We start from the raw sequence: 57,671 nt of genomic DNA on the forward strand, positions 1-57,671 counted from the left end.
GAACGACAGGAGAGAAGTATTTTCCCTTTAGCGCTACTGTATTGATGCCAATATGAATCAGAATTTCCGTTCCTGCGTTAGTTGTTAATCCAATGGCATGTCCAGTCGGGAAGAGGGAAGTGACAACACCATCTACCGGAGCGACAACTTCACCAATCTCAGGGACAATCGCCAAACCTTTGCCCATAGCACCAGTTGAAAAGGCTGGGTCGTTAATGGTACTCAGTGCTAAGGCTTTACCTGTAAGTGGGCTATAAATTTGTTCTTTCTTGATCTCCGTTGTTTTGGTCTCAGGTACGACAGGAAGCTCTACCGGCGTACTTTCAGCCGATGTGCTGGAGACAGATTCATTTTTCTCGGAAGCTGTGTCTTTCGTTTTGCTTTCATAACCAAACATCACCGTTAGTACTGCTGCTACCGCAAAGGAGCAGGCAATCGCAATTACGTAGACAACCGTTGGTGTATAGACAGGAATGGCAAATATATTGTGGAACACATAAGCAGTCATTTTAACACCAAAGTGACCATTGATGGCACCGCCGATCGCACCTGCGATAACCACGATAGGAATCACACGTTTATAACGCAGGATCAAACCGTATACAATTGGTTCAGTGACTCCTGCAAGTAAACCTGTAAGGCTGGTTGAACCAGCAAGAGTGCGCAGGGTTTTGTTCTTTTTGGCTTTTAGGAAAATACCGAAGGCTACACCGATTTGTGCAAATACAGCTGCAGCAGCCATGGCTTCAATCGGATCGCCGCCAACCCCGATATTCTGTATCGTGATTGGAGTAAAGCCCCAGTGGAGTCCAAAGACAACCATGAAGGTCATGAATCCACCGAGTACAACCCCTGATAATATACCGCTGACACCAATGAGCCAAGTTACGCCGGAGGAGATCCAGTCACCTACCGTGGTGCCAAATGGTCCAAAGGCCATTGCGGACAGAGGAACCATAATCATCAAAGCAATCATTGGTACAAGGAACAATTGCAGGTCTTTCAAAATGATTTTCTTGAGTAACTTATCCAGAACAGCGTAGATACTAATCGATATGAAGATTGGGAATACGCTGGCTGAATAATTCATCATCACGACTGGTATACCCAGGAACGATACATCTGAGCCCTTATCCATCAGCCTGGTGAAGCTCGGTTCCATCAGAGCGGCACCAATTACGCCAGCTACATAAGGATTTGCTTTCAGCTTCATACCCAGTGTAATCCCAAGGAAGATGGGCAAGAAATAAAATACAGCGTTGCCGGCAGCGGATAAAATCAGGTATGTGTCACTTGTATCAGACATCCATCCAAGCATGGTCAGGACAGTCAGCAAAGCTTTTAGCATACCTGATCCTGCCATGGCCGGGATTAACGGCGAGAAACTTCCGGATATAATTTCAAAAACTTTGGATAATAGCGAGGTTTTTTCCCCTGTGGACTCAGTCGTTGAGGAGGAGTCTCCTCCGAAATCCCGGTTTTTCATGATCTCGGCATATACATGAGCCACGTTACTACCGATGACCACCTGGAACTGGCCGCCGCTTTCGACCACGGTAATAATACCATCGTGTTTTTCCAACGTTTCGCGTTCGGCCTTTTTCGAATCTTTCAGGTCGAATCTCAGCCGGGTCGCACAGTGGACAAGACCATTGATATTGGCTTCTCCGCCGACGAGACGAACGATGTCATCCCCCATTTTTTTATGATCCATGTTCATTCTCCTTTGTTGTTAAGATTGCCTGAAAACAAAAAAATACCTAAACGAATGGCTATGATCATCGGAAAGATGACCTGTTGCCAATCATTTAGGTATCGCCTGCTTGAGCAGTAACAATCCTTGTCGTTAAGTTGTGAGACCTACTATATATGACGCCGAAATCGTTTGCAAGCTTTTTTTATTCCGCGTCGAGAAGATCGTTACGGGAAGTGACACGTTGAATATGGATCGTCAAATACACCTTTTCATCAATGGACATGGCACTTTCAAACTTGTCTTCAAGGTACTGATTGATTAATTGGGTGCACTGAAAAGCAGTGCTATATTTGTCCTTCACTTGCTCATACAGAAAGTTATCTCCTGAAGCAAATTGCTCCTGTTCATTACTCAACATTCGCTGCACAAAATATTGAAGATGGGTAATAAACCGGGAATAATTAAATGAATTTTCATCCAGGGCGATGTGGTAATGGTTGGTCACAATGTTGAAGATATCATCAATAATTTCAGTAATTTCAACGGTTTGTTTCATGCCTTGAGCATCTTGACGAGCGTTTACAAAATGCATCGCAATAAAGCTGGCCTCATGTTCATCCATTTGGATGCCGAATTGTTCCTGAATCAGCTCCACAGCGTTCATGCCAATCCCAAACTCCTTCTTGTAAAACTTCTTGATCTGCCACAAAAGAGAATTCTTCAGCCCGACGGATTTACGGTACCGGGTAATAGCAAACTGAATATGATCGATCAATGATATATAGATATTATCACTAAAAATATCGCCCATTTCCTGTTTGGCATGGCCCACAATTTCGTCTGCCAACTTCAAATATTCAACCGATGTTTCCCCAATCAGATCAATTAGTTTTTGCGGTATTTTATCCGATTTCAGCACAAAGGTTTTTTCGATTTTATCCTCATCCACAGGCTGTCCGTTTTTCTTTTTGAAGCCAAGACCGTTGCCAATGACAACAAATTCGTGACCAACCTGGTTCTCAGCCCGGATGACATTGTTGTTAAAAATCTGACGGATGATCATATATGTGTTTCACCTCAATTGGTCGTAATAATAACAAAAAACCCAAACTAAGGCTTAATAGACAGCCTTGGTTTGGGTATCGCCTGCTTACCAGTAACAATCCCGAAGAAGACGCAGCTTCCTCTTTCAATTATGTCCACTATACCGCTTTCATAACAGAATAACAATACAATGATTTCTGGAAATGGACGTAAAGACGTGGATTTTTGGTATAATAAGAAATGCTGGAAGTGAATTAGATGGGCTGGGTTGCATAATAAGTTACCGAGGACGGTCATTTTTAAGCATATACAGGATTATTGGAGTGATAACATGAGCAATGCAAAAGGAAAAGGCGGCACCGGCCGTGGTACGGGGAAAAAAGGCTGGAACCGTTGGCAAGCCGCTGCTAACCGGGCGAAAAGTGCACCGAAGCCTTATAAAAGTAAAGGTACAAAGAAGAAGGACGATACCGAAAATTCAAGTGGCAAGCCCGAGTAAGTATGGCTTGACGATGCCAGAGGAGAGAGCTGCCTGACTAACGGGTGGGTCTCTTTTTGCTTGAAAAGATAAAAAATTAAATTGACAGTAGTGTAAATATGGTAATAATATAGAGCTTACGCAAATTAGATGGTAGTGCTACTATATAGAGAAAGGAGCATCAGCATGCCTGTTAATATGGATGAAAATCCACTTGGACTGATTCTTTCACGGACGTATCTGGCATATAAAAAAACAACAACCAGAAATCTGAGTGAACAGGATATTACTCCGGAACAATTTGCAGTTCTGAATGAATTGAGCAAGGCGGGAAGCCATATATCACAGAAAAAACTGGCCGAATTAACAGTGCGGGACCAGACAACGGTAGGCAAAATTATAGACAAGTTGATTCGTAAAGGTCTGGTGACAAGAGAAGAAGATCCACAGGACCGCAGAGCGGTTTTGCTTTGTTTGACGGCGGAAGGAATGGAAATGAATAACATTTTGACACCAAAGGCAAAACAGCAAGAGCAAGTGGCACTCGCCGAATGTTCCCCTGAAGAGCTCGAAGTATTCATGAATGTGATGAATCGCATCTATGAAAAAATGAAATAAATTTTTTTGGCCAAATATGTGCATGTGCATATATATGTAGTGCAATTATTTTAATTTTAACTAACGGGAGTCGTGAACGAATGAAAAGCTTCAAAGATTTTCTTAAAGTGCCACAGACAAAAATAGGGTTGGTTTTTGCATTGGTTGTTCCGCTGTTATTTGTTGTGATCTGGATGACGGGTTATCATCAAGCCACGGAGAGAGTGGATCAACTTCAAGTTGCTCTGGTGAACGAAGATGGGACACAGGGAACTGAGGTGCAGAAGCAGATTGAAACGCTCGCGCCTTTCCATGTCAATGTACTGGGTTCTGCCGAGGAAGCTGAGCAACAGATGAATGCAGGTAACTATGCGATGGTTATTGTTATTCCGGAAGGATTTACTGACCAGATTGAAGGCGGTACAGAGACGAGTTTGTCCTTCTATATTAATCAAGGAAATGCCGATGTAGCCAAATCCATTGTGGAACACGCGGCGACTGGAATGACTGCACAAATGGGACAAGGGATTCTGGAATCCAAGGTTCAAGTGACACTCAATAATGATAGTATAAACAGCGATGAACTGAGTGCAGCTATTGGACAAGCGATGGCAAAGATGAATGAAGGGCCTGTGAAGGCTGAAATTAATAAAACGAACAGCGTAAGTGATTTTGCAACATCGATGCTGCCCATGATTCTGGGTTTTATCACCTACATTGCTTCAATGACCATGAATATTCAGTTCAATATTACATCGAATATCATGAAGCGTAACCATTCCAAATGGGAAATCTTCTGGGGACGGCAAATGTTGTTATTATGTATAGCAGTGATCGTTCCTCTGATTGTGGACACAGTAGCTCTTCAGTTCACGGATGTTTCGAGCTCCTTCGGCGCTTTGTATCTGTATCATGTGCTGGTGAGTCTGGCTTGTATTTGTTTTACACAGATGAGTTTTGCTCTGTTTGGCAATGCAGGCCCTCTATTTAATGTAGCGATGGTTCCACTCCAGTTGATGACTGCAGGAAATATCATTCCAGCCGAGATGCTGGCGCCATTCTATCGTTATATAGGAGACTTTCTGCCCGCTTCCAATGGGGTACAGGGATTTATGCGTTTGATCTATAGTGGAGAAGCAGTGGGTGGATACATGGTTCATCTTCTGTTGATCTCGATTATTACATGGGGGATTACGTTGCTGCGAGTTGGCTTGCAAAAAGCAGGTAATGGACAAATGACGATGACGCCTCCAGCATCAGCACAGGCACAACATTAAGAGTTTCCTTCTATATATAATGTAATAACACACAAGAAAGTGGTTCGCGTATAGCTTTATACGTGCATCACTTTTTTTGTTTATCTTCTATAATACCTCTACTTATACTCGTAGTAACTTACAGTGCTCCAGTAATCTTGCATGACCTTGAGAAAAGGAAAACCTAAATTGAACATATTAATGAAGCTAAAATATATCAGAGGAGATGTAGGCTAATAATTTTAAAATCAATTAGACATGTATTGTGATGTTATGAATGGAAAGAATGTCATTTAAACTATAATAAACTTTACACTGAGATAGGAGAGCAACGCGGTGGAGGTAGTTGATTTGTAGTAAAATAAATTTTATTAAATAAAGTATTGTAATTAATATCTATACGTGATATATTATTAGTCCGGCCAAGAAAACACGGTTTAACACTGGTGCGGCAAGCGAATTGAATTAAGCTTCGAAAGAAACTTAAAAAAAGAGCTTGCAAAGTTGGTTCGGACATGATATTATATAAGAGTTGCTGAAGAGAACGACATTCGGTAACGAAACAAGTTTGATCTTTGAAAACTGAACAACGAGTGAGTAAACATTCTGCTTGCAGAATGAACGCGAAAGTTTGAAACAAGCCTTGGCTTGAATCGACTGGAGCACAAATGAGATTTTTAATCTCGTCAGATTCAAAATGAGCTTATCGCTCTTTTCAATACTTTATTGGAGAGTTTGATCCTGGCTCAGGACGAACGCTGGCGGCATGCCTAATACATGCAAGTCGAGCGGACTTGAAGAGAAGCTTGCTTCTCTGATAGTTAGCGGCGGACGGGTGAGTAACACGTAGGCAACCTGCCCTCAAGTTTGGGACAACTACCGGAAACGGTAGCTAATACCGAATAATTGTTTTCTTCGCCTGAAGGAAACTGGAAAGACGGAGCAATCTGTCACTTGGGGATGGGCCTGCGGCGCATTAGCTAGTTGGTGGGGTAACGGCTCACCAAGGCGACGATGCGTAGCCGACCTGAGAGGGTGATCGGCCACACTGGGACTGAGACACGGCCCAGACTCCTACGGGAGGCAGCAGTAGGGAATCTTCCGCAATGGGCGAAAGCCTGACGGAGCAATGCCGCGTGAGTGATGAAGGTTTTCGGATCGTAAAGCTCTGTTGCCAGGGAAGAACGCTTGGGAGAGTAACTGCTCTCAAGGTGACGGTACCTGAGAAGAAAGCCCCGGCTAACTACGTGCCAGCAGCCGCGGTAATACGTAGGGGGCAAGCGTTGTCCGGAATTATTGGGCGTAAAGCGCGCGCAGGCGGTCATTTAAGTCTGGTGTTTAATCCCGGGGCTCAACCCCGGATCGCACTGGAAACTGGGTGACTTGAGTGCAGAAGAGGAGAGTGGAATTCCACGTGTAGCGGTGAAATGCGTAGATATGTGGAGGAACACCAGTGGCGAAGGCGACTCTCTGGGCTGTAACTGACGCTGAGGCGCGAAAGCGTGGGGAGCAAACAGGATTAGATACCCTGGTAGTCCACGCCGTAAACGATGAGTGCTAGGTGTTAGGGGTTTCGATACCCTTGGTGCCGAAGTTAACACATTAAGCACTCCGCCTGGGGAGTACGGTCGCAAGACTGAAACTCAAAGGAATTGACGGGGACCCGCACAAGCAGTGGAGTATGTGGTTTAATTCGAAGCAACGCGAAGAACCTTACCAGGTCTTGACATCCCTCTGACCGGTACAGAGATGTATCTTTCCTTCGGGACAGAGGAGACAGGTGGTGCATGGTTGTCGTCAGCTCGTGTCGTGAGATGTTGGGTTAAGTCCCGCAACGAGCGCAACCCTTATATTTAGTTGCCAGCACTTCGGGTGGGCACTCTAGATAGACTGCCGGTGACAAACCGGAGGAAGGTGGGGATGACGTCAAATCATCATGCCCCTTATGACCTGGGCTACACACGTACTACAATGGCCGGTACAACGGGCTGCGAAATCGCGAGATGGAGCCAATCCCAACAAAGCCGGTCTCAGTTCGGATTGCAGGCTGCAACTCGCCTGCATGAAGTCGGAATTGCTAGTAATCGCGGATCAGCATGCCGCGGTGAATACGTTCCCGGGTCTTGTACACACCGCCCGTCACACCACGAGAGTTTATAACACCCGAAGTCGGTGGGGTAACCGCAAGGAGCCAGCCGCCGAAGGTGGGATAGATGATTGGGGTGAAGTCGTAACAAGGTAGCCGTATCGGAAGGTGCGGCTGGATCACCTCCTTTCTATGGAGAATCGTTTCCCGAGTGGAAACATTCAAAACTGCAGCTTAGCTGCAAAACACTCACTCGTTGCTCAGTTTTGAGAGCTCAAACTCTCAAACAGCTTGCTTTTGCATGGAGCTTGTTCTTTGAAAACTAGATATCGAAACGAAACAAACGCGAATTAGAACATTCCTTTAAGCTGAACTTGTGCAAACAAGTCAAGTGTATAAAGGTAGTTAAATTGCTTTTGTGATGGTATCGGGTGAGAGTGACTTTTGGCTTTGCGCAAGCAAACCAAGGGAAGCGAACGACCGAAACCGGAACAAAATGGTTAAGCTACTAAGAGCACACGGAGGATGCCTAGGCGCTAGGAGCCGATGAAGGACGTGGCGAACAACGAAACTGCCTCGGGGAGCTGTAAGCAAGCTTTGATCCGGGGGTGTCCGAATGGGGAAACCCAGCTGGGGTAATTTCCAGTTACTCACAACTGAATACATAGGTTGTGTAGAGGCATACCAGGGGAACTGAAACATCTAAGTACCCTGAGGAAGAGAAAACAATAGTGATTCCGTCAGTAGCGGCGAGCGAACGCGGAGAAGCCCAAACCAGAGAGCTTGCTCTTTGGGGTTGTGGGACGTCTCACATGGAGTTACAAAGGAACCGGTTAAGCGAAGAGGTCTGGAAAGGCCCGCCAAAGAAGGTAAAAGCCCTGTAGTTGAAAGTTGGTTCCCTCCGAGACGGATCCCGAGTAGTGCGGGGCACGTGAAACCCCGTATGAATCCGGCAGGACCATCTGCCAAGGCTAAATACTTCCTAGCGACCGATAGTGAAGCAGTACCGTGAGGGAAAGGTGAAAAGCACCCCGGAAGGGGAGTGAAATAGAACCTGAAACCGTGTGCTTACAAAAAGTCAGAGCCCGTTTTAGGGGTGATGGCGTGCCTTTTGTAGAATGAACCGGCGAGTTACGTTCCCGTGCAAGGTTAAGGTGAAGAGCCGGAGCCGCAGCGAAAGCGAGTCTGAATAGGGCGACTTAGTACGTGGACGTAGACCCGAAACCGGGTGATCTACCCCTGTCCAGGGTGAAGGTGCGGTAACACGCACTGGAGGCCCGAACCCACGCATGTTGAAAAATGCGGGGATGAGGTGGGGGTAGCGGAGAAATTCCAATCGAACTCGGAGATAGCTGGTTCTCCCCGAAATAGCTTTAGGGCTAGCCTCGGAAAACAGAGTCGTGGAGGTAGAGCACTGATTGGGTGCGGGGCCCGCAAGGGTTACCAAGCTCAGTCAAACTCCGAATGCCATAGACTTACTTCCGGGAGTCAGACAGTGAGTGCTAAGATCCATTGTCAAAAGGGAAACAGCCCAGACCATCAGCTAAGGTCCCCAAGTGTGTGTTAAGTGGGAAAGGATGTGGAGTTGCACAGACAACCAGGATGTTGGCTTAGAAGCAGCCACCATTGAAAGAGTGCGTAATAGCTCACTGGTCGAGTGACTCTGCGCCGAAAATGTAACGGGGCTAAACACACCACCGAAGCTATGGCTTGATGCTTTGCATCAGGGGTAGGGGAGCGTTGTATAAGGGTTGAAGGTGTACCGTAAGGAGCGCTGGACATTATACAAGTGAGAATGCCGGTATGAGTAACGAAAAGATCAGTGAGAATCTGATCCGCCGAAAGCCTAAGGGTTCCTGAGGAAGGCTCGTCCGCTCAGGGTAAGTCGGGACCTAAGGCGAGGCCGAAAGGCGTAGTCGAAGGACAACAGGTCGAAATTCCTGTACCACCGTAAGCCGTTATGAGCAATGGGGGGACGCAGTAGGGTAGTGACGCGGACTGATGGATGTCCGTCTAAGCAGTGAGGCTGATGTGTAGGCAAATCCGCACATTGTAAGGCTGAGCTGTGATGGGGAGCGAAAATTACAGTAGCGAAGGTCATGATCTCACACTGCCAAGAAAAGCCTCTAGCCAGGTGATGGTGCCCGTACCGCAAACCGACACAGGTAGGCGAGAAGAGTATTCTAAGGCGCGCGGAAGAACTCTCGTTAAGGAACTCGGCAAAATGACCCCGTAACTTCGGGAGAAGGGGTGCCCCGGTAGTGTGAATAGCACGAGGGGGCCGCAGTGAAAAGGCCCAAGCGACTGTTTAGCAAAAACACAGGTCTGTGCGAAGCCGTAAGGCGAAGTATACGGGCTGACGCCTGCCCGGTGCTGGAAGGTTAAGGGGAGTGGTTAGGGAGTAATCCCGAAGCTGTGAACCGAAGCCCCAGTAAACGGCGGCCGTAACTATAACGGTCCTAAGGTAGCGAAATTCCTTGTCAGGTAAATTCTGACCCGCACGAATGGCGTAACGACTTGGGCGCTGTCTCAACGAGAGATCCGGTGAAATTTTAATACCTGTGAAGATGCAGGTTACCCGCGACAAGACGGAAAGACCCCATGGAGCTTTACTGCAGCTTGATATTGAATTTGGGTACGATCTGTACAGGATAGGTGGGAGCCTTTGAAGCATGAGCGCCAGCTTGTGTGGAGGCAACGTTGGGATACCACCCTGATCGTATCTAGGTTCTAACCTGGTACCGTAATCCGGTGCGGGGACAGTGTCAGGTGGGCAGTTTGACTGGGGCGGTCGCCTCCTAAAGAGTAACGGAGGCGCCCAAAGGTTCCCTCAGAATGGTTGGAAATCATTCGAAGAGTGCAAAGGCATAAGGGAGCTTGACTGCGAGACCTACAAGTCGAGCAGGGACGAAAGTCGGGCTTAGTGATCCGGTGGTACCGCATGGAAGGGCCATCGCTCAACGGATAAAAGCTACCCTGGGGATAACAGGCTTATCTCCCCCAAGAGTCCACATCGACGGGGAGGTTTGGCACCTCGATGTCGGCTCATCGCATCCTGGGGCTGAAGTAGGTCCCAAGGGTTGGGCTGTTCGCCCATTAAAGCGGTACGCGAGCTGGGTTCAGAACGTCGTGAGACAGTTCGGTCCCTATCTGTCGTGGGCGTAGGAAATTTGAGAGGAGCTGTCCTTAGTACGAGAGGACCGGGATGGACGTACCGCTGGTGTACCAGTTGTTCCGCCAGGAGCACCGCTGGGTAGCTATGTACGGACGGGATAAACGCTGAAAGCATCTAAGCGTGAAGCCCCCCTCAAGATGAGATTTCCCAGTATGTAAGACCCCTTGAAGACGACGAGGTAGATAGGCTGGGGGTGGAAGTGCAGCAATGCATGGAGCTGACCAGTACTAATCGGTCGAGGGCTTATCCAATAGCAAGTTGTAATTCGCATGTTTCGTTTCGAATCTAGTTTTCAGAGAACGATCTCTGAATGTAAGCTAAGCTATGCGTTTGGTGGCGATGGCGGAGGGGTTCCACACGTACCCATCCCGAACACGACCGTTAAGCCCTCTAGCGCCGATGGTACTTGGACCGCAGGGTCCTGGGAGAGTAGGACGCCGCCAAGCAATAAGAAGACACACTTGAGTGATTTCGAGTGTGTCTTTTTTATTTTAATGTAATTCATAAGTTCCGATTTGACTTGTTATATACATAAAATACTGGCGTTCCAATCCTTAAAGCTGTGATACAATAGGTGAGGTCTATATAGAAAACGGAAACACGCATAAGTACGAGGAGGAACAGTGAACACGATGAAATCAGCCCCGTTTATTGCTGTGGAAGGTCCGATCGGAGCGGGGAAAACAACGCTGGCAACGATGCTTTCCCATGAATTGAATCTTCCGTTAGTTAAAGAAATCGTAGAAGAGAATCCATTTCTGGCTTCCTTTTATCAGGATATCGACGAGTGGAGTTTCCAATTGGAAATGTTTTTTCTGTGTAATCGGTTTAAACAACTGGAAGACACGGGCGCTCATTATGTAGAGCAGAATACCCCAGTCATTTCAGACTATCATATCTATAAAAATATGATTTTTGCCGATCGTACCTTAAAGGGAACGAAACGGGATAAATATCGTCAAATCTATCATCTGTTAACAGATGATCTGCCAAAGCCCAATCTGGTGCTCTATATTGAAGCTGAACTCGATACGTTGATGTACCGCATTAACAAGCGTGGACGTTCATTTGAGCAGGATATGGACCCGGCATATATGGAACAACTGATCGTCGATTACAAAACAGGCATGGATTATCTGGCGAATAGCTCAAATCCACCAGTAATCATTAAAGTCAATGCGGAGCAACTCGATTTTGTCGAACATCCTGAGCACTTCAGGCAGATTGTTAATCAGGTAAAGGAGTATATCATATGAATAACTATGGCATTCCATCGAATGCATTAATTACGGTAGCAGGTACGGTTGGGGTGGGTAAATCCACGTTAACGGCTGCGCTTGCACAGCGTTTGAATTTCAAGACCTCTCTGGAGCAAGTTGATCACAATCCTTATTTGGAGAAGTTCTATCATGACTTTGAGCGTTGGAGCTTCCATCTGCAGATTTATTTCTTGGCAGAGCGCTTCAAGGAACAGAAGAAGATTTTTGAACTGGGTGGAGGATTCGTACAGGATCGTTCCATCTATGAAGATACGGGCATTTTTGCACAGATGCATGCGGATCAAGGAACCATGTCTGCTACGGATTTCGAAACATATAGCAGTTTGTTTGAAGCGATGGTAATGACACCGTATTTCCCACATCCAGACGTGCTGATCTATCTGGAAGGCAGCCTGCCTTCGATTTTAAACCGCATTACGGAACGTGGACGCGAGATGGAGATTCAGACAGATCGTTCTTATTGGGAGCACATGCACGAGCGCTATTCCGTGTGGATTGATCAGTTTACGGCTTGCCCTGTGCTGCGTCTGAACATTGATGAGTATGATGTGCATGATCCAGCATCGGTGGATGCCATTTTGGCACAGATTGCAGCTGTCATTCAGCCTTCCAAGGAAGTGCAAAGGTAAGATAGAGCGAGTTTTACAATGTATTTTTCTGGGTTACATTGGTTATATCTATGATACAGATATGGATAACATCCCTTCTACGGCTATTATGCTGTTGGAGGGATGTTTTTTTTATGTGCCAAGGGAATGATGATGAGATGAATGTAGACAAAACTAAGAGGATATATTCGAGTGAATAAGGAAATGGATGCTTAATATATCTTTTCTATTATATAAATCATGGTCACCAAAAGTAGAAAAATGTTGAATAATAGGACATTTTGTGGTTTCATAGGAAAGGTGAATTCTGGAAAAGAAGCATATGCATGACTCAGGAGGGAAAGACAACGTGGAAGAGAAACAAGGAGTTAAAATCGGTATGCCGATCATTGGTGGCTTAATTGCAGCCATTCTGGGAGGCATCGTATGGGCAGCTATTGCTGCAATGACCGAGTATGAGGTGGGATTAATTGCGATTTTGATTGGAGCGCTCACGGGCTACGCAGTTGTGTTGTTCTCCAATAAAAGAATTGCGACAGTACATAAGATTATTGCCGTACTGTTTGCGCTCGTTGGCATTTTGCTGGGGAAATATCTGACGGTGGTTTATTTTACTTCCGAACTGTTTGGTGATGTAGGCGTGATGGAACTTGTGTTTGATAGCGAGATGATCAGTGCGTTTGTGGAAACCTTCCAGGACTATTTCAGTCAACCGATTGATTTGTTATTCATCGTGCTTGCGATTGTATCTGCATGGCAGATTCCTGGCCGGATGGCGAGAACCAGTCTAGCCACGGATGCATCTTCATCGGATCACGCGCCAAGAGCTTAATCGGATAGACGGTGGACGCTTGGTAGCAAAATGAAGAACGTTTGACAGACGAAACTTAACTCATCATCCTAAGCACTTATGAAGTTATATCGAAGGACTGGGAGCAGAAGAAAAACGTAGTAAAGCATCTACACTAAAAGATATTTATAAAGTACTCAGAGTGAGCAGCAGTTAGGCTTGTTCACATTGCGGCTGAGTTACTTACATACATAAAAGGGACGATACGCCTGAGGGTGTACGTCCCTTTTGTGTATTCACCAGCTAGTAGGTGGGATGCGGCTCATAACTTTTGCAACAACTCGGATCGATTTAAATTACTTACCACATAACTCTAGTATATATCCAACATGTTCATAAGGTTAATCACAAGAAAGATATGGTCACCCCAGGAGGTAGGTTCAAGTATCCGAAGGGTCATGTCATTTACAGCGAATAAAACTGATGATGAGAATATTTTTACCTTTTACAGGACAGGTGTTAACTTCCAGACTATCGTTTACAGTCCACATCTGGACGGCAATGAGAGTTGAATAATACTGTATGTGGTTGAAGACAGGGCTATATTATTTGTTTTGGTCAGCAAATACAGCCATAGCATCTCTCATAAATACTGCCAAACCATCGCCAAACTGATCAATATTACGCGTGAAGCGTTCATCTTCCACGTACATCTGACCAAGTCCTCTGAATGCTTCAGGTGAGTAGCTTCCCATTTGGTTTAGACAGGTGTACCATTTTTGAATACCGGCCTGTGCCTCGGCAGATGCTGGTTCTGTGTGACGAAGTGACGCCAGATGTTTGTAGATCTCGTTCATTTGATTGGATAGAGCCTTCTGATCTGTGGTTGATTTACTGTTCAGCTTCTGATTTGCGTGATCGACGGCATGGTCTCCCCAACGTTCCCGCGCTTCTTGTTCATACGGATTCTGGCTAAAATCAAATCCTTCGAATTGTTCTTTGGCTGTCATTTTAATCTCTCCTCTCACGTGTAAAACCGTTTTATCAATGGTAGCAATCATCTGGTCCAAGCGTTGGCGCTTCTCCAGCAGTATAAGTCGATGCATTTTAAGTGCTTCTTCCGGATTGAAGGAGGGGTTGGTTATAATGTTTTTGATTTCCTTCAGAGAGAAGTCGAGTTCCTTGAAAAACAATATCTGCTGTAACCGTTCCAGATTGGCATCTGAATATAATCGATATCCGGCAGAAGTCACTTCGTCCGGGGTTAATAGTCCGATCTCATCATAGTGATGCAGTGTGCGCACACTGATCGAGGCAAGTTCGGCAACTTCTTTTACCTTCATGGCCATGTGTGAAACCTCCTTACAACACCGATTGTACAGTGTCACGTTACGTGAGAGTCAACCGTTGAAAATGAAAAACAAGATGCGAGCATGGAAGCTGCATCTTGATCATGGATTGATGACTGGATGTGACTGGGTTATTGTAACATTCAGTCACTGTAGGGGAGCGGATGCGCTTCTAAGTCGAAGACATAGATTGCCGCACCGCAGGGGAGAGGCTCCTCTGTTATGGAGAGGAGAGCGAGCGGTTATGGCTGCAACATTTATTCGGTGCAGCCCACGGGGCTGGCAGTGCAGGGAGAGCAAGGCTACGCCTGCATCCCGCGCACTGCCGCAGCGAATTGCGCAGCCGCTGCGCGCACATCGGCCGCGCCCGCGATGGCGGAGATGACGGCTACGCCGTCGGCTCCAGCCGCCATCACGGCGGCCGTGGTATCGGGCGTAATGCCGCCGATACCCACAATCGGAACTGCGATGCCTGCGGCGCGCAGTTCCGCCACCCCTGCGGGGCCCAGCACAGCGTGGGCATCCGCTTTGGAGCGCGTCGGGTACATGGGCCCGACGCCAAGGTAGTCGGCGCCCGCCTGCACCGCACGGCGCGCCTCATCCACGGAGTGGGCGGATACGCCAAGCATCCGCCCATCTCCAATGCGGGCGCGTACCAGCGCCGCGTCCGCATCTTCTTGGCCGACATGCACGCCGTCGGCCTCCACCGCTACAGCCAGCTCCACATCATCGTTCACGATGAACGGGACCCCGTGCTGGCTGCACACCTCGCGAAGCTGCATCGCAAGCGGGATGCGAGCTTCGCCAACCAGGGCGCCAGTTCCCTTTTCACGGAACTGGAATAGCGTGATGCCGCCAGCAATGGCCTGGCGCAGCACTTCCACCGGGTCTTGCGTCGTATTGACGCTGCCCATCACCAAATACACCTGCATCGCGCGTCGCACCGCTTCTGCATCCCAAGGGCGCATCACTGCTCACCCCGCTGTCTGCGCTGATACGCAAAATGATTTGTCGGCCCATGTCCGGCCCCAATCCCCAGCTCATCTTCGATGGCTGCCTGAATGAAGGCTCGCGCGGTCGTAACGGCAGCCAGAACAGGTGAACCCTTGGCTAACTCTGCGGTGATCGCAGCAGAGTATGTGCATCCTGTTCCGTGTGTATGACGTGTTACCACACGAACATTCTCCAGATAATGAAAAGACTGCCCATCGTAGAGCACATCCACGATCATGCCACTTCCTTCATCATGACCACCTTTGACCAAAGCATACGTTGAACCCATCTGTACAATCTGTCTTGCGGCTTCTTCTCGCTGACTCAGATTCGTGATAGACATTCCGGTAAGCAGTTCCGCTTCCGGTATATTAGGTGTTGTGATCAGGGCATGGGGCAACAGCTCCGTAACCAACGCCTGTACAGCTTCCTGTTGGAGCAGGGGGGCACCGCCTTTGGCTACCATCACAGGGTCGATGACTAGATTCGACCAACGGTATTGCTGCCATTTCTCAGCCACTAGACGAATAATCTCGGCACTATATAACATGCCGGTCTTTGTTGCGGTTGGTTGAAAGTCTTCGCCGGTCGAGTCCAATTGCTGGGCAATACCATCGTAAGGGATGGGAAAAACGCCCTGCACACCTGTTGTATTTTGGGCAGCAATAGCCGTGATAACGGTCATGCCGTATACGCCAAGCTCTTGGAATGTTTTCAGATCGGCCTGAATTCCTGCGCCGCCCCCGTTATCAGAACCTGCAATGGTTAGCGCTTGAGCAATGCTCATACTGCACCTCCACGGATCTGACGGATTTGTGCGCGTTCTGCCAGGAGATCTGTTGTTACTTGTGCCAGTTGATTCAACAATTCAATCTGGAAGCTGCCCGGCCCCTGATGAGCTGTCCGCTCCGCCGCCAGTTCAGCTGCTACACCATAAAATGCGAGCGCTTCAACAACACTGCTTAGAAGATCGGCTTCCAATTCCACTATGGCTGTAAAAGCGCCAATCACTGAACTTAGCAGACAGCCAGCACCCGTGACTTGAGTGAGCAGGGCATGTCCATTACTCGTGATGAATGTGGATTGTCCATCGGTAATGATATCTTCTTTCCCGGTAATGACCACGACACAGCCAAGTTTATGCGCTGCCCGCTCCGCAATGCCGATCCGGTCGCCCTCACCTGATCCTGCGTCCACACCTTTAATACTCCAACTCTCACCGATGACATTGGCGACCTCTGCCACATTGCCGCGCAGTACCGTGAGACGAAGTTCACGAATGAGCATCTGCACGGTTTCTGTACGATAGGCGGTTGCGCCTGCGCCGACGGGATCAAGCACCACAGGCACGTCATGCGCATTAGCCGATTGGCCTGCAAGACGGATCGCCTGAACGACTTTGTCATCGAGTGTACCGATGTTGAGTACGACGGCTCCTGACATCTTGGCGACATCAGCGACCTCTTCATGAGCATAGGCCATAAAAGGGGACGCACCTAGTGCGAGCAGACCATTGGCTGTAAAGGGAGCCACGACAAGGTTGGTGATATTGTGTACCAACGGGTTTTGTGTACGAACACGTTCCAGATAAGACATATAATTTCCTCCTTGTTTTGTATGCTTTCCTGAATCCTTTGACCAAAAAGCTGTAAACGGCTGTTTATTCGGATATAGCGTATCTCAGATTCGTTAGGACTCGCTCCATGCTCTATTCCAGAGATATTAAGGCGCATATAGCTTTGCTTTCATCCCCTTTGCGTTCAGTCACTTTTCCTTCATTCACCTTGCACTCCTTTATTTACTCTCCTTGCAGAATAATAAAAGCATCCTCGGCTTTCACCGATTCAGGAATCAAATCCTGTTCAACGAGCCATGCACGTACATTCTCCCACGACTCTATTTCCTGCAGACCAAACGGTTGACCTTCCTCATTCATAAGTGGCATTAAAATAGCCAGGCTTTTGGTTTCGATCTCCGGGTCAAGCGGAGACGTTTCATTCTCATGAGCGAGCAGAATATTCAAGGCTTCTTCTGGATGCTCCGTTACATATTTTTGTCCTTCCTGGATCGCTTTGACGAACCGGGTAAGCTGATCTTTTTTCGCTTCAATGCCAGCCTCACTCGCAGTCAGGACCAATTCATAATAATCAGGCACACCATAATCGACAGGGTTAATCGATTTCATGGCATGTCCTTCTTTCTCCAGAATCAATTGCTCATGGTTAATAAAACCACCCATAATTGCATCCGCCTGTCCGGAAGCCAGCGAAGGAATCAGATCGAACCCAACGTCAACCAGATTCATGTTGTCGGGATTGCCACCATCGTGGCTGATCATCGTACGAACCATCGCTTCATACAGCGGAATCGAAGAATAACCGACAGTTTTTCCTTCAAGATCTTTGGGTGAGCTCACGTTGCCATTTGCTTCGGTCAACAGATGTACAAGTGGATGCCGAACAACAGCAGCAATGGATCGTACAGGAATGTTCTCGCCACGCGCGAGCAAAATTTGCGGCTGGTAGCTTAGAGCCAGATCAATCTTACCGGCTGCAACAAGTTTGAGTGAATCATTGGTATCCGCAGGCATCTGAATTTCGACATCCAGACCTTGGTCTGCGAAGTACCCTTTTTCCTGAGCCACATAGATGAAGGAGTGTACTGCATTCGGGTACCAGTCGAGCATGATGGACAGTTTATCTTTGGCGTCTGATGTTGGTTCGGTTGCAGACGGATCTGTTTGCTGTGTATTAGTTGCAGAATCTGTTGTTGGCGTGTTTTTGCTGGTATTCGAGGTGCTGCATCCGCTAACGAACAGCAAAAGGCTAATGAGCATGATGGGAAGCAGGGAGTGTATACCTTTGTTATTCATAAATGAAGTTCCTCATTTCATCGTTTTGATTTGTATTTACATCTAATTTCTGTCTAGGTATTATCCAACTTTTCTTTTGCCTCCATGTCCATGCCGCCGTATGCTAAACCGTTTCTCCAGCCAGGCAATTAGTACAAACAAAACGATCCCAAGCAGGGATAACAGCAAAATGGCGGCAAACATCGCATCCGTGTTCATGTTGCTGGACATACGACGGCTAAAATATCCGAGACCTTTGCTGCCACCAAGCCATTCGCCAATCGTTGCCCCAACTACGCAGTACACCACAGACATCTTTAGCCCCGAGAAAAAAGAGGGAAGTGCCAGCGGAACCTGGAGTTTGCAGAAAATATCCCACTTGCTGGCGCCCATGGTGAGCAGCAGTTCACGCTGCTCCGGATCGCCTTGGCGGAGTCCATCGTAGGTACTGACCACAATGGGGAAGAATGCGATTAAGAACACCACCGCGACTTTGCTCCACAACGTGTAACCAAACCACAAGATAAATACGGGAGACAAGGCAATCAGCGGAATGGTCTGACTGATCACGATGAAGGGATACAAGGCCTTTTCAATCGACCGGTTCATATGCATGCCTGTTGCCAGCGTAATTCCAGTCACTATGGACAAGACAAAACCAACAACAACCTCCATAAAGGTAGCAGGCAGATGGATGGTCAACAGCAGACGACGATGCTCAACCAGTGAACCTATGATGGCTGTGGGTGCAGGAATGATGAAAGAGGGCACCCATCCCATACGCACAATCACTTCCCAGACCGCCAGTAATAAGAACATGAGAACAATAAACAAACCATATTGGGAAAACGACCTCGAGAGCCACTTAAAACACCACGTCCAGACGCTAACCTCAGCTCTATCGCTTTGCATGTAATTGTTCCTCCAGTTGTTGTCTCATCTGCACGAGAGCCGGTTGGTAGATCATGTCCGAATGCCTTGGGCGTGGTAAAGGAACCATCATCTCCCGCAACTGCTGACCTTGCCCTCCTGGAGTTAACAGAATGATACGGTCACTTAACAGCAGGGCTTCCTCAATGTCATGTGTAATAAACAGTACGGTTTGGCCAAAGCCCTCCCACAGCTCCAGCAACCAGCGATGCATTTCTCGTTTGGTTAAGGCGTCGAGTGCACCGAAGGGTTCATCCAGCAACATGAGCTGCCCGCCTGTAAGCAAGGTACGAAGCAATGCCACCCGCTGCCGCATGCCGCCGGATAACTCATCTGGATAGGCCTGTTCATAACCCGACAGGCCGAACCTTGCCAACCCAGCTAGAATGTTGGCCCGTAACTTGTCCTTGTCCTGTCGGCCTGGTGCCAACTCGGCAGGCAGCATGCAGTTCTCCATGACGGTTCGCCAGGATAACAGCAGATCTTTCTGCGGCATATAAGCGACTCGTCCGAGCCGTTGTCCTTGCGGTACATCAGCTATATCGATGGTGCCAACGGTTGGCTCATGCAAGCCTGCGAGTAGCTTGAAGAGCGTGCTTTTACCTGATCCGCTGGAGCCGATGAGCGAGACAAATTCTCCTTGTTGAACCTGAAGCGACACATTGGAGAGCACGGGGGAATCCTTTTTTTCGGGAAAAGCAAAGCTTATGTTGTGAATGGTTACATGGTTATTCATCTGATCCTCACCCCCTTGATGTCAGACTGCTGGAATAACAACCACATCTTGCACTCTGCCAAAAGAAACAAAAAAGACCCACCCATTTCCGGAGAAATGAGTGGGTCTGTAAGTTAGATCCGCAGTTTATCTTCACATATACATGATAAAATTCCGCTTACTAAAAGGCCGCTCCACTTCCCTCCGCTGGTATGATCCAGATCAGGTTCAAAGGGTCCGAATAGTCATATTCGTCTCAGCCGTAAGGCTCCCCTAGTGCAAAAGTTCAAGATATGCAGTTATGTGTTCAGCATATATCACTCGAACATGAACTGTAAAGAGGCAGCTTGATGGAATTCTTGAGATGAATTTGGAGTCAGACCTGAACAACTGAACAATTTACCTTGGCTCATGAACCCGATATAATAGGGATGGCGCATATTGGCCGGATCACAAATGCAGGTGGGATTGCTCCCTCCGAAGCAGAATGGGGACCCGAGTTGAAAACGTTCAAAAAAGTATATATTGAGATCACAAGTATCTGCAATCTGGCATGCAGCTTCTGTCCGCAGACACAACGTGCCAAAGGATTCATTGACCCTGAAGTCTTCAACAATATACTGGAACAAGTTAAACCACACACCAATCATATTTATCTACATGTCAAAGGCGAACCCTTGTTGCATCCCAAAATAGATCTGCTGCTTGATTCCGCACATGAGAAGGGACTCAAGGTGAACATTACAACGAATGGTACGCTGCTGCCCAAGACTCAGCATAAATTGCTTGGCAAACCGGCGCTGCGACAGATGAACTTCTCTCTGCACAGCTTCGATGGGCATGAAGGTTCAACTGACCGTGACGGATACCTGAGCAACATTCTGTCTTTTGTACACGAAGCGGTGAAGCACAATGTCATCATCTCATTCCGGCTGTGGAATCTGACGCAGGATAACTTCACGAATGCTCAGATGAATCGAAATCGGGAGACCCTTGAAGTGCTGGAACGTGAGTTCAATCTGGACTTCCGCATTGAGGAGAAAGTGGTTCCAGGCAGCGGGGTCAAAATTGCCCCAAATGTATACCTGAATCAAGACCATGAGTTCCAGTGGCCAAGCCTGGATGCACCTGAAGATGACGGCAAAGGCTTCTGCCATGCATTACGTGGTCAGGCAGCTGTGCTTGTCGATGGAACGGTGGTTCCATGCTGTCTTGATGGTGAGGGTGTCATTAACCTTGGTAATGTGCACGAGAAGTCATTCTCGGAGATTATTGAGGGTGAGCGAGCGAACAATCTGGTATATGGCTTCTCCAAACGTGAAGCTGTGGAAGAGTTGTGTCGAAAGTGCGGTTATCGTCAGAGATTCGGAGCCTAGAATATATAAATTTACTTCAAAATGAACCTACCGAAAATATTTGTTTCGGTAGGTTCATTTTGTCTTTATTGCGAAATCATGTAGATAATAAGAATTGAAATCAATTCAGGATAACAACTTTTTTGTAAAATCATAGTCTATTAATCTTGTTTTTATGAATATGCATGGTATTATTATCCTATTGATTAGGAGGTGTATTAGTTCTAAAGATTCATATATTAGTGGATTTACCTACCAGAAGCCAACTGAGGAGTGTGTTTTAGTTTTGAATTCAAAATGGAAAAAGTTTAATCACAAACTATCGTTAATGCTTTCTACGTCGCTGATTGTTTCTATGTTATCTATCAATTTATCTGTATCGGCAGAAGTGGCTACATCTAAAACTTCTTTTACTGACATTGATAATTCGTATGCCAAAACGGAAATAACCAAATTAGTAGAACAAGGAATACTCACAGGATTTACTGATGGGACATTTAAACCTTCCGATTCGGTAACACGAGCCCAATTAGCAAAAATTATGGTCGGAGCGCTTAATTTAAAGCCGGATAATGTGGGAGCAAGTCAATTCACAGATGTAAAGGAAGATCAATGGTATACCGGATATGTAGGTGCACTTGTCAAATCTGGAATTGCTCAAGGTACCTCCAAAGATAGTTTTTCACCTAATAAAAATGTGACAAGAGAAGAGTTGGCTGTATTTTTTGTTAGAGCCTTTGGTTGGGATCATCAAAATGTAACGAGTCAAACATCCAAGCCTCAACTCTCAGATTTGGATCAAGTATCTAACTGGGCGAAAGATTCTGTGTCACTTGCCTATCAATCTGGTTTTATCAAAGGTTTAGTTCAAAAAGATGGAACAGTAAAATTTAATCCATCGGGCATAGCAGATCGACAGGCGCTAGCGAGACTTGCATATGAGTTTGTGATAAATAAGTCTACATATGATAGTTACATGACTCCTGCCAAGACAGAGATTGATACTGAAGATTCAAATGAAGCAAAACCTGAAACAGCAAAACCTTCTGAAGGTAACAGTAAGGGAAATAGCGGTAGCAGCTCCGGAGATAAAGGGAACGGAAGTAACAATGGTGGAAATAGTGGAGGCGGGGAACAAGCCCCTAGTAATAATCTCTCTGCTCCAGGTACATATACTCTTGGTAATGTAACTGGAAATGTAACTATTAGTTCCCAAGGTGTCGTTCTAAAAAACACCAAAGTAAATGGTAAGCTGAAGATACTTGAGTCCGTAGGAAATGGTGACGTGACTCTTGATAATGTTAGTGTCACGGGAACTACTGAGATTCAAGGCGGAGGACCAAATAGTATTCATGCAGTGGACTCGGTTCTTGCAACAGTGATTGTTGACAAAGCGGATGGCAGTATTCGTTTGGTCCTGGAAGGTGGAAGTGATGTTCAGCAGATTGAGATTAGATCTGGTGCAATCGTACAGAATGTCTCCACGGGTGATGTTGGACCGATTGAAATAGCAGAGTCGATTCCCCATAATTCTTCGGTAGTGCTCAGTGGAAGCTTCGACTCTGTAATGGTTCATGCAGAGCAAGTTTCAGTGGAATTTGGAGGTAACTCCACCATTGGTAATCTCGAAGTGTTCCAAGATGCATTGAACACCGTGTTTAAAATTAACCATGGTGCTGTAGTGAATCGCGCTATATTAAATGCAATTGTACAATTTTCTGGAGCTGGAACGTTATCCTCGGCTCTGGTCAATGCAGAAGGCATCGATTTCAGTCAACTTAGTCAACTCCCAACTATTGAGGCAGATCCTACAGTTACTAGTGTAGTTTACGCTCCTCAAGTAACAGAGTTGTCGGCAATTGATTCGACCCGTCAAATCGTATTCACGGGGATCGCTTCCCCAGCGAAGAAAGATATCACTTCCTTTGCAAGATGGGATGTTGAGAATAGCGCTATTGCCATTGTTGACTCAGGAAAGATTCAAGCTAAAAGCAACGGTACGACAGTGGTAAAAGCCAAATACGGAAACTTCGAAATCAATGTTCCAGTAACCGTTGCAGTCTATAACGAAGGAACAGTCTATCCGACACTCAAAGGGATTCAAGTTACAAATGGAAGTGCAAAGTTGAATTTTTCTGAGGGTTTGGATGTTTCTGAACTGACTGCAAATGATTTCATAGTTCGTGCCTATTTTGATGGGGCAGAACAACAATTGAATAACTTGCAGTACCGCAATGGCGAATTTACTTTTGATGCTATTGATAGCTATGGAGCTACACTGTACATCACTGTGGAGTCAGATGTTAATAAAACACATTTTGCAGGAAGCCAAAGTGGTGCAATCAAACTTACAGGATTCGGTGGCCACATCAAGGATGTAGCTGGAGCACCGGTTGCAGGCTTAAGTATTTCGTTTAGAAAAGGTTTGGATAACAAAACAGGTGAAATCGTTGGATCTGTAACAACGGATACTTATGGAGATTATTATATTAATCTTCCCCCAGGCATCTACACAGGTGAACTTGGAGGTGGAGATACAAAATATATTACAACTTATCTCATTGGTGTCTCAGCAGTAAATGTGGAAAATAAACGTGAGAATCAAACTGCTATAGAAATACCTACACAAGATGAAACTCGCTTCGTACTAACTTGGGGTAAAGACCCAGTGGATCTGGATTCACACCTAGTAGGACCTGCAGGTGATGAGGGAATGTTCCATACGTTCTACTCTGATAAACAATATTATAATAATGGCGAACTTATGGTCGATTTGGACTTGGATGATGTAACTTCTTATGGACCTGAAACGACAACCATTCGTCACTTACTTCCTGGAACGTATACATTCTATGTTCATCATTTTTCTGGATCAAGCACAATTAAGAAATCTGGTGCAAAAATTGATGTTTTCCATGGTGCTGTAGCTACTCCAAGTGCAACGTATACTGTAGCAGATGCCAGTGGTAATGAAATATACTGGGTCGTTCTCAGAATGATCGTTTCTGAAGATGGCGTGGTTACTTATGAAACAGTAAATGAATTTACCAATGTTGACCCACTGACTTTACTTCAACCATCGGATGAAATTAACGAAGATGAATTGGAACCTCTAGAATAAATAGAGGATTTAGATTAGTTTTAAATGTATCATGTAGAAACCCTGTCTTAAAAAGACTAAGGGTTTCTTTTTTTCGTGTCTAAATCTTTTGGTGGCTTAAATAGAGCATATTCGAAGTTGATATCGGTACATAACAAGTAGATACGATACCGCTAAGCATGTTGAAACATCATGCTCTATGCTGGAAAATACAAACATGATCTAATGATTATTCTAGTTACCTTCCTTATTTGGTAGGATTAGGTTGTGGGTCGGACAGAGGTGCACCTCTGACGATCTTCCAGTACAAGCTCAGGCTTGTACAATACCAAATAACGAGAGAATAAGGGAGGAATAAAGTTATGAAAAAAATGTTGACGTTGTTACTGTCCGCTGGTTTGGTTGCTTCTATATTTGGTGCCGTTCCGGCTGCGGCTGCGCCTACGGTTGTAAATTCAACCATTGTTGTTCCAAAGGGTACGACCTATGACGGTCAAGGTAAAACATTTGTAGCCAATCCTTCCACACTGGGCGACGGATCTCAAGCAGAAAATCAGAAGCCAGTCTTCCGTCTGGAGGCAGGGGCTACGCTCAAAAATGTAAATATCGGAACACCAGCTGCTGATGGTGTTCACTGTTATGGCAACTGTAATATATCGAATGTGGTCTGGCAGGACGTGGGCGAGGATGCACTGACATTGAAGTCTGCCGGAACGGTTAACATTACCGGTGGGGCAGCATATAAGGCTTATGATAAAGTGTTCCAGATGAATGCAGCTGGAACAATTAACATCAAAAATTTCCGTGCAGACGATATTGGCAAGCTGGTTCGCCAAAATGGTGGAACTTCCTTTGCAGTTAACATGACGCTGGATAACTCCAACATTTCCAATGTAAAAGATTCGATTTTGCGTACAGACAGCAGCACATCACAAGGAAAAATTACGAATACCCGTTATTCCAAAGTGCCAACGTTGTTCAAGGGGTTTGCTTCAGGGAAAACGAGCCAGTCCGGTAACACGCAATATTAAGAACAGGGATACCTTGGAATACGGATTGAAGGCGTCTACGGATAAGGTAGCTATTTCACATCGTGAAGTATGTCCAAAAGGCATCCAGGGGGATGCCTTTTCCTATGCCAACTTTTGATTTTTGTAGAGACCATTGCCACAAATACCCATCTGATGTACATTAGAAGCAATGAAATAAGTGAACCGGGAGCTCAATGAAGTTGGGCTGAGAGAGTGGCCTTGTGCCGCTGACCGTACATCTGATCTGGGTAATGCCAGCGTAGAGAACATGGATTTGCGATATGTAAGGGTGAATTGTGAGAATGAACGTGGATGAACAACAGACCTCTTTGAACTGTGGTGGTGTATCTGCCAGGGCGGAGAGGAGCTGGTTGATATTCCGTATTTTCGACATCCATCCCATACATCATTGTGAGGAATGTACACTGTGCGTAAGGCCTTCCCGGAACCGGGGAGGCTTTTTCGTTTATTATGATAAACCCCACAGGGAACAAAGGAAGGACGTAGAGAACATGGCAACAACAGCAGGCAACAAGCGATTGAAACTAACGGATATTCTGGTAACCATCGTGATCGCAGTAGTGTTTGGGGTGATTTACAAGATATGGGGACCTACATATGACTTGATGAAACCATTTGGCGTTCATGCGGAGCAGATGATCTACGGCATGTGGTTTATGGCGGGCACGTTTGCTTTTGTTATCATTCGTAAACCAGGCGTGGCTATTCTTGCCGAAGTTGCGGCATCAACGGTAAGTGCTTTTCTGGGTAGTGAATGGGGCATGTCCACACTTGTATACGGTCTGTTGCAAGGATTGGGAGCAGAGATATTCTTCGCCGCATTTTTGTATCGCAAAACCAATCTGTTTGTCACCTGTCTTGCAGCCATAGGAGCTGCAGCGGCTTCGCTTTTGCTGGATTATCAGTACGGGTATATTGATTCACTCTCGGCCTGGAACTACACGTTATTTATCGGATTCCGCTTCATCGGAAGCATCTTGATTGCAGGAGTGTTCGCTTATTATCTCGCCAAAGCATTGGAACTAACCGGTGTAACGCGTTCACTCAGACCGGTATCCAAACAAGATTATGAGGCGCTGGATTAGATGAGCGGAGAGGGGAATTCGCAAGCGGTAAGTGTGACAAATCTAAGATGCAAGTTCCCGGGAGAGAAAGCCTTGGTATTTCAAGGCTTGTCTCTCTCTGTTCGTCAAGGGGAGAAAGTGCTGTTGCTTGGCCCGAGTGGCTCCGGTAAATCGACGTTATTGCAAATTTTGAGCGGTCTGATACCACGTTCGGTTGAGATTCCGATGAAATGTGATGATATTCAGGTTCCCGCCAAAGCAGGAGTGGTCTTTCAAGATCCGGATACCCAGTTCTGTATGTCCTTTACGGATGAAGAGATCGCATTTGTTCTGGAAAACCGAAATATTTCGCGTGAAGAGATGCCTGCTCTGATTGAAAATTATCTGAAACAAGTGGGGTTATCCTTTGAACAGAATCGTGTATTGATCCAGTCCATGTCTCAGGGGATGAAGCAGCGTCTTGTGATTGCTTCAATGCTTGCCATGGACCCGGAGGTATTGTTTTTGGATGAACCCACTGCACTGCTGGATGATGAGGGGACTTCCCAGGTGTGGGATACCGTCAGAAGGATCGCCAGTGACAAAACGATCATCATCGTTGAACACAAAATAAACAAGATTGTAGATATGGTCGACCGCATCATTGTGTTATCACCTGAAGGAAAGATTGTGGCGGATGGGCCAGCACAGCAGGTATTTACGGATGAACGGGGCAAGCTGAAGGCTTATGGAATCTGGTATCCGGGTGTGTGGGATGAGCACGAGCAGGCAGCTAAGCAAGAAGAGGGAAGTGCTTCTGGAGAGCTTCAAGTGCGTGTGGATCACGGCATCTCAAGTGTGGAAACACAGCAATCGTCTGGCTTATCCGATACACCGGGTATATCCCCCATATCTCACGTCTCATCCTTATCGCCTGTATCACCCGCCTATCAGCCTGCACTGGACTTGCAGCAGTTCACCGGATGGCGTGGGAAAAGACCCTTCATTCAGGTAGAACAGGCCAAAGTATGGCATGGGGATTGGATTGGTATTGTCGGAGCTAATGGAGCTGGCAAGAGTTCATTGTTGTTATCTCTGATGAATATCCTGAAAACAACAGGTCATTATGAGGTGGACGGTCAGCCTTCTGGCAAAACGGAGCAGCTTGCAGATCGAATCGCGTTTGTATTTCAGAACCCGGAGTTTCAATTTGTGACCAACACCGTCGCGGAAGAAGTAGAATTCTCATTGCTGGGGGGCAGGCTTACAACGGAAGAAAGACTTGCCAGGACTGATCATATGTTGAATCAATTTGGACTAATCGACCTCTCCGAGCGTCATCCCTACCAATTATCGATGGGGCAGAAACGACGCTTGAGCGTTGCCTCTGCACTGGTGAGAGAGCAGCGAATACTGCTGTTGGATGAACCTACTTTTGGACAGGATGCCCGTAATACGTTTGCCATGTTAACACAACTGGAGCAATTGCGGCGTGAAGGAACAGCTATTGTTATGGTTACCCATGATCGTGAAATTGTAAAAAGATATTGCACCCGAATCTGGACGGTAGATGAGGGGAGGTTAACTGATGCAACTGTCGTTTCCTCACCGTGAAACCTGGCTTCATAACGTCAACCCGGGATTAAAGATGATCATTCTGACGATGATGTTTGTCATCGTTATCCTCATTCACAATCTGAATGTAATGGCCAACGTTGCGTTGGCGATGATGCTGTTACTGTGCTGGACAGGTCATCCGTGGTATAGATTGATGCTGTACGCATCACCATTCATTCTGGTGTTTATCTCCACGTCCACAGGTATGATGATGTTTGGTAAGGGAGAGACCACATGGTATAAGTGGGGATTGATTCACATAACCGAGGAGAGTTTCTATCGCGGTCTACACTTGGGTTTTCGCTCGTTGAGCATGGCAGCGGCTGGCTTGCTGTTCGGACTGACAACGAAGCCGGTAAGGCTGTTTTATTCACTGATGCAGCAGTGGCGGCTTCCTGCAAAATATGCCTATAGCTTTCTGGCCGCGATGCGCATGATCCCCATTTTGCTGGATGAATTCCAGACGCTCCGTTACGCCATTCGTATTCGTGGAACACGGCAACGTGGCTCTCGCTGGAATGTGTATGGTACACTTAAGCGTTACGCTATTCCGCTGCTGGCACAGAGTATTCGCCGTGCACAGCGAATGGCGGTAGCGATGGAAGCGAAGGGATTCACGGATGGCGCAAGCCGGACGTATTACATTCAGATTGGCTATTCGCGAGCTGATCTGTGGTTTGTATTTTATTATATGCTCACCTTAACAGCGGCTTATTACATTGGGGTCACCTTTCCTTATCATGCTACGATGGTGGATGTGAGGTAATATTGGGAGATAGATAGAAATATATTGAGGTAAACGGTAACTTTTTCCTTATAGCTGCGTCTCTATTGGAAATAACTTCTAATGGATGGGGATGAACGAGAGTGAAGAGGGGTCCTGACTGGCAGAGAACGGGGTACAAATGGATTACCATGACTGGATTATCAGCTGTGCTGTTGACGGGATGGATGCTGCTGGATTCCAAAATGGTCGTGCTTGGAGGACAAGCGTTGGCTACAACGCCACAAGCCTTGGGTGCAAGTTCTCAAGTCTTATCAACACAGTTGGCCTACAAACAAGGAGAACCCGTTACACTTATGAATGACATTCCTCTGTTCAAAAACAGGAGGGATGGCAGTGTGGCTGCTGACCAGATGGGGATTGAATACTATACAACAAAAAACGAAAAGTATACGTTGGCCTCGGTTCGAGGCGAGTGGGTGCAGCTTAAGTCAACCGATCATGGAAACTTTTGGCTGCCAAGTTGGTATGCACTGAAGGAGAGCAGAAGCATGACGGAAACAGCTCCCCAAAGCTTCACGCTCCAATCAGGCAGTAAGCTGTATCTGGCTCCGGATAGTTCTACAACCTGGTCTTTTGAGAAAGCGCTAACAGATAAGGCTGTTATTGTTGCAAAGTGGAAAGGATGGTATGGGGTCTCCATTGCCCCACGAGTCTGGAATAAAGAATCCTTCACGTATCGGCCAGGACTCCTCTGGATCAAGGCACAGGCTATAGAACAGCGGATGAATGTGGCGGATGGTTGGTTCCAACAGGATGCATCGCTGCCAACTTCGGTTATACGCCATCTGACAGATATTAAGCTGGACAAGGCAACCACCTCCAAACAAGTGGCTGGGTGGTTAGGCGAGCCGGATTGGAAGGAGAGTTCAAGCAATCTAAATTTCACGGGTTATTCAATGAGTATTGGACAGACCTGGAGATATGAGCGGGCAGATGGGCAATTTTTGGTCACATTCAACAAGAATGGCAGACTGGTCAGAACACGATGGAATTTAGCACAGGATAATCGAAATGCTGCCGTTTCTGATTGGAACATCAGTCGGGCGGATGAATATGGGTTCACAACAAAAATCTATGGCACAACGCTGCCGACAACAATCCCCTGGAAACCGGTATGGACCAACCAGGGGGATATTAACTACACTTTTTTACAAGCAGCCACGGATGATGTACTCCTGATGAAAGGGGATGACGGTGGATTTAGCGGGGATTACTACGAAGGTTCCATATATGCTCTTGACCGACATTCGGGTCAGAAATTATGGGGGATCAATGGAGGCTTTGGAAGACAGCAGGCAGAGGTGGATACAGCACGCCAATACGTTACAATCTACACCGATTATGACCCTGACAAGAAAAAATACGTGGATCGTATTCGTCATCTGAACTTGAAGAATGGAGAGGTTACCTGGACGTACACCCCTAAGCAAAATTTTAGACTAAATGGCATCACCGCTGCGAAGAACGTTGTGGTTGTGGATAACCCGGTTGTTGAGAGCTCAAGCAACAGTTGGTTAACGGTTCTCAACAGTGCAAACGGAAAAACATTGTGGACGCGAAAACTGGCTACGGGTTATGAATTATTGAACAAGAGTGCAGATGACCCCTATGTGTTGTTTTGGGAAAAGAATAAGCTGATTGCAGCCGATCCGCAATCAGGCCGGACCGTATGGAGCTTAAAGGGAAAACGAACCACCATAGAACAACTTGGGAATGATCCATATTTTGATGGAATCGAACGTCGTGACCCCTTTGCAACCATGAATGCTAAAAGATGGATATCACTGGATAATCAGTGGCTGCTCCTTGATCTGAACACAGGAAAGAAGCTTGCACAATTTCCTGCTCGGGCAGGACAGAGATTTGAGGAGCTGAATGATGGCATATTGTTGATCCGTGAGAACAAAAACGGCGATCATTACGGCGAATATGAAGATTTTACAACTACCCTGTATGATGCCAAGACAGGCAAAACACGCTGGACGCTCAAGGGCAAGATTGAACGAGGACTGGTGGAAGAGGATCAGTTGTATGTGATTAAGAACGGCTACCCGGCGGCTTTGGATTATAAAACGGGGGAGACGCGCTGGGATACCAAAGATACGATTGCAACATTAAGGCATCCGACGAATCAGGGAAGTTATCTGGTCATTGATGATCAGTTGCTGCTGCCCATGGACGAGAATTTGCTCGTAATGAACAAAAAGAATGGAGCACTGCTAGGTCGTGTACATGACGTTGTGATAGGAAACCCGGAGCACCGGGACCGGGATGCGAAGAATGGAACGATCAACCGGATCGGTAATGAAGTGTATGTGGGTTCGTCCAACGGACGTTTTCGTGTATATGAAGCCAGCCGCCTTCAGGAGGCAATCTCACCTTAAAAGCTTGTCTCGTAAGGGATGTTGATTTATTATAAATGAACAGGCTTGCTCGCGCTCCGGTTATCGGCTGTGCGGGCTTTCTTCATGTGTTCTTGAAGAACCATGCATGATCATTCACGGGAGGACTCTCCATGATCTCATTATATGGTGTAAGCAAACGTTATAACGAGCGCGGTTCCCGTACAGATCAGGGATTCGAAGCATTAAGCTCGGTGTCCCTCGAAGTGGGACAAGGAGAAATACATGGCATCATCGGATCGAGTGGTGCAGGCAAATCCACGCTTCTGCGGATGCTCAACGGATTGGAAAAGCCGGATGATGGTGAGGTTGTTGTGAATGGGCAGCACCTGACCCAGATGAATGAACAGAGTCTGCGTCAGGCACGAAGATCCATTGGCATGATCTTTCAACACTTCAATCTGGTCAGTAACCGAACGGTGACTGGCAATGTCTGCATGCCATTGGAGCTTGCGGGTATGCCCCGTGCACAGCGAGTTGAACGTGGACTTGAGGTGCTGCGGTTTGTTGGACTGGAAGACAAGGGGGGTCAATATCCTGCTCAGCTTAGCGGAGGACAGAAGCAGCGTGTGGCGATTGCACGAGCGCTGGCCAGTCGTCCGGATGTGCTGCTCTGTGATGAACCGACCTCTTCGCTTGATCCACAGACCACGAACGGTATCCTGGATGTGCTGCGACATATCAATGAAACGCTGGGCGTGACCATTGTTGTAGTAACGCATGAGATGGAAGTGGCTCGCAGACTATGTCACAGGATATCCGTCATGAAGGATGGGCGACTCGTTCGTACGTTGTCTAAAGCGGAAGTGAGCAGTATCCCTGCTCCGCAGCCTGATCTGCTGACCTCCTTGCTTGCGGGTGACGAATACGGGATGACAGGTTCGTCTTTCTTCCGTCAGGCAGAACAGGAGGACAAGTCATGAGGTTACCTGAGTCTGTGCTGAAATATCAGCATGAGATATGGCAGGCGATCGGAGAGACTTTTGTCATGGTGGGCATCTCCATTGCGGCAGCTGTTCTGATCGGGTTACCTTTGGGTACACTGCTGTACTTATTCCGGAGAGGACAACGGTATCAGAATCAAACGCTGTCCTTTGTACTCGGTAGTGTCGTCAACATCGTTCGTTCGTTTCCGTTCTTACTGCTCGTTGTATTCATGATTCCATTCACACGGATTGTCGTGGGAACGTCCATCGGTACGCTGGCGGCAACCGTGCCACTCTCGGTCATTGCGATTGCCTACTACGCCAGACTGGTGGAACAAGCGTTGCTGGATGTACCGAGGGGAGTGGTTGAAGCTGCTGCTTCCATGGGGGCATCGACGATGCAACTTGTCGTGAAATTCTTGTACGTGGAGGCACGATCTGGTCTTGTACTGGGACTCACGACAGCTACGATTAGCTTCATCTCCTACTCCACGGTGATGGGCATTGTAGGTGGCGGCGGGGTTGGTGATTTTGCCATTCGCTACGGTTATCAACGCTTCGAAACGGAAATTATGGTATTTACGATCATCATCATGATTATCCTGGTACAGATGATCCAATTCACAGGTAGCAGACTGTCCCACTGGCTGGATCGCAGATCCTGAACGGTTGGACCGTGCATTATTACGAATAACCAATACAGATTATACGATGAGGGGAAGACATGAAATGAAAGCAAAAATGATGCTTATGTTGCTTGCAGTAATGCTGGTTGTAGCTGCTTGTGGCAAAAAAGAAGAAACACCTGCGGCTGAAGGAACAAAAGAAGATACACAAGCTGCGCAAGAAGTTACGCTGAAAGTAGCCACGTTGATTCCACCGATGACAGATGTACTGGATATTGTTAAACCGCTATTGAAGGAAGATGGCGTCAATCTGGAAGTTGTTGTGTTGTCAGATAACGTTCAACCAAATACGGCACTCGCGAATAAGGAAGTAGATGCAAACTTCTTCCAACACGTGCCTTACATGACCCAGTATAATGAAGCGAACAATGCCAATCTGGTGGCGGTACAGCCTATCTATAATGCCATCTATGGCGGCTACTCCAAAAAGTACAAAACGATTGAGGAATTGCCAGAAGGTGCAACGATTGCAATTGCGAACGATCCCTCCAACATTGGTCGCTCTCTTGTGATGCTGGAGCAGAACGGGTTGATTAAGCTGAAAGAGGGCGTAGGTTTTAACGCCACACAGGCAGACATCACCGAGAATACAAAGAACTTCAAGTTTGAGGAAGTGGACTTGTTGATGCTGGCTCGTATGATGGATGATGCTGATCTGGTAGCCATGACACCGGCATATGCGAGTCCGCTCGGTCTTACACCGAAGAAGGATGCGCTGTTAACCGAGAAGGATGATTCCCATTTTGCCATCACCATGGTTGCCCGTGAGGATAATAAGGACTCCGAAGCGATCCAGAAGCTGGCTAAACGCATGGCGGGTCCAGAGGTCAAAGCCTTCTTCGAAGAGAAATATGCAGATATTGCGATCCCGGCATTTAAATAGAGAATACGTTGGTCCAATGTAAATAACCTTTAGATCTGAGTGATAACGCTTGGATCTTTTTTTATGGAATTCGGCAGGTTACTGTAACAAGTATTTAAAAATTTAACAATTTGGTCATATCGCTGGGTTACTTTATTTAATAGTTTTTTCGTATAATTTGTTTGAAAGTAGTTCTTTAGGATTATAAATTAAGAGATTTAAGTAATATTTCTAGTGCGAAAATTGTCTTTTGCGAGAGGCAGGACCTAATTTTTAATATCTTGAGGAAGGAGGGCTCTGTACTCTAAGAGAGCTAGACCAAGTAAAACTAAATTAATCTGGAAGAGGTAGAGAAATTTGTCCCCCAAAAATAGCAAATCGAATTGGTTCAACAAGATCCTTAATAACTTTAAGACGAAACTGGTGGTGTCCTTTGTTGCTTTCTTGGCCATTCCATCGTTCAGTATTGGAGTCTTGTCTTATAACAGTGCGAAGAATGAAGTTGAGAAGCAAATTCTACATAGTGCAATGGAAAACGTGAACCTTGCCAGTGCGACCATCGATCTTTCGATTAATGCCAAGCGCGACCACATTGAATATTATGCGAATACACTCGCCGAGGAATTACGTCAAGAAGATGCAGAGGTTCGAGTTGTGAACGAATTGAAGGGGTACGCTGCACAGAACAAAGACATCATCACCATAGGAGTGGGAACAGAAGCCGGTGTCTACCTGATGTCCTCCGATGCGGAAATGCCTGAAGATTACGATCCGCGAACAAGACCATGGTACACAGAAGCGATGAGTACTCCAGAGCAGGTCATTGTTACAGACCCTTATATTTCTGCCGAGACAAACGAAATCACCATCACCATCGCCAAGGCATTGAATGACCAATCTGGTGTAGTTCAGCTGGATCTGAATCTGTCGAATATAAGTACCTTGGTGAGTGGAATTAACGTGGGAGAACAGGGATATCTGATCCTATTGGATGCCAGCGAAAAGTATATCTACCATCCCACGGTAGAACCCGGAACAGATGCAACAGAGGATTTTTGGAAACCGGTATATGCGAATGAATCGGGCAACTCCAACTATACCGTTGATCAAACGGATAAAGTGATGTATTACGCCACGAATGCATCCACGGGATGGAAGGTCGCTGGCACCATGTTCTCTTCTGAGGTAGACGATGCGGCAGCACCAATTCTAAAACGAATGATTATTGTTATTGTCTCCTGCCTCGTTGTTGGTATTGTGATTATCTGGCTTGTGATGCGATCCATCATTAGACCCATTCGTCAGTTGAAGGATCAGGCGATCCAGGTGAGTGAAGGGGATCTTACCCAAACGATTACTAGCACAAGCCATGATGAGATTGGTGAACTGAGTGATGCCTTTGGCAAAATGCAGCACAATCTGCGTGTGCTGATTGAAAATGTGGAAAACAGTACAAGCCAGGTTGTCGTCTCATCGGATGAGATGACTCAGAGTGCGGAATCAACCAGTGCGGCCAGTGAGCAGGTCGCGCGAGCCATTCAGGAAATTGCGAGTGGTGCCGAGAAACAGACTGAAGGTATTGACCACAACCATCAGGCCATGAATGAAATAACAATTGGGATAACACGAATCGCCGAACGTTCCATACATGTCGCTGATTTGGCGAAACATACAACGGTACAAGCGGAAGAAGGCGGCAACACCGTCAAGCAGACGGTGAGTCAGATGCAATCGATTCAAGAAACGGTAGAACAGACAAACCAATTGATTCACGCGTTATATGAACGATCACACCAAATTTCAGCGATCACGGAGTTAATCGGAAATATAGCCAAGCAGACCAATCTGCTCGCGCTGAATGCATCCATTGAAGCAGCTCGTGCAGGTACGCATGGGAATGGATTCGCCGTTGTAGCAGCGGAGGTACGCAAGTTGGCAGAGCAATCCGGGCAATCCGTCAATGAAATTACCGTGCTAACCACAGCAGTACAGGAAGATATGGCTGCTTCCGTTCGCATGATGGAGAAAGTGACCACAGAGGTTGGAGAGGGTATGGAAATCTCAACAGAGGCCATTCGGAAGTTTGAACGCATTCTGGATAGCATGCGGGAAACGACACCTCAGATTGAAGAGATTGCTGCCACGTCGCAAGAGATCACAGCAGGTGTACAGGAAGTATCTGCTGTGTCCAATGAACTGGCAGGTATTGCTTCAGGTAACGCCGCGGCCTCCGAAGAAGTGGCCGCTTCCTCAGAGGAGCAACTGGCAGCGATGGAGCAGATTTCTTCCTCGGCTCGGGGCTTGTCTGCCCTGGCTGAAGAGCTGCAGCGCCTGATTAGACAGTTTAAGTATTAAACGGGATCGTAGAAGTGAGTATCACAGGGACAGCATCACATCATGTTTCACTAGAGGGAGTGGACAACCATGCAACTGGAACTCAAAGCCTTCTTACTGCTAACGGATGCGGTCATGATTACAGATGAGGAAGGTGTGATTCTGGATGTGAATTCCGTTTATGTAACCAAAACAGGATTCTCACGGGAGAGCACCATAGGTAAGCCTGCTCGATTGCTAATGGATACCCACTGGAGAGGAAATCAGACCTGGTCCGGCGTAGCCAAACTAATGAAGGTTGATCAGGAAGTATGGGAAGCTCAGGTCACCATAACATCGGTACATTTGGATGACTCTCTCTTTTATATCAGTATATTTAATGATGAATTTTCATGAAAAAAAACGTTGTTTGGTGATAAGGGGATGTTAGCTGAAAGTAGTAATTATTTTCAAGAAAATGGTCAATATCGTCAATTGAATAAGGGAGCACGGCATACTATGATTTGTGTACTGAGGAACTGCGACCATGAATCTGACAACATTCATTGAATGCATGAAATCCTGAAGTCGTAATGTGGACGGTGACCATTTGCTACGCGATCTTTTATTAAATTTCACGCTAATTTTGATCTTTGTTTTCCTAATTCATCACTATCTGAATCATACAAATGCTACCCGTTCAACATCCATCACGACTCGGATCATTAATGGTGTTACGCTGAGCATGTTGGGCACGGCGCTCTATTATTTCTCTATTGTGCTTGAAGATGGTACATTGTTGAATTTCCGGGCCATTGTGTATCTGCTTGCTGCTTATTTTGGTGGGAGTGGCTCTGCTTTCGTTACTTTTGCATTCATGTGGATGTTTCGGATTAATATGGGGCGTAATCCCTTGTTGGAGAACTGGCAGTATGCGTTGACTGAGTTGTTATTTGTTATAGCCATATGTCTGATCTTTAAGTATATCAGGGGATTTATGCAGAAGTGGTTGTCCGGAGCGTTGCTGCTGATTACTTTGTATGAGTTTTCTGTACTAAAGACAAATTCCCCTTCTCTGCTGATGATGGGGCAGATTCTCTTTTTTCAATGTATCTGCCTGCTGTCCGTTATATTATTCCTGTATTATCTGAACCAAAATCATCGATATAGGAGATTGGTCATTCAGAGGGATCAGGAAGTGCTGGAGATGCTTCGTATGCAGCCGGGTTTTACTTTTAAAATCCGAAAACAGAACGGAAAATTTGAGTATCTTGTGCTTGAGGGAGAGATGCTCTCCCGACTGGGCTTGGATATGAGTAGTCTGAAGCAAGATTACAAACTGGGCACATTGGATATTTTACCTCAGGAAAAGGTAGAATTTCTGCGGAAGCAGTTCGACCGGGCATGGAAAGGGGAGTCTTTCTTTTACGAGATTGAGCATGGAGGTTACTATTCACTGGTGAAGCTTCGTCCGCTGCGAGAAGAAGGCATGGTGAAGTATGTCATAGGGTATGGACTTGATATTACAGAACACAGAGCAGTTAAACGAAGGATTCAAGAGAGTGAGGAGCGTTACCGTACACTTGAACGAGTGTCGACAGACTGGTTTATCGGTTTGGATGGCAACAGATGTGTGGTGTCAGTTAATCAGAAATTTCTGGATGTTCTTGATCTCGACAGGCATGAAGTCATGGGCCGTGAGCTTGAAGAATTGATATTCATTGAGCAGTCGGCGAAATGGGTGTTATCTTTTCAAAAAGTTTTACACCACAATGTACCTCAGGATACGGAATTGAGTCTCATTGTTGGGAAAGGAAAAGAACAGCATGTTCGGGTTCACCTTTACCCTGTAAAGGCCCCTAACTCGTGCGAGAAAGTCAAGGCAGTTATTCATGACATTTCGGATCAGTACCGTCGTGTCAAGGCGGACAAAGCCAGTCAGGCAAAGAGTGAGTTTCTTGCATTCATGAGTCATGAGATTCGTACCCCACTGAGCGGAATCATCAGCTTTTCGTTGTTGCTGCAACGGACAGACCTAACCTCACAACAATTAGATTATTTGAGTAAAATCAATGCGTCTTCACAAACCCTGCTTACTCTGGTGAATGATATTCTTGATTTCTCGAAAATGGAGGCAGGTAAACTGATTTTGGAGAAAGTACCCTTTGCACCAGAGGATGTGTTCAAGCGTGTGGCAGATCAGATCGGTGTGGCCCTCGGGTACAAGGAGATCGAAGTCATCTTTAAGACCGACCCTGATCTGCCATTAACGGTAATTGGTGATCCTTTTCGGCTTGAGCAGGTGTTATTAAATCTGCTCAGTAACGCGATTAAATTCACAGAACATGGATATGTTATCTTGCAGGCAGCGGTAATTTCATTGGAGGCTGAGCGAGTTCAGGTTCGTTTTGAGATCGAAGACACGGGGATTGGAATTTCACCTGAACAACTGGAGCATATTTTTGTCCCGTTTACGCAAGCGGAGCCTTCCACTTATCGAACATATGGTGGCTCTGGACTTGGGCTGGTCATCTGTTACCTGCTGGTAACCTCATTGGGAGGAGACTTGCGGGTGGACAGCGTGCTTGGAGAGTACAGTCTATTTTCATTCGACTTGATATTTGAACTTGCAGATTCGGAAGAAGAAGAGAGTTTCTCCCTGCATACACACCCTCTCCTATATGGTGCGAATGATGTGGTTATCATTGAAGATGATGAACGGATGGGCGAAAACCTGAAGCAGCTGCTCTATTCATTCGGGATGAATCCGACGCTGTATACTTCCTTGAACCATATGATGGAGAGTGGTGGGTATACTCCTGAAGCCGAAGCGATGTTGATCATGTTGGATATGGATATAGAAGACACAGTCAACGGTTCGTTATGGGACAACTTCATGAAGCGATTGGATCGAACGAAAATTCAGGTGTTGGGGTACACACGGGCATTTAGCGAAAATGCGCTGTGGATTGAGAAGAGATCCGTGCACCCTGATATCATGATGGTCAAACCGATTACACGTCTGGGATTATTCGAAGTCATTCTTGCACTTCAGGGTGAAGGTCCGCTGGCCAAAAGTCAGTTGGCTGAAGGCGACGATCCCTATTCGCTTGATCAGAAAGGACATATCCTGATAGCTGAGGATCATGAGATCAATCAACTGGCAATTCGGGCGATGCTGGAACATAAGGGGTTCCAAGTGACGCTGGCAGCCAGTGGCACAGAGGTTCTGAGAAAGTTAGACGAACAAGTATGGGAATTGATTCTAATGGATCTGTACATGCCTGACATGAATGGAGTGGAAGCAACGCGACATATTCGCAAGATGAGGGAATATGATCGTACACCCATAATCGCTATAACAGCAAATGCTCTACAAATAAATCATGAGAGATGTATGGAGGCTGGGATGAATGCCATCCTGACCAAACCCATCCATGAACAACAGATGGCAGACATATTGGCAACATGGATTGATCTGAGAGGTATGCGGAAGATTAGCGGAATTGATGTAGATAAGGCGATCAGGCAGATGGACGGCAAGCCACATATTCTGCAATATGCGCTCACGAAATTCAGGATGGAGTATGACTCGTTTCAGAACAAACTGACCACTCAACTTCGCCAGCAGCAGATTGCTGGTGCGATCCGCAGCGTTCATTCTCTCCGAGGCGTGGCTGCCAATCTGCATGCAGTGGAGCTGTTACGTCTAATTCTTCAACTGGAATCGCTTTTGTCCCGTTCGTTATTCGAAGAAGAGGAACTGAGTTCGGTTTTGGAGAAGGTACAAAAAGAGATTGATATCATTACCGGGTCTCTGCCTTGGTGACATGAATGAAGCTGATGTGTTAAGGTGTGAACTTATATCCGACCCCCCAGATGGTTTGAATATATTGGGGGTTTTTCGGGTTTTCTTCAATTTTTTTACGAAGCTTGGTAATGTGTACATCGATGGTGCGATCATTAATATAAGCATCAATACCACGAATGGCTTCAATCAAGGCATAACGACTGTAGACTTTGCCGGGATTGAGGACAAATAGCTTCATGATCTCAAATTCGGAGAATGTCATCTCCACTCGCTGGTTATTCAACAGGACGGCTCGCCGAGCCAAATCGAGAGAAATTCCGCAATCCTGTACAGTGACAATGGAGCTGTTCAATATGGAGTAACGACGTAATACAGCCTCAATACGTGCTTTCACTTCCTGCATGCTGAAAGGCTTGCATACATAATCATCAGCTCCATCTATTAATGATCGAATTCGCTCCGAGACTTCGGTTAACGAAGAGATGACGATGATGGGAATTGCTGTATGCTGACGCATGAGAGAACAGGGATTCTTGCCTTCCGAATCAGGGAGCAACAGGTCAAGTAGCAGGATATCAGGCCGCGCTTGAAGTTGTAGAAGACCATCTCTTGCGTTAGCGACACGGATAACATCATACCCCTCACCTTGCAAATACAGGGATAATGTATCTCCTAACATGTTATCGTCCTCAATGATAAGCACTTTGGTCATGATATTCCTTTCTGAATCGACTTCGTGTAGAAGGTCTAGGATCCATGGGTTAGCTTAATATACTTGATCATGTATACCCTGATAATTAAAATATGCAACAAAAGGATGTCAGGATTCTAACATGATTGGGCAAGACCTGAGATTCTGAGTCAAAGCTTGCCAACATGTGAATCTGCTTCACGCTCGATCAGGCGCATCAGTTTACGCTCGGTAGCGGTCTCTGGTGCCGGCGTGTAGACACTGCAACGCAGATCGGAGCTGCCTTGAACCTGCAACGAAGTCAGATCAAACAACATTTTGCCTGCTTTGGAATGTCTGAATTCGATTAAGACATCCGGAGCACTGCTGACGCTGCTTTGTTTCCAAAGGGTATGGAAATCAGGATGTCTGTTCATCATGTCATCCAGAAATAAATTATACCACTCATCATCGACATACTGACCATAATAGGCACGGAAAATCGCCAGAAATCCGCTAACAAAGTCCTCCCAGTTCACCGCAAGCCTGCGAAATTCCTTTCGATCAAATAACAGACTGATCATATTCCGCTGTTCGGGGGCAATCTGTTCAAAGTCCATAAAAACATGGCGGGCTGCGTCATTCCAGCCGACGATGTAACAACGTCGATCCGAAATCACCGTAGGGCAATATTGAAGTTCCTGCAAAATTTTCCGCAAGGAAGGGTGAAGTTGAACAGGTTCTTCCTCCGGCGTAGGCAGCTCCGAATGATGCTCCATGGCGAGCGAAAACAGATATTTTCGTTCATCCGCAGTAAGCCTTAGTGCTGAAGCAATGTTATCCAATACGGAATGGGATACCTGAATATCCCGACCTTGCTCAAGCCAGGTATACCATGTTGTACTCACTCCTGCCAGTTGGGAAACCTCTTCTCTTCTCAGCCCAGGCGTTCTTCTCCGACTTCCAGTGGGTAAACCGACCGATTCGGGAGAAATTTTGGAACGCTGTGTTTTCAGAAAAGTGGACAATGCCTGTAACCTGACATCGTAGTTCAATCCATCACCTTCAATCCTCGTTATCATGGTAGTCATTATACTATTATAATTGACAACTTGTAATAGGATATTCAAAAGTGCACTATTAGTGGCAGAGCGTAAGATTAAGGTAGACAACAGCGCTGGCTGAAGGAGGATGGACATGGAACGAGTCGTGATTACGGGAATGGGAGTTATCTCCCCTTTGGGAAATAATGTAGATACATTCTGGAATGGATTAATTGAGGGTAGATCAGGTATATCGCATATAGAACATTTTGATACAGCTTCGTACAAAACGAAAATCGCTGGTGTGGTCCGTGACTTTGATGGTGAAGAGCGTTTTGGACGCAAGAAAGCAAGGCGCATGGATCGATTCGTTCAATTTGCTGTTGCTGCTGCGGATCAGGCTGTATCACAATCAGGCCTTGTGATGGACGAACTCGACCGTGAACGGGTAGGTGTATATATTGGTTCAGGCATAGGCGGCATCCAGACATTGATGGAACAAGGCAAGGTCCTGTCCGATCGGGGACCTGCGCGAGTCAGCCCAACACTGGTACCCATGATGATATCCAATATGGCGGCAGCTATGGTCAGCATGAGGTTTGGTTGCTGGGGACCGACATTGTCGCCAGTAACCGCTTGTTCCATTGGAAATACAGCCATTGGAGAGGCTTTCCGGTTAATTCGTCATGGCGGAGCCGATGTCATTATTGCTGGCGGAACAGAAGCGGCTGTAACCGAAGTGTCACTGGCAAGCTTCGGTAATGCGACAGCGTTGTCTACACGAAATGAAGCGTTCCAAACAGCAAGCCGTCCATTTGATGCGGGGAGAGACGGTTTTGTCATGGCGGAGGGCGCCGGAATTCTGATCGTTGAGTCACTATCTCATGCACTGGCAAGAGGGGCGAATATTCTTGCCGAAGTGATTGGATATGGTGCCAGTTCAGATGCGTATCATATGGTAGCTACCCACCCGGAAGGGCGGGGGGCATATCTGGCGATGAAAGCTTCACTGAGAGAGGCTCAGATTGGACCTGAAGACATTGATGTGATTAACGCTCATGCCACCAGTACGGAGGCAGGTGACCTGTCCGAGACGAGAGCGATCAAACAACTTTTCGGGACAGGTGCCTATGATATTCCGGTCACAGCGAATAAGTCCATGACGGGACATATGCTTGGTGCAGCAGGCGGTGCGGAGGCGATCTCGCTTATTCAAACCCTGCGGCATGGCATCATTCCTCCAACTATCAATCAGGAGCAGAGGGACCCCGAATGTGATTTGGATTATGTACCAAACGAGGCAAGAAAAGCAGAGTTGCGGATTGGGATGTCTAATTCCTTTGGTTTTGGCGGTCATAATGCGGTTATTGTTCTTCAAAAGTATTCATCTTAGGCAAAAAGACAGGCTTAAGTAGAAAGAACAGCGCAGCCCCATCAGGCTACGCTGTTCTTTGGTTACTTCGACTTCGGGATCATCCACATACACCGTACCATTGGTTAACGGCCGTGTGGTTGTACGCCTTACGAAGAGAAGGACGTCGATTCCGCCACGCCTTTGTTGCCTCGGCTCAACCAGCTTACACGCCAGCGGGATTGCATGAAGAGAACCAGGAATAGGGAAGCTGCTGCAATCAGGCTAAGAATGACAAAGCCTGGTGTATAGGATTGATAGCTGCTGTACAGTTGACCGAGAATCAGCGGCAGTGCATACCCGCCCAATCCGCCAGCGGCACCTACAATACCTGTCATCAGACCAATCTCGTTGCCAAACCGTTGCGGAACCAGTTGAAACACGGAGCCATTTCCGGCTCCCAGACACATCATACCGAGGAACAGCATGACTACCACTACAGGCAGAGGTGGCATGAAGGATACGCCAATTAGCATAATACAGGCTCCTGTGTACAGGAAAGTTAGCATGCGGGTTCCGCCAATTTTGTCCGCCAGATAACCCCCGACAGGCCGGAAGAAACTGCCTGCGATTACACAGAAGGTGGTAATGTCAGCGGCACGAACAGGAGAGAGTCCATACTGGGTGTTGAAGAAGATGGTGAGATAGTTACATAATCCAACGAAGCCGCCAAAGGTTACACAATAGAAGGCACAGAATACCCAAGCATCTTTTTGTTTAAGCAGACTTCCGTATTGGGACAATTTCTTGGGTTCAGGCCGGTTAGGGCTATTCTTGGCAAAGATAGAAAAGAGGATGAATACGATAGCGATCGGTATAATGGCAAGTCCAAACACAACTTCCCAGCTGCCAAAATGCGTAGCCAAACGATTGGCAAACAACGTCGCGAGTACGGTTCCACTGTTACCCGCCCCGGCAATACCCATGGCCAGACCCTGATGCTCTTTGCCATACCATTGACCCGCCAGAGGTAGCGCAGCAGCAAAGGAAGCGCCTGCAACACCCAGCAAGAGTGCCACCACATACAGTTGGCTTAAAGAGTCGACCCATAGCCAGCCGAGTAACAAAGGAACCAGGGTGACAAGCATCCCAATCTGTGCGGTCAGTTTCGGACCTATATAATCAGACATGAAGCCAAGCACAAGCCGCAGGATGGAGCCACCAAGGATAGGCAATGCGACCAGATTGGCTTTTTCCAGCGGAGTCATCGGATAGTCCAATGCTATGACAACTGCGAGTGGACCCAGCATCCCCCATATCATAAAACTGATGTCAAAATACATAAACGCCCCGAAGAGGGTGGGCTTATGCCCGCTTTTCCAAAAACTTTTGCTCTCCATCATCCATCATCGCTCCTCATCCAATTGAGATCTTCATGATTTGTCTATGTGCTTGTTAAGGCAGAAAAAGGCCGCAATTCGTCCAGATATGAACGATTTGCGGCCCCGTTGCCGACAGGCGGTACACGTCATTGTGTTCCCGCATCTGAGTTGATCACAGCACTGTGATTTTGATTCAAATTATAATCAAGAGAAAATGTGTATGTCAACAAAAATTACATGTAATTTTAAATAATTCATTTTTTAATCGTTATTCGCATTTTTAATGTTAATTTAGTTGACATTATATTCAGATTCCCTTAATCTGAATCTAATATGAATCTACACAAAGGCGTGTGGATTCCGGAGGCAACGGTGCCCTTTTCCGAATCATGGAGAAGGGATTTTTCTGTTTATTTTCAGGTGAAAGAGATAGGGGGGCAGCCCATGAGCAGAAGCAAACTGGTGATTATCGGGAATGGTATGGCTGGAGTGAAGTGTGTCGAAGAGATCATCGCACTGGAGCCTGATACGTATGAGATTGTAATCTACGGTAATGAACCCCGTCCCAACTACAATCGGATCATGTTATCAAAAGTATTGCAGGGCGAGCATTCGTTACAGGATATCATTATCAATGATTGGACCTGGTATGCCGAGCATCATATCCGGCTATGTACAGGTGAAACGGTACACCGCATTGATACCCGAGGAAAATATATAGAGACTGAATCCGGACTAAAAGAAACCTATGATGTCCTGATTCTGGCGACAGGGTCTTCACCTTTTATCCCACCGATTCCGGGAATTGATAAAGAGCGGGTCATGTCCTTCCGAACGATTGACGATTGTACGCGCATGTCTGATTATTCCAAAACCTATCGCAAGGCCGCCGTCATTGGTGGTGGATTGCTTGGGCTGGAGGCTGCACGCGGGTTGCTGCATCTGGGCATGGAAGCTGTGGTGGTCCATAACGCACCTTACATTATGAACCGGCAGTTGGATCAGAAGGCTGCCGCGATGCTTCAGGAGGAACTCGAAAGGCAGGGCATGTCCTTTCTTTTGGCTAAAAATACGCAGAAAATTACCGGACGATCGCAGGCGCAGGGGCTGCTCTTTACAGATGGTTCCAAGCTTGAAGCTCAGGTTGTCATTGTCGCTGTTGGGATTCGGCCGAATGTGGACCTGGCTAGACGAAGCGGAATCGCTACGAATCGGGCAATTATGGTAGATGACTATATGCGCACCAGTGTACCGGATATCTACGCAGTTGGGGAATGTGCCGAACATCGGGGAATCAGTTATGGGCTGGTGGCTCCTTTATATGAGCAGGGGAAAGTGCTCGCACGTACGCTCTGTGGTCAGGAAACGCCTGAATATAAAGGATCTATTCCCTACTCACAGTTGAAGGTATCGGGGGTTGATGTTTTCTCGGCGGGTGAGATCAGTGGGGAAGGCATACAGACTGCAATTCAACATCTGGATGGCATTCAAGGCACATATAAAAAAGTACTGATGCAGGCTGGCAAAGTGCGCGGCGCCATTTTATTTGGAGATACAACCGAAGGGACGGCTTTGCTTGGACTGGTGCAACGAGGTGCGGATGTAGCGGAATTGGCTCCGCGTGAAGGGGCCCCGGACCCGGCTGAGATGGCTGCTGCGGCATTACTCGCTCAGGAAACCGTATGTGCTTGCAACAATGTGACCAAGGCTGCCATTATGAAAGCTATTCAGGAACAGGGTCTCGAGACGGCAGATCAGGTGAAGGAACAGACGAAGGCTTCTGGTTCATGTGGTGGCTGTCGCCCGATGGTGGCTGCACTGTTGAAACATACGCATAATCTGAAAAATAACGGGGGTACTGGAGTGGTCGCCACACCGGATAAACCTGCTCCAATGCCTGTGTGCAGTTGTACGGAGCTTGGGCATGCAGAACTGAAGGAAATGCTGGATGACATCGTTGTTATGGAGATAGACCTACCAGACAAATCTTTGATCTTGCAGAAGCAGGGTTGGGGTTCGGAGTTTGGCTGCGTGGTATGTCGTCCTGTGATCGACTATTACTTACAGGTATCCAATCGATCGATTAATGACAGAGAGATCATGAATAAGGAATATCGGATAGTTAAACGGAATGGAAATCAGGCTGAACTTTCAAGGGATGATGAGATCGAAGGTCACTCAGAGGTTCAGGTACGCTGGGATGATCAGATCCCGATTTCATCCTATGCAAGAGATGCCAGAGGGTTGGCTGCACAGCTTCGTGCGAGTTGGATCGGTGCTGCGATGCCGTCGCCGGTAAATATGGGCGTTGCACCAGGGCCTGGTTCGTTGGTGAGCGCACTGGTGCAGGATATTGGCTTGCTGGCTTCACCAGCTGGTTGGGAGATCTATGCAGGCGGTCATGCAGAACATCCGGTCAAACAAGGTGGCTTGCTCGGGGTGGCTGAAACAGAGGTACAAGCGGCAGCACTCGCATCAGCCTGCCTTCAATGGTATCGCCAAACCGCTTGGTATGATGAGCCGTTATGGGCATGGACGGAACGATTGGGATTCATGTCCATTCGGGAAACGCTGCTGGATGACCAGTTACAGAAGGAACTGGCAGCTACACTTCAAGCTGATATATAGATGAAAGGCGGGGATGGAAAGATGGGATTATCCGTGAGTTCAGAACCAACAGCCTCCAAGCTCTATGTAAAGGAAACCCAGTGTCCGTATTGTAGTGTGCAGTGCAAGATGACTGTTGAAGAATTGGCTGCACCTGTTGCGGGCCAGCGTCGTGGTGAGTATACGGTTCAGGGTGTTCCGAATGAAGCCTCCCAGGGCAGGTTGTGTGTGAAGGGTATGAATGCTCATCAACATGCGCTCAGTGGTCAACGATTAATGCATCCGCTCATTCGTCGCAATGGCGAGCTTGAATCCTGTTCCTGGGAGGAGGCCATTCAGACCATCGCAGAGCGGTTTCTGGACTTGAAAGATTCATACGGAGCAGATACAGTCGGAGTCTACGGAGGCGGATCTTTGACAAATGAAACAGCCTATCTGCTCGGCAAGTTCGCCAGAGTTGCATTGGGGACAAAATATATCGACTATAATGGACGGTTCTGCATGTCAGCTGCGGCTTCAGCTGGCAGTAAAGTGTTCGGGATGGATCGTGGATTGACGTTCCGTCTGTCCGATATTCCCAAGGCAGGCTGCATTGTACTTGCAGGTACCAATATTGCAGAATGCCAACCTACTCTTCTGCCATACTTTAATCAGGCGAAGGAGAACGGAGCCTTCATTATTGTTATTGATCCACGCAAGACGGCAACCGCTGCCATTGCCGACCTTCATTTGCAGGTGAAGCCCGGCATGGATGCTCTGCTAGCGGATGCCATGTTGAAGGTGATTATGGATGCCGGATTGGTGGATCCTCATTTTATAGGCGAACGAACGCATGGTTACGAGCAATTGATACAAGGGTTGGCTGATCTGCAACTCGAACAGGCGGCACAAGCGTGCGGGGGTGATCTGGCGCTGATTCGTCAGGCGGCGATGGCTTACGGTGAGGCAGAGACAGGCATGATCATGACAGCACGTGGTGTAGAGCAGCAGACGGATGGACATATGGCAGTGAGACACTTTTTGAACCTGGTGCTGGCAACTGGAAAAATTGGTAGAGAAGGCTGCGGATATGGTGCCATCACAGGTCAGGGGAACGGGCAGGGCGGACGGGAGCATGGGCAGAAGGCTGACCAGCTGCCGGGCTATCGATCCATTGAAAATGAAGCCGATCGTGCCTATGTGGCATCCGTCTGGGGCGTGGACCCTGCAAGTTTACCAGGCAAAGGGGTATCCGCCTACGAGATGATGGAGAAGGTCCATGATCAGGAGATTCGGGCGTTGCTCGTAATGGGCTCCAACCCGGTCGTCTCCAATCCCAATGTGCGTTTGGTGGAAGAAGGTCTGCGCAAGCTGGACTTTCTGATCGTGGCAGATATGTTTCTGTCGGAGACAGCGCGCATGGCTGATCTGGTTCTGCCGGTTACATCTTATATGGAGAATGAAGGTACACTGACCAATCTGGAGGGGCGTGTTCTGCTCCGTGAACAGGGGCGACCTGCGCCGGGAGAAACGCTTGATGATTGGGATATATTATGCCGGATTGCCGCGCAATTGGGTAAAGCTTCTTACTTTGAATATGACACTGCTGAGGATATCTTTAATGAGCTTCGGGTGGCGAGTCGTGGCGGAGTTGCTGATTACTATGGCATTTCCTATGAGCGTTTGCGTAACGAGAAAGGGGTGTACTGGCCGTGTTCTGCCCTGGAGGATCAGGGAGAAGGACTACTGTTCGGTGAACGATTTGCTCACCCAGACGGCAAAGCAGCATTCACATTTGAATCCAGCCTGGGATGGAATGATGTATCGCTGAAATTCCCCCTAATTCTCACCAATGGGCGTGTGCTGCCTCATTATCTTACAGGGGTGCAGACACATCGAAGTCCGGCACTGGCAGCTCGTGAATTGGAGAACTTTGTTGAACTTCACCCAGCTACCGCTGCCCGTTATCGTATTCACGATGGAGAGTGGGTAGAGATTCAATCGACGTACGGAAGCTTTACGGTTCGTTCGCGCATCAAAGATTCGATTCGGGAGGATACCTTGTTCGTGCCGATGCATTGGGGCGGCATTCAGAATGTGAATCGGGCCACCAGACCAGAGCTAGATCCGTTCTGCCGGATGCCTGGGTTCAAGACAGCGGCTGTAACCATTCGACCTTTGCGCTTGGTTAGATGATTCATACAGGTTTCAATTTATTAAAGGTTCTCAGGCGTCATAAGCTACTCTAATATTAGCTTAGCGGCTGCGCAGTCCATATTTATATGAGACTGTGCGGCTTTTTTTGCGTATATGTACGCAAGTAGGCCATAGTTCCGTGGTTCCACGTAAACATGAGGATTGGCTCATGAATATGGATTGAATTTTAGTTATGATGTTCATTAGGGGTACATATGTACGTATTTTATATTTTATTTAGAGACAGATCGTCACTTCGAGTTTAGGTTATTCCGCATTGTGGTATAGATATCGGGGCTTATGGAAGCTTCTTCAAATAGGGCAGGACAGAGGGGGCAAGACAGTGAACGTATGGATAACGGTAAAAAGTCTGGGCAAACGCAAGCCGGTACTTGCCAAGCAAGCTGCTGAACTTCCGGAAACAACTCATACGTTAAGGCAGCTCATTGAGAATATGGTGGCTCTGCAAGTAAAAGCGCTTCAGGACAAGAAGAAACAGTCAGAACTGCTCGCCTACCTGATGCCGGATGAGATTGAGGTGCAGGGAGCGGCGGGGAAAGTTGGGTTTGGCGCAGTATACAATGAGGGCGTTCCTGATCTGGAAGTTGCGATGGATACAGCGATAACCGCCTATGAGGATGGGTTGTACAAGGTGTTTCTCAACGATGAAGAATTGCAGGAACTGGATGAGTCACTTGTTGTAAAAGACGGAGATAACGTGGTGTTTATCCGTTTTACAATGCTTGCGGGACGTCTTTGGTAGAGAGCAATGAAGGAGGAGAACAGGATGAATCAGGAAGAGCAAGTACAGGTGTACATGGATGGATTGCAGGAAAGAGCCAAGTCGTTGACAGGGGTACAGCTTGAGCTGGCAGGCTATGTTGTGGAGATCGCCGGGTCTACGTATTTGCGTGGAGACGAAAAGATGTTTTTGAATACTGATAAGCTGCTTGGAAGGCTGGCTGTAGAAACGCAGAAACCATTATTCGAGCCACTGTTGGATGTGCTCAAGCATCTGGCGAGCGAGTCATTGGTTGCACGATTCCGTTATATTGTAGAGCGTGCGACTCGTTTCCCATACAGTAACAACTATGAACGCCGGCCTTTTCGCACATCCGATCCAGAGCAGCATGTAGAACAGGTCATTCGCAAACTGATGGGATTGTTCCGAATGGAAATGAAAAATTTCTCCCTGGAAGAATATGTGTCACTTCGTGAGTATAAGCTGGATTATCTGCATGAGATCCGTTGGGTTCTGGCGGATTGTATCGCTTATGAACTGGATCATCAGGGCGGAAATATGAAGCAGGCGCTGCATGATATTATCTATGGTGACAATCAGACGGCGTTGTTAACCCATGAAATGATCAAAGGTATATTTATGAGTGATCAGGCGGATGCCTATCAGATGGTGGGTGAGCTGCTCGTTGCAGCAAGGTTGCAGGAAGGGTTGCGCCAAAGCATTGTGGAGCGGATGGATGAAGGGACACTGGAAGCCTATATTTACATATTAAAAATCATTATCGACAACAACCTGATTCGTTTCAGTTCCGTGGTAAGAGCACTTGCCGTATGGACGGGGATCGGCATAGAAGCAGCCAACCAGCGTGTTGCCGCACAGTTGATTGAACAGGCCTATCAGGCGCTTGTGCAACCAGAAGTACGCGAGGCCTGGCAGCAGGAAGCAAACGCCAACAAACTCTTTATCAGTCTGTGGGCGACAGCGGTCATTGAAGAGAAGGAATTGAAGAGCAAGATAATCGAGATTATGGATCAAGGTCAGTTATATCAGAAGATTGTTGCCCAATATGTACTGGCTAACAGCCAGAACAGGGAGCTTCGTTTGGACATTGCACGTCGTTATCTGGAGGCGCAGGATACCGAGTTGATGCACTGGATTGTGACCAACTATGATGCGATGTATATGTACAACTGGAGTTTCGAGAATGGAGAGAATCAGCGTAGCGTCTACGTGTGGCCATTGCCTGCTCTGGGAGATAAGGCCTTGCGGCGTCAGGACTTTGATCGGTTCAAACAGATGCTGTCTGCCATTCCAAAAGGCGGGTCAGGTGGACCATCGGGTGTACTTGAGTATGTTCACTACCGGATTGATACGGATGATGTAGTCAAGAAAATGTTATATCTGGCCGCCTATGATATGGACCCGGAATGGATTGGTGAAGTTATTGCAATCAAGGACCGATTAAGCCCGGAACTACGCGGAGAACTGCTGTCCCAGTTTGTTCAGCATCCCGAGAATGAGGTGCAAAGACAGTTTGTGTTTGAGAGTTTGTCTGATAAAAGCATCAGTAATCGGGAGGGTGCACTCGCCAAGGCGAAGCTGCTCACGTTGACGGTTGAAGAGATGAAACAGATGGAGGCGTTGATGAAGCTCAAGACGGGCTCACTTCGTCAGAAGGTCATTCATGTATTGTTACTGCAACCCGTGAACCAATTGGAGGTCTCGCTGAAGCGACTTTTGCAAGCCAAGAGTGAACTGCAGCGCTTGGGTGCGCTCGAACTACTGACCGAGATTGCGGCAGATCCAGAGCGGATAGATCAGCAGGAGCAATTGCAGCCATTGGCGCAGCTGATTGAGACACCCACTGCCAAGGAACAGAAACTACTGGATAAGCTGACCGATCAGGGGAGTCGTTACACAGCCTCTAATGGATTTGGTTTATTTGATCCGAAGCGACGTGAGCCATTACTGGATGAGAAGCGTGATCTCAAGGGCCATAATCCGAAGGATATCTTTACACTCTCTCTGGATAAGACCAGACCATTTCTGGAGGGACTTAGTGAATTAGTGCATGAACACAGGGATTATGAGTATGAAGTGGAATACTACGCTGGCTATAAAGACACATTGTTAGTCGGAGCGAGTCTTCGCTCCAAGGTTCCATATGGAGAGCGGAATGAAATGAAGCAGATGGAACAGTTCCCGCTTCATGACGTATGGGAGAACTATATTCAACATGCCGAGTTCAGCAGTGTGGAACTGATGCAGCTATACATGGCTATACAGCTCCGGGAGTTCAATGGCAATTTGAGCGACCATTACAGTTATTTCCGTGAGCAGTATGACTATGACGAATTGCATAAGATTCCGTTATTGGAAGGCTGGCGCAAGTCGTTTGCTGAAAAGATCTATCCTCTGGATGACATCGAAAAGCTGCAGCAGATGCTGGATTCGTTAACGTATAATGATCAGGTAGTGGCACTGATATCGGCGGCATTTCTGGATAGCGATCCGATCGATACGTTTGAGATAGCTGAGAAAACCTGGGCCTCCATCATCGCGAGTATGCCTGCTGATCGACTCGAAAAAGAGTCAGGCATGCTTCATATTCTGACTGGACCTTGGAATTATGTAGTTCGGGGCAAAATCCATGACGATAACAGCTTCAAACGTTTCTTCCAGACAGCTTACCAGTTCACCAGTCTTGTAGAGAGTAGTCAACCGCTGTCTTTACTGTCACTTGAAGATTTCCTGCGTGCGTACCAGTTGAACCTGATTGATGATCAAGAGATATATCGACAGGTGCTGGTCGGTGGGAATCGTCTGTTGTTTATTCGGGACTTAACATCCACTCGTACAGAAATGATTGCGAGTGATCCGAAGCTTGTTCAATTGCGAGATGCGGTGGTCGATCGCATTCTGGAGATTGAGCTGACCCGGGGAGAACTCTCTACAGAAGTAAGCACACTTGCCATGAAACTGGATCGAATTGAAGGCATGGAACACTGGGTACATCTGGTCTCTGCGATGGATCAGGATACATTTGTCCGTGGATATATCTATAGCTATGGAGACAATACAACACGTAAAGAGACGTTCAGCTATCTGATTCAGAATTGTCATCCGCGGGATGGAGAGGACGAGAAGCGGCTTGGAGAGTTGCTCCAGAAGTATCCGGTGAATGAGAAAAAATTGCTGGAAGCAGCCATGTACGCCCCGCAGTGGATGGAGATTGTAGCGAAACATCTGGGATGGGAAGGTCTACGCAGTGCAGCTTGGTACTTCCATGCTCATATTAATGAACGCTTTACTGCGGAGAAAGAAACCATCGTGGCCCACTATTCTCCAATCTCACCACAGGACTTTAATGAAGGTGCGTTTGATATCGCATGGTTTGAAGAAGCCTATGCTGCTGTCGGGGAGGAACGGTTCAATCTGTTATACGATTGCGCCAAGTACATTTCCGGGGGATCTAACCACCGCAGATCCCAGTTGTTTGCAGATGCTGCACTTGGCAAGCTTCGTCTGGACGACATGCGAGAGTCCGTGTCAGATAAGCGAAACAAGGATCATTTGTTAACCTATAGCCTGATTCCATTCGCTGTAAATCGCGAACAGGATCTGCATGAGCGATACGACTTCATTCAGAAGTTCCTGATGCAGAGCAAACAATTCGGTGCACAACGCCGTGCCAGTGAAGGTGTGGCATCACAGATTGCACTGGGCAACCTTGCTCGTAATGCAGGTTATGCCGATGTTACGCGGTTGATGTGGGACATGGAAGCACGCAAGTTGGATGAGATGAAATCCTTCTTTGAACCTCATGCATTGGATGCTGACACAACAGCGCAATTGGTCATTGATGAGGAAGGCCAACCCGAGATGGTCATCGTTAGCAAAGGCAAGACACTCAAGTCTATACCTGCCCGGTTCAAAAAAGATGGATATATCGCTGAACTGAAAGAGCTAAAATCGGATCTGGTGGATCAATATCGCCGGGCAAGGCAGGAATTGGAACGTTCGATGACTGCTGGAACATCCTTTACACGTGAGGAAATTGCGAGTCTGATGCAAAATCCGGTTATACATCCGCTGGTAAGAACACTTGTATTCCAGTCAGGTGACAAGACGGGAAGATTCGATGTATCGTCCAGTGGTTTGGTTGCTCCAGGGCTGGAGGGTACGATCCATGCATTAGCGGAACAAGATAAACTTTTGATAGCTCACCCGCTTCATCTGTATCAGAACGGAAGCTGGAGTGAATTCCAGCGGGATCTGTTCACCCGTCAGGAGCGTCAGCCGTTCAAGCAGGTATTCCGTGAGCTGTATCTTCCTAACGAGGACGAATTGGCTAATGGTACGGTGTCCCGCCGATATGCCGGGTATCAGATTCAACCGAAAAAAGCAGTAGCTCTGCTTAAAGGACGCCAATGGACTGTCAGTTATGAGGAAGGTCTGCAGAAGGTAAGTTATGAGCACAATCTGATCGCGAATCTCTATGCCATGGCAGATTGGTTCTCACCAGCAGATACCGAGGCACCTACCTTGGAGACGGTGCAGTTCTACGATCGCAAGAGCTACAAACCGGTAGCGCTGCAAGATGTGCCGCTGACGTTCTTCTCCGAAGTCATGCGTGATATCGATCTGGTGGTCAGCGTTGCACATGTAGGAGGCGTAGATCCGGAAGCCAGCCTGACAACAATCGAGATGCGCCATGTCATTGTGAACGAGTCGTTGCGTCTGCTGAAGATCGACAATGTACGTCTGGACGGGAATTACGCACGAATTGATGGTGAATTGGGTGAGTATGCTGTTCATCTGGGGAGTGGTAATGTGTTCAAACAAGCCACAGGTGCACTTCATATCGTACCGGTGCACAGTCAGCATCGGGGGCGAATCTTCCTGCCATTCCTCGATGAAGATCCGAGAACAGCTGAGATTCTGTCCAAGGTGATGTTGCTCGCCGATGACAAAAAGATCAAGGACCCGCAGATTCTTGCACAGTTACAGAATTAGAAATGAACGAACTAGATTTAAACCGCCCCGTGGGGCGGTTTTTTTATTTGTAACCCCGATTTTCAATGTAACTCCGAATCTCAATATAACGAGTGTAGAACAAATAATCATGGACGGAGTGAACAATATGGAGAAATCCAAACATAAAGGCAACGGAGGAACCTGTTAAAAGGGACTTCAGTTGCTTTTATATTTTTGGATATTTCAATGGACCGGATTGGTTCCGTTTTCAAATAGACTTAGGACCCAGGGTGTGTGGATATATTCCTTAATCTGATAATTAATTGCATTAATTGGTTGAACGGGAGTGGGTCGAACCGACTGTTTTTAAAAGTAAAGAATCTGTTCTAAAGTAGTTACGGAAATGTAAATAATTCGTTTTCTTATCTTGTTATCTGAATTTTTGATGTGGTGATTCCAAAGAACTAGGCTTGTTCTTATCGATCATTTACCAAATTTAAGGGGATGTAATTCATGATCATGTCGGCTATCGTTAGGAAGCGAAATCTGCTGACTTGCTTGCAGGCTGCAGTTTCGGAAGCCATGTGCAGGACGACCTGAATGCTTGAAAGACTGGGATCAAGCCAGTTTGCATTCCCTTGTATACATGTATTCAATGTGTGCACAAGAAAAATGATCAAGAGAGAAGGAGAGCTTACAACATGAACAGAAGACTCAATCTGATTTTCCTCAAACGATGGTTTATGTTATTAATCATCGTGGCGGTTGCGGCTATGCCGCTACACGCCTTCGCCGCGGAGGCGGAATCCGGGACTGATCGGCCATGGATGAACACATCTCTATCTGCGGAAGAACGCACCGAGCTGCTGCTCAAGGAGATGACGCTGGAGGAGAAAGTTGGATTCGTAACTGGTAAAGTAAATAACTATTATGGTTTCTATAATGATGGATTGGAGCGCCTCGGCATTCCGGCATTACAGATGGCAGATGGACCTGCAGGGGTACGTGTGGCTAACCCGGATGTGCAGGACAAAAAGTCCACGGCATTGCCTGCACCCATCGCGCTTGCCGCTTCCTGGGATACCAATCTTGCCAAGAAATATGGCGATTTGATCGGTCAGGAAGCACATGATACAACACATAATGTAGTGCTCGGCCCTGGACTGGATATTGCACGTACACCATGGGGTTCCCGGAACTTCGAATCTCTGGGGGAAGATCCGCTACTGGCTTCCGGTATGGGTGCAGCGTATGTGAATGGGATTCAAAGTAATCCGGTTATCGCTACAGCGAAACACTATATCCTGAACAACCAGGAGACGGAACGTTTCACGACCAATGCAACAGCCAGCGAACGTGCCATTCAGGAAGTCTATGCACGTCCGTTCCAGGCGATGGTCGAAAAAGCGGATCTTGGTTCAGCAATGTGTTCATTTAACCAGGTGAACGGTACATATGCTTGTGAGAACAAGGAGATGCTGACCAATGTCCTTCGGGATCAGTTTGGCTTCGAAGGGTTTGTCATGAGTGACTACGGTGCAAACTTCAGCACAGCCAAATCCGCCAATGCGGGTCTGGATCTGGAGACACCGGGAGAGCCTTACGGCAAATGGGGAGACAAATTGCTGGAAGCCGTGAACAATGGCGAAGTCAGCGAGCAAACCATTGATGAGAAGGTTAGACGCATTTTGCTTCAAATGTTCGATAAAGGGCTGTTCGATAACCCTGTAACGAATACACAAATCAATGCCAAGAAAGACGGCAAACAGGCACGTGAAATTGCAGAAGAGAGCATGGTTCTTTTGCAAAACAACGATAATGTGCTGCCGCTGTCCAAGAAAAACGTGAAATCCATCGCTGTCATCGGTCCGGATGCAGATAACGCATCTGCTGCTGGTGGAGGTAGCAGTCTGGTTAATCCGACGTATACCGTAAGTTCACTTCAAGGCATTCGTAACCGTGCCGGTAACGGTGTGGATGTAAAATATGCTGCCGGAACCGATCCTATCTCCGCAGGGGATGCATTTAATGGACCATCCGCCGTACCTTCTACTCTTTTATCACCAGCGGATGCTCAGGAAAGTGAAAGAGACTATGGTACAGATCGTGCGGAATACGGTCTGCGTGCTGAATACTGGACGAATAAAGATATGGAGGGTGACCCATCTCTGGTCCGTACAGATCATCAGGTCAACATGAATCTTGGATTCTACAACTATGAAGGTTTTAACGCACAATCTTCCAAGCTTCCAGTGACACCAACGAAGTTCAATGCCAAGATGTCTGCTCGTTGGACAGGGGCGATCACAGCACCTCAAACAGGTGATTACAAACTGTCTCTGACCAGTCTGGGTTCTGCGAAACTGTATGTGGATGATGAGTTACTCGTAGACAATCAAGGTGAAACATTGAGTACAACAAAGAAAGAAATCACATTCAAAGAAGGCGAGTCCCACAATATTCGAATTGAGTATCGTACGGATTTCCCGGTACAGACTAATCATGATATGGGTGCACAGGTTCGTTTTGGCTGGGAAGCTCCAGAAGACGCTGTGGATATCAAAATGCAAAAAGCAGTTGATCTGGCGAAAAAATCCGATGTTGCCGTCGTGGTAACTCGTACGTATGACAGTGAAGGTTACGTCGACCGTTCCGACCTGGAGCTGCCGAATAACCAGGAGCAGCTGATTCGCAAGGTAGCAGCAGCCAATCCAAAAACGATTGTGGTGCAAATGAGTGGTCGCGCTGTTGAAATGGACTCCTGGCAAAAAGAAGTGCCATCCATCGTTCAGGCTTGGTATGCAGGTCAGGAACAAGGTAATGCAGTGGCACGTGTGCTGTTTGGTGATGTGAATCCATCCGGTAAGTTGCCGGTGACGTTCCCATCAGATGATTCCCAGACCCCGGTATCCACTGCGGAAC

General features: G+C 47.1%; 36 protein-coding genes, 3 rRNA genes, 1 pseudogene and 2 riboswitches (2 of these 42 cut by a window edge). Of the genes and pseudogenes, 28 read left to right on the forward strand and 12 right to left on the reverse strand.

The genetic code is table 11. The annotated features are described in order from the left end of the window. Positions 1–1,714: the 5' portion of a beta-glucoside-specific PTS transporter subunit IIABC gene (locus NST33_RS04270; protein ID WP_221818792.1), read on the reverse strand. Its footprint begins 185 nt before the window's first position; the window shows 1,714 of its 1,899 coding nt (coding positions 1–1,714); it begins with the start codon at positions 1,712–1,714; its stop codon lies beyond the left edge, outside the window. A gap of 184 nt (positions 1,715–1,898) precedes the next feature. Continuing rightward, the gene (locus NST33_RS04275) at positions 1,899–2,759 is read right to left on the reverse strand and encodes a PRD domain-containing protein (protein WP_221818793.1); all 861 of its coding nucleotides are present in this window, start codon (positions 2,757–2,759) and stop codon (positions 1,899–1,901) included. 312 nt (positions 2,760–3,071) lie between these two features. On the opposite strand from NST33_RS04275, the gene NST33_RS04280 reads away from it, so the two are divergent. The 9 genes from NST33_RS04280 to NST33_RS04320 all read left to right on the forward strand — a co-directional run bounded on the left by NST33_RS04280 (position 3,072) and on the right by NST33_RS04320 (position 13,052). Next, positions 3,072–3,239, forward strand: a complete 168-nt coding sequence (locus NST33_RS04280; RefSeq protein ID WP_221818794.1) for a DUF3934 family protein — start codon at positions 3,072–3,074, stop codon at positions 3,237–3,239. 165 nt (positions 3,240–3,404) lie between these two features. After that, the gene (locus tag NST33_RS04285; protein WP_221818795.1) at positions 3,405–3,836 is read left to right on the forward strand and encodes a MarR family transcriptional regulator; all 432 of its coding nucleotides are present in this window, start codon (positions 3,405–3,407) and stop codon (positions 3,834–3,836) included. 80 nt (positions 3,837–3,916) lie between these two features. After that, positions 3,917–5,092, forward strand: a complete 1,176-nt coding sequence (locus NST33_RS04290) for an ABC transporter permease (protein WP_221818796.1) — start codon at positions 3,917–3,919, stop codon at positions 5,090–5,092. A gap of 702 nt (positions 5,093–5,794) precedes the next feature. After that, a 16S ribosomal RNA gene (locus tag NST33_RS04295) occupies positions 5,795–7,347 on the forward strand. Positions 7,348–7,655: 308 nt separating this feature from the next. Next, positions 7,656–10,583, forward strand: a 23S ribosomal RNA gene (locus NST33_RS04300). Positions 10,584–10,661: 78 nt separating this feature from the next. Further along, a 5S ribosomal RNA gene (gene rrf / locus NST33_RS04305) occupies positions 10,662–10,778 on the forward strand. Together the 16S, 23S and 5S rRNA genes form the textbook arrangement of a ribosomal RNA operon. Positions 10,779–10,964: 186 nt before the next feature. Further along, positions 10,965–11,588, forward strand: a complete 624-nt coding sequence (locus NST33_RS04310) for a deoxynucleoside kinase (protein WP_062837552.1) — start codon at positions 10,965–10,967, stop codon at positions 11,586–11,588. Continuing rightward, a complete protein-coding gene (locus NST33_RS04315) occupies positions 11,585–12,241 on the forward strand; it encodes a deoxynucleoside kinase (RefSeq protein WP_192132572.1) in 657 nt (218 codons plus the stop codon). Before NST33_RS04310 ends, NST33_RS04315 begins: the two co-directional genes overlap by 4 nt. Before the next feature lie 328 nt (positions 12,242–12,569). After that, positions 12,570–13,052 (forward strand): hypothetical protein, encoded by a 483-nt coding sequence (locus NST33_RS04320; protein WP_237176892.1) that lies wholly within the window; start codon positions 12,570–12,572, stop codon positions 13,050–13,052. Between the two features lie 563 nt (positions 13,053–13,615). Here the strand turns inward: NST33_RS04320 and NST33_RS04325 are convergent. The 7 genes and pseudogenes from NST33_RS04325 to NST33_RS04355 form a co-directional block, all read right to left on the reverse strand. Further along, a complete protein-coding gene (locus NST33_RS04325; RefSeq protein ID WP_221818805.1) occupies positions 13,616–14,359 on the reverse strand; it encodes a MerR family transcriptional regulator in 744 nt (247 codons plus the stop codon). Between the two features lie 302 nt (positions 14,360–14,661). Then, entirely contained in the window at positions 14,662–15,327 is a 666-nt protein-coding gene (thiE, locus tag NST33_RS04330; protein ID WP_221818806.1) for a thiamine phosphate synthase, read from the reverse strand. Beyond that, on the reverse strand, positions 15,327–16,139 hold the full coding sequence (thiD, locus tag NST33_RS04335; RefSeq protein WP_221818807.1) for a bifunctional hydroxymethylpyrimidine kinase/phosphomethylpyrimidine kinase: 813 nt from the start codon (positions 16,137–16,139) through the stop codon (positions 15,327–15,329). Before thiD ends, thiE begins: the two co-directional genes overlap by 1 nt. Further along, positions 16,136–16,957: pseudogene (thiM, locus tag NST33_RS04340) on the reverse strand (hydroxyethylthiazole kinase); the annotation flags it as partial. The gene thiD and the pseudogene thiM, both read right to left, overlap by 4 nt. Positions 16,958–17,150: 193 nt before the next feature. Continuing rightward, on the reverse strand, positions 17,151–18,224 hold the full coding sequence (locus NST33_RS04345; RefSeq protein WP_221818809.1) for an ABC transporter substrate-binding protein: 1,074 nt from the start codon (positions 18,222–18,224) through the stop codon (positions 17,151–17,153). A 60-nt stretch (positions 18,225–18,284) separates the two neighbouring features. Continuing rightward, positions 18,285–19,022: an ABC transporter permease gene (locus tag NST33_RS04350; protein WP_221819286.1), complete on the reverse strand. Its 738-nt coding sequence runs from the start codon at positions 19,020–19,022 to the stop codon at positions 18,285–18,287. A 79-nt stretch (positions 19,023–19,101) separates the two neighbouring features. Then, a complete protein-coding gene (locus NST33_RS04355) occupies positions 19,102–19,869 on the reverse strand; it encodes an ABC transporter ATP-binding protein (RefSeq protein WP_221818810.1) in 768 nt (255 codons plus the stop codon). A 161-nt stretch (positions 19,870–20,030) separates the two neighbouring features. After that, positions 20,031–20,133, reverse strand: a riboswitch (TPP riboswitch). A 215-nt stretch (positions 20,134–20,348) separates the two neighbouring features. On the opposite strand from NST33_RS04355, the gene NST33_RS04360 reads away from it, so the two are divergent. The 13 genes from NST33_RS04360 to NST33_RS04420 all read left to right on the forward strand — a co-directional run bounded on the left by NST33_RS04360 (position 20,349) and on the right by NST33_RS04420 (position 39,820). Continuing rightward, positions 20,349–21,224, forward strand: a complete 876-nt coding sequence (locus NST33_RS04360; RefSeq protein WP_091016096.1) for a radical SAM/SPASM domain-containing protein — start codon at positions 20,349–20,351, stop codon at positions 21,222–21,224. A 265-nt stretch (positions 21,225–21,489) separates the two neighbouring features. After that, complete coding sequence (locus NST33_RS04365; RefSeq protein WP_339306907.1) at positions 21,490–24,324, forward strand: S-layer homology domain-containing protein; 2,835 nt, start codon at positions 21,490–21,492, stop codon at positions 24,322–24,324. 341 nt (positions 24,325–24,665) lie between these two features. After that, positions 24,666–25,334: a pectate lyase gene (locus NST33_RS04370; RefSeq protein WP_221818812.1), complete on the forward strand. Its 669-nt coding sequence runs from the start codon at positions 24,666–24,668 to the stop codon at positions 25,332–25,334. Positions 25,335–25,506: 172 nt separating this feature from the next. Continuing rightward, positions 25,507–25,617, forward strand: a riboswitch (TPP riboswitch). Between the two features lie 229 nt (positions 25,618–25,846). Further along, positions 25,847–26,440 carry an ECF transporter S component gene (locus NST33_RS04375; RefSeq protein WP_036672660.1) on the forward strand — a complete coding sequence of 198 codons (594 nt, stop codon included), beginning with the start codon at positions 25,847–25,849 and terminating at the stop codon, positions 26,438–26,440. Then, positions 26,441–28,012, forward strand: a complete 1,572-nt coding sequence (locus NST33_RS04380) for an ABC transporter ATP-binding protein (RefSeq protein ID WP_221818813.1) — start codon at positions 26,441–26,443, stop codon at positions 28,010–28,012. It abuts the gene before it with no gap. Then, a complete protein-coding gene (locus tag NST33_RS04385; RefSeq protein ID WP_221818814.1) occupies positions 27,987–28,781 on the forward strand; it encodes an energy-coupling factor transporter transmembrane component T in 795 nt (264 codons plus the stop codon). Before NST33_RS04380 ends, NST33_RS04385 begins: the two co-directional genes overlap by 26 nt. 101 nt (positions 28,782–28,882) lie before the next feature. Continuing rightward, complete coding sequence (locus tag NST33_RS04390; protein WP_221818815.1) at positions 28,883–31,186, forward strand: PQQ-binding-like beta-propeller repeat protein; 2,304 nt, start codon at positions 28,883–28,885, stop codon at positions 31,184–31,186. Between the two features lie 131 nt (positions 31,187–31,317). After that, complete coding sequence (locus NST33_RS04395; protein WP_221818816.1) at positions 31,318–32,127, forward strand: methionine ABC transporter ATP-binding protein; 810 nt, start codon at positions 31,318–31,320, stop codon at positions 32,125–32,127. Further along, positions 32,124–32,795, forward strand: coding sequence for a methionine ABC transporter permease (locus NST33_RS04400; protein WP_047841707.1), 672 nt, complete (start codon positions 32,124–32,126; stop codon positions 32,793–32,795). Before NST33_RS04395 ends, NST33_RS04400 begins: the two co-directional genes overlap by 4 nt. A gap of 46 nt (positions 32,796–32,841) precedes the next feature. After that, positions 32,842–33,699 (forward strand): MetQ/NlpA family ABC transporter substrate-binding protein, encoded by an 858-nt coding sequence (locus tag NST33_RS04405; RefSeq protein ID WP_221819287.1) that lies wholly within the window; start codon positions 32,842–32,844, stop codon positions 33,697–33,699. Positions 33,700–34,035: 336 nt separating this feature from the next. Next, the gene (locus NST33_RS04410) at positions 34,036–36,033 is read left to right on the forward strand and encodes a methyl-accepting chemotaxis protein (RefSeq protein ID WP_339306912.1); all 1,998 of its coding nucleotides are present in this window, start codon (positions 34,036–34,038) and stop codon (positions 36,031–36,033) included. Between the two features lie 69 nt (positions 36,034–36,102). Next, positions 36,103–36,408 carry a PAS domain-containing protein gene (locus tag NST33_RS04415; protein WP_221818818.1) on the forward strand — a complete coding sequence of 102 codons (306 nt, stop codon included), beginning with the start codon at positions 36,103–36,105 and terminating at the stop codon, positions 36,406–36,408. Between the two features lie 229 nt (positions 36,409–36,637). Continuing rightward, positions 36,638–39,820, forward strand: a complete 3,183-nt coding sequence (locus tag NST33_RS04420; protein ID WP_339306915.1) for a response regulator — start codon at positions 36,638–36,640, stop codon at positions 39,818–39,820. Positions 39,821–39,839: 19 nt separating this feature from the next. On the opposite strand, the gene NST33_RS04425 is transcribed toward NST33_RS04420, so the two are convergent. Both NST33_RS04425 and NST33_RS04430 read right to left on the reverse strand, forming a co-directional pair. Further along, on the reverse strand, positions 39,840–40,514 hold the full coding sequence (locus tag NST33_RS04425) for a response regulator transcription factor (protein WP_221818820.1): 675 nt from the start codon (positions 40,512–40,514) through the stop codon (positions 39,840–39,842). 149 nt (positions 40,515–40,663) lie between these two features. Beyond that, a complete protein-coding gene (locus NST33_RS04430) occupies positions 40,664–41,527 on the reverse strand; it encodes a helix-turn-helix transcriptional regulator (RefSeq protein WP_221819288.1) in 864 nt (287 codons plus the stop codon). Between the two features lie 142 nt (positions 41,528–41,669). Here NST33_RS04430 and fabF point away from each other — a divergent pair, with 142 nt between their 5' ends. Next, entirely contained in the window at positions 41,670–42,908 is a 1,239-nt protein-coding gene (gene fabF / locus NST33_RS04435) for a beta-ketoacyl-ACP synthase II (protein ID WP_339306917.1), read from the forward strand. Positions 42,909–43,036: 128 nt separating this feature from the next. On the opposite strand, the gene NST33_RS04440 is transcribed toward fabF, so the two are convergent. Continuing rightward, a complete protein-coding gene (locus NST33_RS04440) occupies positions 43,037–44,266 on the reverse strand; it encodes a nitrate/nitrite transporter (protein ID WP_339308604.1) in 1,230 nt (409 codons plus the stop codon). A 426-nt stretch (positions 44,267–44,692) separates the two neighbouring features. On the opposite strand from NST33_RS04440, the gene nirB reads away from it, so the two are divergent. The 5 genes from nirB to NST33_RS04465 all read left to right on the forward strand — a co-directional run. Beyond that, positions 44,693–46,876 (forward strand): nitrite reductase large subunit NirB, encoded by a 2,184-nt coding sequence (nirB, locus tag NST33_RS04445; RefSeq protein ID WP_339306919.1) that lies wholly within the window; start codon positions 44,693–44,695, stop codon positions 46,874–46,876. A gap of 21 nt (positions 46,877–46,897) precedes the next feature. Beyond that, positions 46,898–49,030 carry a molybdopterin oxidoreductase family protein gene (locus NST33_RS04450; protein WP_339306921.1) on the forward strand — a complete coding sequence of 711 codons (2,133 nt, stop codon included), beginning with the start codon at positions 46,898–46,900 and terminating at the stop codon, positions 49,028–49,030. 343 nt (positions 49,031–49,373) lie between these two features. Next, positions 49,374–49,793, forward strand: a complete 420-nt coding sequence (locus NST33_RS04455; protein ID WP_221818824.1) for a hypothetical protein — start codon at positions 49,374–49,376, stop codon at positions 49,791–49,793. Positions 49,794–49,817: 24 nt separating this feature from the next. After that, the gene (locus tag NST33_RS04460; protein WP_221818825.1) at positions 49,818–54,788 is read left to right on the forward strand and encodes a DUF4132 domain-containing protein; all 4,971 of its coding nucleotides are present in this window, start codon (positions 49,818–49,820) and stop codon (positions 54,786–54,788) included. Positions 54,789–55,450: 662 nt separating this feature from the next. Beyond that, on the forward strand, positions 55,451–57,671 hold the 5' portion of the coding sequence (locus NST33_RS04465; protein WP_221818826.1) for a beta-glucosidase. 491 nt of this gene lie beyond the right edge of the window; 2,221 of the gene's 2,712 nt are visible here — the first part of the coding sequence; its start codon is at positions 55,451–55,453; its stop codon lies off the right edge, out of view.

Source organism: Paenibacillus sp. FSL L8-0435, from assembly GCF_037965655.1.
Taxonomy (GTDB): domain Bacteria; phylum Bacillota; class Bacilli; order Paenibacillales; family Paenibacillaceae; genus Paenibacillus.

What these genes read in the sequence shown, in the direction of transcription:
- NST33_RS04450 (WP_339306921.1), top strand. Translation starts at nt 46,898, where the DNA reads ATGGGATTATCCGTGAGTTCAGAACCAACAGCCTCCAAGCTCTATGTA.
- NST33_RS04415 (WP_221818818.1), top strand. Translation starts at nt 36,103, where the DNA reads ATGCAACTGGAACTCAAAGCCTTCTTACTGCTAACGGATGCGGTCATG.
- NST33_RS04440 (WP_339308604.1), bottom strand. Translation starts at nt 44,266, where the DNA reads ATGGAGAGCAAAAGTTTTTGGAAAAGCGGGCATAAGCCCACCCTCTTC.
- NST33_RS04425 (WP_221818820.1), bottom strand. Translation starts at nt 40,514, where the DNA reads ATGACCAAAGTGCTTATCATTGAGGACGATAACATGTTAGGAGATACA.
- NST33_RS04285 (WP_221818795.1), top strand. Translation starts at nt 3,405, where the DNA reads ATGCCTGTTAATATGGATGAAAATCCACTTGGACTGATTCTTTCACGG.
- NST33_RS04315 (WP_192132572.1), top strand. Translation starts at nt 11,585, where the DNA reads ATGAATAACTATGGCATTCCATCGAATGCATTAATTACGGTAGCAGGT.
- NST33_RS04355 (WP_221818810.1), bottom strand. Translation starts at nt 19,869, where the DNA reads ATGAATAACCATGTAACCATTCACAACATAAGCTTTGCTTTTCCCGAA.
- thiE (WP_221818806.1), bottom strand. Translation starts at nt 15,327, where the DNA reads ATGCGCCCTTGGGATGCAGAAGCGGTGCGACGCGCGATGCAGGTGTAT.
- NST33_RS04345 (WP_221818809.1), bottom strand. Translation starts at nt 18,224, where the DNA reads ATGAATAACAAAGGTATACACTCCCTGCTTCCCATCATGCTCATTAGC.
- NST33_RS04325 (WP_221818805.1), bottom strand. Translation starts at nt 14,359, where the DNA reads ATGGCCATGAAGGTAAAAGAAGTTGCCGAACTTGCCTCGATCAGTGTG.
- NST33_RS04370 (WP_221818812.1), top strand. Translation starts at nt 24,666, where the DNA reads ATGAAAAAAATGTTGACGTTGTTACTGTCCGCTGGTTTGGTTGCTTCT.
- NST33_RS04380 (WP_221818813.1), top strand. Translation starts at nt 26,441, where the DNA reads ATGAGCGGAGAGGGGAATTCGCAAGCGGTAAGTGTGACAAATCTAAGA.
- NST33_RS04460 (WP_221818825.1), top strand. Translation starts at nt 49,818, where the DNA reads ATGAATCAGGAAGAGCAAGTACAGGTGTACATGGATGGATTGCAGGAA.
- fabF (WP_339306917.1), top strand. Translation starts at nt 41,670, where the DNA reads ATGGAACGAGTCGTGATTACGGGAATGGGAGTTATCTCCCCTTTGGGA.
- nirB (WP_339306919.1), top strand. Translation starts at nt 44,693, where the DNA reads ATGAGCAGAAGCAAACTGGTGATTATCGGGAATGGTATGGCTGGAGTG.
- NST33_RS04395 (WP_221818816.1), top strand. Translation starts at nt 31,318, where the DNA reads ATGATCTCATTATATGGTGTAAGCAAACGTTATAACGAGCGCGGTTCC.
- NST33_RS04405 (WP_221819287.1), top strand. Translation starts at nt 32,842, where the DNA reads ATGAGGGGAAGACATGAAATGAAAGCAAAAATGATGCTTATGTTGCTT.
- NST33_RS04385 (WP_221818814.1), top strand. Translation starts at nt 27,987, where the DNA reads ATGCAACTGTCGTTTCCTCACCGTGAAACCTGGCTTCATAACGTCAAC.
- NST33_RS04310 (WP_062837552.1), top strand. Translation starts at nt 10,965, where the DNA reads ATGAAATCAGCCCCGTTTATTGCTGTGGAAGGTCCGATCGGAGCGGGG.
- NST33_RS04375 (WP_036672660.1), top strand. Translation starts at nt 25,847, where the DNA reads ATGGCAACAACAGCAGGCAACAAGCGATTGAAACTAACGGATATTCTG.
- NST33_RS04350 (WP_221819286.1), bottom strand. Translation starts at nt 19,022, where the DNA reads ATGTTCTTATTACTGGCGGTCTGGGAAGTGATTGTGCGTATGGGATGG.
- thiD (WP_221818807.1), bottom strand. Translation starts at nt 16,139, where the DNA reads ATGAGCATTGCTCAAGCGCTAACCATTGCAGGTTCTGATAACGGGGGC.
- NST33_RS04275 (WP_221818793.1), bottom strand. Translation starts at nt 2,759, where the DNA reads ATGATCATCCGTCAGATTTTTAACAACAATGTCATCCGGGCTGAGAAC.
- NST33_RS04280 (WP_221818794.1), top strand. Translation starts at nt 3,072, where the DNA reads ATGAGCAATGCAAAAGGAAAAGGCGGCACCGGCCGTGGTACGGGGAAA.
- NST33_RS04400 (WP_047841707.1), top strand. Translation starts at nt 32,124, where the DNA reads ATGAGGTTACCTGAGTCTGTGCTGAAATATCAGCATGAGATATGGCAG.
- NST33_RS04290 (WP_221818796.1), top strand. Translation starts at nt 3,917, where the DNA reads ATGAAAAGCTTCAAAGATTTTCTTAAAGTGCCACAGACAAAAATAGGG.